This window comes from Mycolicibacterium elephantis DSM 44368 (assembly GCF_004014805.1).
GTDB classification, from domain to species: Bacteria; Actinomycetota; Actinomycetes; order Mycobacteriales; family Mycobacteriaceae; genus Mycobacterium; species Mycobacterium elephantis.
Genome location: NZ_ATDN01000067.1, coordinates 1 through 55,126 on the forward strand (window position 1 = coordinate 1; position 55,126 = coordinate 55,126).

Consider the following 55,126-nt stretch of genomic DNA (forward strand, 5'->3'; position numbering starts at 1 on the left):
GGCCCGGCACCCGCCCCGGCGCCGGCACCCGCCGACGCTCCCCCGCCCGCGGCCGCACCGGCGGCCGCGCCCACTCCGGCGTTCGGTCCGGATGCGCCGCCGACCCAGGACTTCCTGTATCCGTCGATCAGCAACGGCTGCCTGAAGGACGGCGGAAACGTGCTCGCCACCGCGATCTCAGTGGCCGGGCCCGCCGCGATCCCGACGCCCGGTCCGGGACCGGGTCAGACCGCCTACGTGTTCACCGCGGTCGGCACCCCGGGGCCCGCGGCCAAGCAGGAGTTGCCGCTCAACGTCACCTGGGTGAACCTGACCACGGGCAAGTCAGGAACCGCGACACTCACGCCGCGTCCGGACATCAACCCGGACGGCCCGACCACGCTCACCGCGATCGTCGACACCGGCTCGGGCAGCATCCTGTCGACGATCTTCGGGCAGGTCACCACGACCGAGAAGCAGTGTCAGTTCATGCCGACGATCGGCTCCACGGTCGTGCCGTGACTTCGCCGAAATAGCATTCCGGGTCGCTTTCAAGCCCCTTACGCAGCCCGGAATGCTATTTCGCGTACCAAGAGTGGGTCAGTAGGCCATGAAGAGGATGGCGTCCCGGTCGTACTCCAGGCCGGGATGCTTGTCCGCGAGATGCGCCTGCGCCTGCTCGACCAGATCGTCCTCGTCCTTGCCGGTGATCGCTTCGCCGCACGGGCAGTTCAGATGCGTCTTCATATGATCACTTTGGCATAGCCCGGCGAAGTCGACGTATAGATGTAGGCCATGGACCTCTATAACGTCATGCGTTCCACATTCGCCGTCCGGGAGTTCACCGGCGATCCGCTGCCCGACCACGTCCTCGTCCGCATCCTCGACAACGCCCGGTTCGCGCCGAGCGGCGGCAATCGGCAGGGCAACCGCGTCATCGCTGTCCGTGACCGCCAGACGCGCGAGTCGCTGATCGAATGCACGATTCCGGGGACCAAGCGCTACATCGCCCAGCTGCGAAGCGGGGAGAGCCCGTGGAACCCGTTGCATCCGAGCGGTGTTGACGAAAAGACCATCGCCGCCGTCGAGGTGCCCAAGGAGTCCCCGCTGCGCGGCGCCGACGTCGTGCTGGTGGTGTGCGTCGACCTCGGTGTGGTCGCGGCGTTCGACCAGCACCTGGACCGCGTCGGGCTGATCGCGGGCGCCTCGGTGTATCCGTTCGTCTGGAACATCCTGCTGGCCGCCCGCAACGAGGGCTACGGCGGCGTGCTCACCACCGCCGCGGTGGCCGAGGAGCCACGCGTGCGGGAGTTGCTCAACATCCCCGACAACTACGCCGTCGCCGCGCTGCTGCCCCTCGGCAGGCCGACGCGGCAGCTCACCAAGCTCAGCCGCAAGCCCGTCTCAGAGATCGCCACCACGGAGCGGTTCGACGGTGAGCCGCTGGGCACCTAGATCGCAATGCACAGGTCGAGGTTGGGTCACAGTTCGGCCGCCGACCCGACTCGAAGAGCCCCGTTCCTTTGCCAGGCGGCGGTGGGCATGAGACCTTAAGGTTCGTGACCTGCATGCTGGGCTACGCCACAGCAGGCGCCGTCGGGCAGAACCTCGAGGGCCAGCTCACGGCGCTGGCCGACGCGGGCGTCGACCCGCGGCGGGTGTTCACCGACACCCTGTCCGATTCGGCCGACCGGATCCGCGCGGGTCTACACGCGATGTTGAGCTACGCCCGCGCGGGTGACACGGTCATCGTCGTCGCACTGGACCGCCTCGGCCGCTCCACCGCCGAGGTGACCCGCACGATCGCGCACCTCACCGAACGCGGAATCAGGTTGCGGGCCCTCAAGGAGGGGTTGGACACCGGCACCACGACCGGGCGCGTGGTCGCCAGCATCATCTCGACGCTGGCCGCACTGGACTCCGAGACTGCGCACAGATCGTGAAATCGCGCCAGCCCGCGATCTCCCCGCAGTCTCGGCGCTTGGACCTACTTCGCGGCCTGCTTTTTCGCTGCGGCCTTGGCCTGCTTCTTGGCCGAGCGCACCTTCTCCAGCGAGCCCGCGTCGACCACGTCGGCGATCGACAGGTAAGAGCCGGCCTTGCCGTAGTCACCGGCGGCCTCGCGCCAGCCCTCGGGCGTCACCCCGTACTGCTTGCCCAGCAGCGCCAGAAAGATCTTCGCCTTCTGCTCGCCGAAACCGGGCAGGCTCTTGAGCAGGCTCAGCACCTCCGCGCCGTCGGGATCGCCTGCCGTCCACAGCGCGGCCGCGTCGCCGTCGTAGCGGTCGACGATGAGTTGCGCCAGGGCCTGGATCCGTTTGGCCATCGAACCCGGAAAGCGATGTATCGCAGGCGTTTTCGAACACAGGGCGGCGAACTTGTCAGGGTCGTACTCGGCGATCGCACGCGGATCGAGCTCGCCGCCCATCCGGTCGGAGATCTTCTTCGGGCCGGCGAACGCCGCCTCCATCGGGTACTGCTGATCGAGCAGCATGCCGACCAGCAGCGCAAACGGGTTGGACTCCAGCAGCGCGTCAGCCGCCGGATCTTGAACTAGCTGCAGTTTCGCCACGCCGCCAGTCTAGATGTGAAGTTTGAGCCGCAGGCCACGCGGGAACGCGGCGGATGTGACGCACGTCTCATAGGCTGACGCACGCCCTTTTTGCCCATCGAGGTCAGGAGCCGCCTTGTCCGAGGCCCACCATTCGTCCGGAGTGACCCAGATCAGCGGCCAGGATTACGTGGCCGTACAGGCCAACCCCGAGTTCGCCGACTTACGAAGTAGGCTGCGCCGCTTCGTGTTCCCGATGAGCGCGCTGTTCCTGGTCTGGTACGCGGCCTACGTGCTGCTGGGCGCGTTCGCCCATGACTTCATGGCGATCAAGGTGTGGGGGGACATCAACGTCGGCCTGTTGATCGGGCTGGGCCAGTTCGTGTCCACGTTCGTCATCACCTGGATCTACGTCCGCTTCGCCAACCGCGACCTCGACCCGCGCGCCGAGGCCATCGCCGCCAGGCTCGAAAGCGGCGCCGCATGAGCGCCGACGTCCTGGCTCAGGACACCACCGTCGGCAACCCGTTCACCAACATCGGCATCTTCGCGCTGTTCGTGGTCGTGACGCTCTACATCGTGATCGGCGCCGAGAAGGCGGTGACGCACTGACCGGCGCCGTCGACAAGGCCGGAATACCGCCTCGCCGCACCAGGTTGCACCACGGCGTGCCCAGAACCCGGTTCGCCTTTCCGCTGCTGGCCTACGCCTTCGCCGCGATCATGCTCGGCACCACGATGCCGACGCCCATCTATGCGTTGTATGCCGAGCAGATGGATTTCGGGGTGTTGGCCACCACCGTCATCTACGCGATGTACGCGGGCGGGGTGCTGTTCGCCCTGCTGGTGTTCGGCCGCTGGTCCGACGCCATCGGCCGACGACCCATCCTGCTCGCCGGTGTGGTGGCCGCGGTGCTGAGCGCCGCGGTGTTCCTGACCGCTGACTCGGTGGCCGTGCTCTCGATCGCCCGCGTGTTGTCGGGGCTGTCGGCGGGGCTGTTCACCGGAACCGCGACCGCTGCGGTGATCGAGGCGGCACCGCCGAACTGGCGGACCAGGGCCGCCCCCGTCGCGACCATCGCCAACATCGGCGGACTGGGCGCCGGGCCCGTCGTCGCCGGCCTGCTGGTGCAGTACGCGCCGGAACCACTGCGGCTGAGCTTCGCGCTGCACATCGTGCTCGTACTGCTGGCCGGCGCGGCCGTGCTGATCGCACCCGAAACGTCGGAACGCACCGGCCGCATCGGGATTCAGCGGTTGTCCGTGCCCGCCGAGGTGCGGACGGTGTTCGTCATCGCCGCGATCGCCGGCTTCGCGGGGTTCGCGGTGACCGGGCTGTTCATGGCGGTGGCGCCGTCCTTCGTCGCCGACGTCGCCGGGATCGACAACTCCGCCATCGCCGGCCTGGTCGCCAGCTCGATCTTCATCGCGTCGGCGGTGACCCAGGTCGCCGTCGGCGGCATGGAGCCCCAACGCGCTGTCGCGCTCGGCTGCGCGATCCTGATCGCAGGCATGGTCATTCTGGCTGTGGCGCTGGGGATGTCGTCGTTCCTCGGTCTGATCGGCGCCGGGCTGGTGTCCGGGGTGGGGCACGGCATCGCCTTCAGCCGCGGTCTCGCCGCGATCGCCGAGAACACGCCGGCAGATCGGCGCGCCGAGGTGAACTCGACGTACTTCGTCATCGGTTACGTGGCGATCTCGGTGCCCGTGGTCGGCGAGGGCCTGGCCGCCCAAACGTGGGGATTGCGCACCGCGGGTGTGACTTTCGCGGTGGTGGTCGCGGCGCTGTCGATCGTCTGCCTGGTCGCGATCCTGCTGCGAGAAGCCCGAGAGGTGCGGGAGGCTCGCACCGCCGCGATTTGAGGGCTTCTACTCATGCGCGACTCATGCGCGACGCCACCGGCGACGCCGACGATCTGTGGCATGGCGAGTTTTCCCAGCCCTGCCGAAGTCGAGGCAGCCACCCCGGCCACCCGTGACCGGGCCATCGACGTCATCCGGATCGTGTCGTTGCTCGGTGTGGTCGTCGGCCACACCGTGATGGCCACCAGCACGCTGCGCGGCGACGCTGGCCTCGGTCGGGTGGGGACTGAAGGATCAGGGCCTGATCTGCGTGGCCGTCATGCTCGCGGCGCTGATCGCCGCGCGCACACTCGCTAGCCGCTCTTGCGCCGGAACTCGCGGCGATGCTCAACCGGGCCGTGCGCCCGCGGCTGTTTAGCCCCGCCGTCTTTGTGAGCGCCGCCGCCGCCGGCATTGGCCTTCTTGCGCTCCAGCGCTTCCCGGAACCTGCGTTTGGTGTCGTCTTCGCGCGCCGAGTCAGCCATGCCTGGCAGCCTACGCGCCGACCCGACCGCCGTCGCCTGCTTTTATCGCATGCCGGGCGGCATGCCGTAGACGTGCGAGATGGGCAGCGTCATCATCACGCGCCGTTCGTCGACCATGGCGCGGCGATAGTCGTCCCAGTCCGGATGCTCACCGGCGATGTTGCGGTACAACGTGATCAACGCCTCGACGGTGTCGTCGTCGGGCGCCGCAGCCGGCGGGGTGAGCACCGCGTCGCCTTCGGCCACGGCATACGCCCAGCCGTCGTCGGAGCTGACGTGGATGGACGCCCGCGGGTCGCGACGCAGGTTGCGGGTCTTGGCCCGCGGTTCGGTGATCGACACCTGAATCGTGAGCGCCCGCGGGTCGAAGTAGTAGATCACGTTCGACAACTGCGGCCGTCCGTCGCGCTTGATCGTGGCCAGCACCCCCAGCGAGTTCCCGCCGATCAGCGCCAAGAGCTTGTCGTCGAACACATGACGTCCCATGGGTCGAGCCTACGGCCCTACGATCGAACCGATGACGCGGTTTTATGCAGTCGACGGCAACATTCTCGAGGGCGTCTCGGCCACCACGCTCTGGACGCTGCACAACCGCGCCAGCGAGGCCAAACGGTCCGACGGCGTCATCCGCGATCCGTGGGCGGTCAGGCTGTTCGATTCGATCGACTACGACTACCTCAAGTTCGGCAAACCCCACCAGGCGCACGCGCTGCGCGCCGTGGCCTTCGACGCCGCGGCCCGCGATTACCTCGTCGCACACCCGAAGGCCTCGGTGGTGGCGCTCGCCGAGGGGCTGCAGACCAGCTTCTGGCGGCTCGATCGAACCGGCGTCGCCGACGGGATAACCTGGTATTCCATCGATTTGCCACCCGTCATCGCGCTGCGGGACAGGCTGCTGCCACACGACGAGCGCATCGTGCCGTTGGCCCAGTCGGCCCTGGATCGCACCTGGATGAACCGCGTCGACGCCGCGCACGGCGTCTTCATCACGGCCGAGGGTCTGCTGATGTACCTGCAACCCGAGGAGGCGCTCGGCCTCATCGCCGACTGCGCGGCACGCTTCCCAGGAGTTCAGATGATGTTCGACTCGGTGCCCCCGTGGTTCAGCCGACGCACGCTCAACGGACTGAAGCTCTCCGACCGCTACCTGGCGCCGCCGATGCCGTTCGGGCAAAGCGCCGACGACGCCGTCGGCCTGGCCGGAAGGATTCCCGGCGTACGCGTCGCCCGTGACGTCCCCCTGCCGCCGGCGCGGGGTCTGTGGAGGCTGGCCGCCTCGCCGGCGGTTGACCGGCTGGGCCCCTTCCGGCGCCGACGACCCTCCTTCACGCTGCTGGAGTTCGGGCCGTGACCCGCTACGCCGCCTTCCTGCGCGGAGTGAACGTGGGTGGCGTCAACCTGAAGATGGCCGACGTCGCCAAGGCGCTCGAGGCGGCCGGATTCACCGATGTCCGAACGATTTTGGCCAGTGGCAACGTGCTGCTGGACAGCCCTGCCGGCGTGACCACGGTGCGCCGGCGCGCCGAGAAGGCGCTGCGCGACCGGTTCGGCTACGACGCCTGGGTGCTGGCCTACGACCTGGACACGGTGCGGGCGATCGCCGAGGCGTATCCGTTCCAGCGCGAGGTCGAAGGCCACCACTCCTACATCACGTTCGTCACCGACCCGCAGGTGCTCGACGAACTGGCCGCCTTGGCCGAGGACGCCAGAGACCACGAGAAGATCCAGCGCGGCGACGGCGTCATCTACTGGCAGGTGGCCAGGACCGCCACCCTGGGCTCGGCGATGGGCAAGACGATGAGCAAGAAGCGCTACAAGTCGTCGACGACCACCCGCAACCTGCGCACGGTCGAGAAAGTGCTGCGCTAGGTAGATTCGGACAGGTGAGCTCTACACCCTCCGCGGAACCCTCCGCCAAGGCCGACGGCACCGTGCTGACCGGCGTGTCCGAAACCGCGCTGATGACGCTTCAGGTCCGCGCCACCGAAGCGCGCCGACCCGATGCCATCCTCGACGACCCGATGGCCATCCGACTGGTCGACTCGATCGACTTCGACTTCGCCAAGTTCGGGATCCCCCGCCGTCAAGACATGGCGGTGCGGTCGTTGGCCTTCGACCGGCACACCCGCCGCTACCTGAGTGACCATCCGAAGGCGACGGTGGTGGCGCTGGCGGAGGGCTTGCAGACCAGCTTCTACCGCCTGGACGCCGCCGACGTCGGACATGAATTTCGTTGGCTCACCGTGGATCTGTTGCCGATGATCGAGCTGCGCCGCAAGCTGCTTCCCGCCTCCGAGCGGGTGCAGATGGCGGCTCAGTCGGCGTTGGACTACAGCTGGATGGACCGCGTCGACACCGAGCACGGGGTGTTCATCACCGCCGAGGGCCTGCTGATGTACCTGCAACCCGAGGAGGCGCTCGGGTTGATCGCCGAATGTGCCAAGCGGTTCCCCGGCGGCCAGATGATGTTCGACCTGCCGCCGGCCTGGTTCGCGGCCGCCGTCACGCGCGGCCTGCTGCGGCCGTCGCTGCGCTACCGGGTACCGCCCATGCCGTTCAGCCTCACGCCGTCACAGGCGGCGAACCTCGTGCACGACATCCCCGGCATCCGCGCCGTGCACGACGTGCCGATCCCGCCCGGCCGCGGCAAGGTGTTCAACGCGCTGGTGTGGGCGGCTCAGCGCATTCCCGTCTTCGACCCGGTCCGGCCGGTCTTCACGTTGCTGGAGTTCGGCTGACCGTTCAGCCGAATGCGGCTTCGACGTAGCGCAGGGCCTCGGCCTTGCTGACGCCCATGGCCTTTGCCGTCGAGACGAAACCGTGCGCCGCCGCGGCCATCGCCTCGTCGGAGGGGTCTACCCGGGCCACATACGTGCCGAACCGTCCGCGGGTTTCCAGGATGCCGCTGGCCTCCAGCTCGCGGTAGGCACGCGCCACGGTGTTGACCGCCAACCCGAGCTGACCGGCGAGCTCGCGCACCGTCGGCAGCCTGGTGCCCGGGGGCAGCCTGCCGTCCCGGATTCCGTCGATGATCTGGGTTCTCAGCTGGTCGAACAGGGCACCGGAGCCGCGTTGATCGATGCGCACCCACTCGGCCAACCCCGCCACGTGCTTCAGTATCGCGCAAAGCGGCTACTTTGGACATGTGCAGGTAACGGTCCTCAGCGGTGCGGGCATCTCGGCGGAGAGCGGGGTGCCCACGTTCCGGGATGCCGAGACCGGGCTGTGGGCCAAGGTCGACCCGTATGAGATCTCCAGCTCCGAGGGCTGGCGGGCGAACCCGGAGAAGGTGTGGGCGTGGTACCTGTGGCGCCATTACATGATGGGGTCGGTACGGCCGAACAGTGGCCATCTGGCCGTCGCCGCCTGGCAGGACTACGCCGACGTACGCGTCGTCACCCAGAACGTCGACAACCTGCACGAGCGCGCCGGCAGCACCAAGGTCTACCACCTGCACGGCAGCTTGTTCGAATTCCGTTGCGACGCCTGCCACTCGGCCTTCGAGGGTGATCTGCCCACGATGCCCGAACCGGTGGAGGCCGTCGACCCGCCGGTATGCCCGTGCGGCGGGCTGATCCGACCCAACGTGGTGTGGTTCGGTGAGGCGCTTCCCGATGAGGCTTGGCAACGCTCGATGGAGGCGGTCAGCACCGCCGACCTCGTGGTGGTCGTCGGGACGTCGTCGATCGTCTACCCCGCCGCGGGGCTGTCGGAGATGGCGCTGGCCCGAGGCACGGTGGTCATCGAGGTCAACCCGGAACGCACGCCGTTGTCGGACGCCGCGACGGTGTCGTTGCGCGAAACCGCCGTCGAGGCCCTGCCCGGCCTGCTGCAGCGGCTGCCCGCGCTCCTCGACTAGGGCGATTTGTGTGCGTTTTGTTGCGGTGAGCGCGCCTAAACGCACACAAATCGCGACGGGTGGAACCGAATAGGCGCGCAGGGCGTCCAAACACGATGTGGTCGACGACTACTTGCGCCGCCATGACGGGGTGATCACGCTGGCACAGGCGCAACAGGCCGGGCTCAGCAGATATGCCGTCGACCGCCGAGTCCGCGCCGGGCGCTGGCGACGGTGCTCCCCGGGCGTGTTCTTCGCCGAAGACCGGCCGTTCAGCGACGCAGCGCGGATCAGAGCCGCCGTCTGGGGTTACGGGCTCGCGGCGGTGGCCAGCGGCATTGCCGCGGCCTGGTGGCATGGCCTGACGCGATTTGCACCGCGTGTGGTCGAAGTGACGGTGCCGAAGGCCAGCCACCATCCACACCGTGACGGCATCCGGATGCGGCGACGCGACCTGCGTCCCGCGGATGTCGTCGAGCGCGGCGGCTTAAGGGTCACCGCGTTGGCGCTGACCGTCGTGGAGGCCGCCGTTCGGTTCCGCGGGGGCGCCGTGTTGATGGATTCCGCATTGCAACGTCACGTCGAACTGCACGACCTTTGGCGCACGCATCTGCAGAACAAGGGTCGGCACGGGTCGCCGGCAGCCAGGCGGCTGCTGCAGGCGGCAACCGACGGGGCCCGCTCAGAGGCCGAGCGCCTGCTCGTGAAACTCCTGTACGAAGCGGGTTTCACCGGATGGCGGACGAATTTCCCGGTCGCCGGCTACAAGGTCGACGTGGCGTTTCTCGTACAGAAGGTCGCCATCGAGGTCGACGGCTGGGCGTTTCACAGCGACGCAGACGTGTTCGTCAAGGATCGCGAACGACAGAATGCGATCTCGTTGCGCGGGTGGAAGGTGCTGCGGTTCACCTGGTTTGATCTCACCGTGAACCCGCAGCGGGTGATTGCCGAAATCCGACACGCCCTCAGTTCATGAGCGATTTGTGTGCCTTCTGTTGCGCTGAGCGCGCCTAAACGCACACAAATCGCTACTTGACCGCGCGGCCGAGCGCGAACTCCGCCACCGGAATCGGCGCCCAGGCCGGCAGCGTCCACTCGCGGCGCGCCCCTGCCGCCTGGAATCCCGCGCCGACGATCGACTGCTCGGTGTGCCGATGCGTGTGGCAGTTGCCGAACAGCCTCGGCCACAACGTGGCGTCGGCGATCCGCTGCATCCGGGCACGCACGCCGGTACCGGCGATGTGCTCCAGGTAGCGCAACTCGCCGCCGGGGCGCAGCAGCGAATACAGTTGGCGCAGCACCGTTTCGGGCTCGTCGACCGAGCACAGCACCAGGGAGCACACCACCGCGTCGAACGGCTCACCGGCGCCGCCCGCATAGTGCTCGACGGTGTCGGCGGTGACGGTCACCGGCACGGGTGCGACGGCGGCGGCGCGCTGGGCCTGCTCGGCGAGGCGCCGTTCGGGTTCGACGGCCACCACCTCGGTGACGGTGTCGGGATAGAACTCGAAGTTGGTGCCGGTGCCCGCGCCGACCTCGAGCACCCGTCCGCTCAATCCAGCGAGGTTCTCGCGGCGCAACCGCTGAATCGCCTCCGTCTCATGCCTGGACATGAACATCCACAGCCGCGCGAAGAATGGATTGTCAACGGTGTTGCTCATTCAGCAGTCCTTTCAACATGCTCACAGTTTCCTGCGGGGCGGTCTTGGGATCGACTGCGCCCGAGATGATCTCCCCTACCACCACCGCCCGCAGCACCCGGTCGGCGAACTCCTCGGCGTCCCCCCACGGCAGATACGGTCGCGAGATCAGCATCGCGGCCACCCCGTGGGCGACCGTCCACAGTTGCAGCGCCAACGCCACCGGATCCCCCGGCGGAAAGACTTCCTCGGCGATCAGCGTCTCCACCGAGGTACGCAGATGCAGAAACGCCGATGTGTTCAGCATCATGTCGACATCGCTGCCGGGGCGGCCCTCGCCCATCGTCGCGATCCGGTACAGCTCAGGGGTTTTCACGGCGAACCGAATATAGGCCAGCCCCTGGGCGCGCAACACCTCGATCGCCGACGGCGCATCGGCGGCGAGGCTTTGCATCTCCTCGTCGAGCTTCTCGAAGTAACGCACGCACACCGCATCCAGCAGCGCGTCCTTGTCGGCGAAGTGCAGATAGATCGACGGCGGTGTCACCCCCACCCGCTGGGCGACCGACCGGATCGACACCGCCTTGGCGTTTCCGGTCTCCAGCAGCAGATCCGTGGTGGCGTCGAGGATCTCGTCGCGCAACTGGTCGCCGGAGCCGCGCGGCGCGCGTCGCCGTTTCATCGCGATCCGACCACCTCAGAGGACGGGTCGGCGGCCGGCAGCCGGTCCTCGGCGGACTCGCTGATGCGGATGCGTGAGTGCAGCCGGGCCAGCGGCTTGGGTGCCCACCAGTTCCACCGGCCGAGCACGTGCATGAACGCGGGAACCAGCGCCATGCGGACCAGCGTCGCATCCGCCAAGATCGCCAGCGTCAGGCCGACGCCCATCATCCGCATGAACGACACCTCGGCGGCGATCAATGCGGCGAACGAGATCGACATGATCAGCGCCGCGGCGGTGACGACCCGGCCGGTGCGGGCCAGCCCCAGCGCGACGCTCTCGTCGTTATCCGCCCGGGTGCGGCCCGATTTGAGCCAGTACTCCCGGATCCGCGACACCAGGAACACCTCGTAATCCATCGACAGCCCGAACGCGATGCAGAACAACAGCACCGGCATGTTGGCCACCAACGTGCCCGTCGGCGTCGTGCCCAGCGCGCCCAGATGGCCGTCCTGGAAGATCCACACCAACGCGCCGAATGCCGCCGTCAGCGATAAGACGTTGAGTATCAACGCTTTCAGCGGCAGCACCACGCTTCCGGTCAGCAGGAACAGCAGGAGGAACGTGATGCCGGCGATCACCCCGAGCACCAAGGGCAGCCGCGACGTGATCGCCGAGGAGCTGTCGCGGTTGATCTGCGCGACGCCGGTCAACTGCACCTCGGCGCCGCCCGGTGTGCTGACCCGGCGCAGCGCGTCGAGCTGGGTTTCGGAGGCCTCGGTGAACAACGGCGCGGCGCTGGCGACCGTGAGAAACGCGCTGCCGTCCTTGACGCCGGTCGCCGCCGACGGCGGACCCACCAGCCTGCCGTCCACGAACGTGCCCCCGGGCGCCGACACGGACGACACGTCGGCCACCTCGGACAGGGCGCCGGCGTAGCGGTCGAGGGCGGGCGGCGTGACGGCGCGGGCGTCGGGTATGACGACGGTGACGTTGCGCGCGGAGTCGACGGCGAAGTCGGTGCGCAACTCGTCTCCGACCTGTCGCGCCGACGCCGACGACGGCAGCACCCGGTCGTCGAGAAAGCCCCAGTTGGCGCCGAGAAACGGCGCGCCGAGCACCAGCAGCAACGCCACGATCGCCGCTCCGATCAGCACCGCGCGGCGCATGACGAACTTCGTGCAGCGATACCAGAACGTCTGCTCGACCGGCTTGCGTACCGGCTCGGGACGGCCGAGCACCCGACGCAACAACCTGCGCACGTCGAACCTGTCCAGCCGGTCGCCGGCCAGCACGATGGCCGCGGGCGCGACGACGATGGCGGCCAGCGCCGCGAACGTCACCACCGCCACGCCGGCGTAGGCGAACGACTTGAGGAAGTACATCGGAAACAGCACCATCGCGACCATCGACAGCGCGACGGTGAGCGCCGAGAACAACACCGTCCGCCCCGCGGTGGCCATGGTGCGGACCAGGGCGCGGTCGGGGTCGGCGCCGTCGGCCAGCTCGTCGCGGTAGCGGCTGATGATGAGCAGGGTGTAGTCGATGGCCAACGCCATGCCCATGGCCACCGTCAGGTTCAGCGCGAAGATCGACACGTCGGTGACGAGGGTGACGGCCCTCAGCACCGCCATCGAGCCCAGGATCGCGAACCCACCGACGGCCAGGGGCAGCGCGGCCGCCACCAGACCGCCGAACACCCACACCAGCACCACGAAGCTCAGCGGGATGGCGATCGACTCCATCAGCAGCAGGTCGCGTTCGGTCTGCGCGTTGATCTGGACGTAGATCATCGCTTCGCCGCCGGCACGCACCCTGACCTCGCCGCGATCATGTGCCAGCCGATCGGTGAGTTCCTTGGCGTGCTTCTGCGCGCCGCTCTCGCCGCCGGTGATCCCGGCCGCTATCAACCCCGTCTTGCCGTCCGTGCTGATCAACGCCGGAGCCGCCGTCTGCGGCGCGGTCCACGCCGTGACGACCTGGACGACGTGCGGCGATGCCCGGAGCTGGGTGGCGATGTCGGTGCCGACCGAGCGCGCGGCCGGGCTCAGCGCGCCGTCGGCGTCGGTGACGCTGATCAGCAGCTCCATGTCGCCCTGGCCGAACGTGTCGACGAGCACCCGGTTGGCCTGGGCGGACTCCGAGGTCGGGTCTGCGAAGCCGCCCGCGGACAGGTGCTTGACGACGGGGATCCCGAAGACCGCGCAGGCCGCCATGACGAGCACCGCGATGGCGAGGATGCGCCGAGGCGCGGACAGCGCCAGCTGTGCGATTCGGTGCAGCACGTCGTGCCTTCCGTTTCTCGGATCGGCTAACACGGGTAACTTAACAACGGTAACCAAGCGGGTCAATGCGCCCGTAGGTGACACGGTGGGGCTACCCCGCATCGTTCACGGCGATGCCCCGCGATGAATCCGGCATGTTCTGGTAGTCGTATCGGACATGACAACTACGGGCGTGACCACCGATGTGACCGCACCAACCCGCACCACCGCCGGCGATGTCGGCCTGTTGACCCTGCGTGTGGGGGTCGGCGCGGCGATGATTCAGGCCGGCCTGATCAAGGCGTTCGATTTCAGTACGACGGTCGAGTTCATGAGCGCAGGCGGTTGGCGGATGCCCACGCTGGCCGCGATGATGGTCACCACCGCCGAGACGCTGGGCGGGATCGGGCTGCTGCTCGGCGTGCTGACGCCGCTGGCGGCGTTCGCGGTGATCGCGGCGATGGTCGACGCCTGGGCGGTCAACGTCTCGACCGCCGCGTTCTGGTCGCACCCGTTCAACGCGCCGTTCCTGATCTTCATCGGGGCGACGGCGCTGCTGTTCGCCGGTGCGGGCGCGTACTCGGTGGACGCCCGGGTCCTCGGCCGCACGACCTGGTCGCCGCGGCTCGCGGTGGGTCTGCTGGTCGCGGCGGTCGTCGCGGCCGTGCTGACGTGGATCGCGCTCAACGGCACCAACCCGATCCACTTCACCGCACCCGCCTAGGTTCGGCCGATTGCGCGGTTTTATCCGCGACACGCCGGGAAGCCCGTATGAGACTGCACAATCGCGGCGGTCGGGCCCTTGTCGACCCCGGAACCTACCCGGCGGTAAGAATTGCCACGATATTCCGAACCGTGACTCAATGATTCCTTAAAGGTGCTGGTTACTCTTCAGTACATGTGGATCGACGACACCAGTGCTGATGTCATCAAGGTTGATTTCGACGCGCTCTACCACGGCGATGTCCTGGTCGAGGGCGACACCTCGGAACAGCTCGACGACGAGCAGCCGCTGCGCAAGGCGGTCTGACCCGCCTGGTCCCGAGCGCGGGCGCGCTCGGGACCGACAGTTTGCCCACTGCGGGCGATTTTCGCTGATTCCTGCTAAGCCACGTTCTCTTCTTCGTCGGACTCGATCATGTCGGCCAGCCGGCCGGTGATGATCTCCTCGGCCTCGGCCACGATCCGTGACACCAGCTCCCCGCACGTCGGGATGTCGTTGATCAGGCCCATCGCGGTGCCGACACTCCAGATCCCCGCGTCGAGATCGCCGACCTCATAGACCTTGACGCCGCGGCTACCGGCGACCAGGTCCTTGACGTCCTCGAACTGCCCGCCGCGGTTGAGGATCTCCACCACCTCACGTGACACCTTGTTGCTCGCGACGCGGGCGGTGTTGCGCAGCGGCCGGAAGATCAGCTCGGTGTCGAGCTCGGTGCCCGCCACGATCGCTTCCTTGACGTTCTGGTGGATCGCCGACTCGACGGTGCACATGAACCGGCTACCCATGTTGATGCCGTCGGCGCCGAGCGCCAGCGCGGCCACCAAACCGCGCGCGTCGGCGAAGCCGCCGGAGGCGATCATCGGGATGTCGATCTTGGCCGCCGCCGCCGGAATCAGCACCAGCCCCGGGATGTCGTCCTCGCCCGGATGGCCCGCGCACTCGAAACCGTCGATGCTGATGCCGTCCACGCCCAGGCTCTGCGCCTTGACCGCGTGCCGCACCGACGTGCACTTGTGCAACACCTTGATGCCGTTGTCGTGAAACATCGGCAGGTGCGGCGCCGGGTTGGACCCGGCAGTTTCGACGATCTTGATGCCGGAGTCGACGATCACCTGGCGGTACTCGTCATAGGGCGGCGGGTTGATGGTCGGCAGGATCGTCAGGTTCACCCCGAACGGCTTGTCGGTGAGTTCGCGGCACCGCTCGATCTCCTTGGCCAGGTCCGCCGGCGTCGGCTGGGTCAGCGCGGTGATGAACCCCAACGCGCCCGCATTCGCCACCGCGGCAACGAGTTCCGCGCGGCCAACCCACTGCATCCCGCCCTGCACGACGGGGTGCTCGATACCGAACGTCTCGGTGAACTTCGTCCTGATACCCATCGCGGCCTACCTCGGGGCCATCCGGATCGCGCCGTCCAGGCGGATCACTTCACCGTTGAGCATCGGGTTCTCCACGATGTGCACGGCCAGCGCGCCGTACTCGTCGGGATCGCCGAGGCGCGCCGGATGCGGCACCTGCTTGCCCAGCGAGGCCTGCGCCTCCTCCGGCAGCGAACCCAACAGCGGGGTCTTGAACAACCCGGGCGCAATGGTGACGACGCGGATCAACTCACGGGAGAGGTCACGCGCGATCGGCAGCGTCATGCCGACCACACCGCCCTTGGACGCCGAGTAGGCGGCCTGCCCGATCTGGCCCTCGAACGCCGCGACCGACGCGGTGTTGATGATGACGCCACGCTCGCCGTTGATCGGTTCGGTCTTGGCGATCCGCTCGGCCGACAACCGCAGCACGTTGAACGTGCCGATCAGGTTGACCTCGATGACCTTCTTGAACGCGTCCAACGGGAACGGGCCGTCCTTGCTCAGCGTCTTGATCGCGTTGCCGATACCCGCGCAGTTGACGTTGATGCGCAGCGGACCCATCTTCTCGGCCTCATCCAGCGCGGCGCTCACCGCATCAGGGTCGGTCACGTTGGCCTCGACGAACTTGGCGCGCTCACCGAGTTCAGAAACCGCGTCGGCACCCTTGAGGTCGATGACGACGACGGACGCGCCGCGGTCGAGCAGGCGCTTGGTGGTCGCCAGGCCGAGCCCGGAGGCCCCGCCGGTGACGACGGCTACGGCGTCCTTGATCTCCACTGAATCAGTTCCTCTCTAGGTCCAGTCCCGCAGGACGGCTTCGGTGTCCGCGCCGGCCTCGCCGGGCGGGGTCGGGGTCGGCGGCACACTACGGGAGAACCGCGGAGCGGGCATGGGCTGCAGGTAGTCGCCGACCCGGTAGAACGTATTGCGTTCGGTGACATGGGGTTCGGATTCCACCTCGCCGAAGGAGAGCACCGGCGTCACGCAGGCGTCGCTGTCGGCGAAGACCTTGGCCCAGTGGTCGCGGTCCTTGGAGCCGATGACCTCGGTGAACCTCGCGCGCAGCTCGGGCCAGCGGCTCATGTCGTTCTGGTCGGGCAGATCCTCCCCGTCGAGGCCGAGGCCCTCGAGGAACTCGGCGTAGAACTGGGGCTCGATGCAGCCGACGGCGATGTAGCGGCCGTCGGCGCAGGTGTAGGTGTCGTAGTAGGGGGCGCCGCCGTCGAGCATGTTCACGCCGCGCTCGTCGGACCACAGGCCGTCCTGGCGGAAGCTCCAGATCATCTGGGCCAGCACGCTGGATCCGTCGATCATCGCGGCGTCGACCACCTGGCCCTTGCCGGAGGTCTGCCGTTCCCACAGCGCCGACAGGATCCCGACGAGCAGGAACATCGATCCGCCGCCGAAGTCGCCGGTCAGGTTCAGGGGCGGCACCGGCCGCTCCCCCTTGCGGCCGATGCTGTGCAGCACGCCGTTGAGCGAGATGTAGTTGATGTCGTGGCCGGCCTGCAGCCGGCGGGGCCCGGTCTGGCCCCAGCCGGTCATGCGGCCGTAGATGAGGCGCTCGTTGACCTTCGCGCAGTCCTCGGGGCCCAGGCCCAGCCGTTCGGTCACGCCGGGGCGCAGGCCCTCGATGAGCACGTCGGCCTTGGCGACCAGCCGCAGCACCAGGTCGCGGCCCTCCTCGGTCTTGAGGTCGGCGGTCACCGAGCGGCGGTTGCGCAGGGTGGCTTCGCGGTTCTTGGTGGGAATCCCGCCCACCTTGCCGGGCCGCTCGATGCGCACGACGTCGGCGCCGAGGTCACCGAGGATCATCGCGGCATGCGGGCCGGGGCCGATGCTCGCCAGTTCGATGACTCGCAGCCCGTGCAGTGGTCCAGTCATACTCCAACCGCCCTTCATCCCCGCGAACGCTGTCGACCGCCGACATAGCTTACTTGTTTAACCAAGTGGGCCGGATCTAGGGTGCAGCCATGACACCCGCAGACTCCAGCGTGCAGATCTACACCGGCATCGACGATCTTCTCGTCGAATTGTCCGACGGGGTGCTGTCGGTGACGATGAACCGGCCGGACAGCCTCAACTCGCTGACCGCCGCCATGCTCGTCACCATCGCCGAGACGTTTGAGCGGGCGGCTTCTGATCCCCGGGTGAAGGTGGTGCGGCTGGGCGGCGTGGGCCGCGGCTTCTGCTCGGGAGCGGGCGTCAGCGAGGAGGACCACGCCAACCCCGGCGCCAGCGGCACTCCGGCCGATGTGCTCGACGCCGCCAACCGCGCCGTGCGTTCGATCAAGGACCTGCCACAGCCGGTGGTGGCCGTGGTGCAGGGCCCGGCGGCCGGGGTCGGGGTGTCGTTGGCGCTGGCCTCCGACGTCGTATTGGCTTCGGAGAAGGCGTTTTTCATGCTGGCGTTCACCAAGATCGGGCTGATGCCCGACGGCGGGGCTACGGCGTTGATCGCCGCGGCGGTCGGCCGGATCCGCGCGTTCCGGATGGCCCTGCTGGCCGAGCGGATCTCCGCGGCCGACGCCTACGACTGGGGCCTGGTGACGGCGGTCTACCCGGTCGACGAGTTCGACGCCAAGGTCGACGAGGTGCTGGCCACGCTGCAGACCGGCCCCGCGGTGGCGCTGCGCAAGACCAAGCACGCCATCAACGCCGCCACGCTCACCGAGTTCGAGGCGGCGCTGGAGCTGGAGAAGCAGGGCCAGCTGCAGCTGCTCGAGGCGGACGACTTCCGCGAGGGCACGAAGGCTTTCCAGCAACGCCGAACGCCCAACTTCACCGACAGCTAGCTTCCTCTCGCCCAAAGGACAAGCGGGCGGGAAAGTGCGAGTAGTTTTCACCATTTCGCCGATCTCGGCGTAGAGCGGGGCGCGGCGGTGTGAGTGCGAAAAATTCGGTGGACGTCGCGATGACGCGTCGGCGACCATCGCATGGTGAGTACGCAACTCGACATCGAAACGCCGGTCCGCGACACCGGCGGCTGGCGCGTGCTCGCACCGTTTCGCATCCGCGAGTACCGGCTGCTGATCGCCGCGGTGTCGCTGTTCATCTTCGCCGAGGGCATGTGGGCGGTGGCGATGGCACTTCAGGTCATCGAGCTGTCCAACGATCCGGCATCGCTCTCGCTGGTAGCGACGTGTCTGGGCACCGGGCTTGTCGCGTTCGTCCTGGTCGGCGGGATCGCGGCCGACCGGTTCAACCAGCGCGCGATCATCATCGCCGTCGAGGCAGTCAACGCGGTCGCGGTGTCAGCGGTCGCCGCCCTGGGACTCGTTGGTGCACTGCGGATTTGGCATATGGCGGTGGCTGCGGCGCTTCTCGGGATCGCCGCCGCGTTCTTCTTTCCGGCCTACAGCGCGATCCTGCCGAGGATCCTGCCCGCCGAACAGCTGTTGGCGGCCAACGGCGTCGAGGGTGTCGTGCGCCCGGTCTTTCAACGCGCGGTCGGCCCCGCGGTCGCGGGGTTGGTGGTCGGGGCGACGTTTCCGGCGCTGGGCACCGTGTGTGTCGCCGCGCTGTTCGCCATCGGCCTGCTGCTCCTGCTGGCCACCCGGCCGACAATGAGAAGCCCTGAGCCCCAACTGGAACGCACCCATATGCAGCGTGACCTGCGCGAAGGCTTCGTGTTCGTGCTGGCCACACCGTGGCTGCTGTGGACGCTGTTGTTCGCCAGCGTCTTCGTGCTCGTGGTGATCGGACCGATCGAGGTGCTGTTGCCGTTCATCGCCAACAACAGCTTCGACGACGGCGCCCGCAAGTACGGTTTCATCCTGGCGTTCTTCGGTATCGGCAGCGCCCTTGGCGCGCTGGCGGTTTCGTCCGGTCGGTTGCCGCGCCGCTACCTCACGGTGATGATGGCGATGTGGGGTCTGGGCTCCATCCCGCTGGTGGTGTTCGGTTTCACCTCGTCGTTCGCCTTGATGGCGGTGGCGACGTTCGTCATCGGCGCCACCGACGGCGCCGGGATGGTCATCTGGGGCACGTTGCTGCAGCGACGAGTGCCGCGGGCGATGTTGGGCCGGGTGTCGAGCCTGGACTTCTTCGTCTCGCTGGCGTTCATGCCGGTGTCGTTCGCGATCGTCGGCCCACTGGCCAAACTCGTTCCCATGCAAGCGATTTTCCTGGTTGCCGGCATCGCGCCACCGCTTCTGGCGGCGGTCGCGCTGTGGGCGGCGCGGATGCGCCACGACGAGCGGACACATCCGCTGCGGTGAGCTAGACGCCGAAGATCGGCGGCAGTGCCAGCACCATGACCAGCCCCCAGAAAAAGTGGGTGAGCATCGGTGCGAGCACGCCGCCGGTCGCTCGGCGTTCCAGCGCGCAGACCGTACCGAGGATGATCGCGGCGAAGCCCAGCATGGGGTTGCCGGTGGTGGCCGAGGTCGCGATCACATAGAGGACGGTCGAGACCAGCACCGGGTGAAAACCTCCCAGCGCGGTGTACAGCGCGCCGCGGAAGTACATCTCCTCCGCGAGCCCGTTGATCACCGTGATGAAGACGACCAGCGCCAATGGCCCGTAGTCGGCGAATTCCAGTACCCGCGTGATGTATTCGCGCACTCCGGGAATCTCGCGGGCGATCAGCCCGCCGACGACGAACGCACCACCCAGGACCAGCCCGACGACCGTCCCCGTGATCACCGGTCGTTGGTTGCGCCCGCGGAATCGGACACAGCCCAGATGCAGCGGGCCCGACACCAGCGCGCCGAGCGCCCACACCGCGGCCAACGCCAACGTCAACCAGTAGAAGGACTGGTCGCCGGGCGGCCGCGTCAACGAGTAGCCGAGCAACGCAGCGCCGATCACCAACACCACGGCCACGACGACGCGCCGGCGCCGGATCACCCCCGGCGGTTCCTGATGCGGAACGGCGACGGTGGTGGCGATCTGGCGTACCTCGCTGAAAAACCCTGCGGATGAGGTCATGCCGTGTGCGCCTTCGGCACCAAGCCCAGCAGGGTGTCGAGTCCGGTGCGCACGGCGGCCGCCACGGGGCCGGGCACCGCGCCGATCAGGCCGAGAGCGGGCCGCGCGATCGACGGCGTCACGGCGCCGGCCAGTCGGCGGATACGCAGCGTGTCTCCGCCGGCCCACACCGGATCGGTGTCGGCCAGGTGGTGCGGATCGGCGAGCGCGTCGACCGGCAATGGTCTGCGACTCGACAGCGCGCGAGAGATCGCCTCGTCGATTCCCACCAGCCCGCCGGGCGGTTCACCGACGATGTCTCGCAGCCCCGAATCCGACGCCATCATCGGATGGTCAAGCGACTCAACGAGATCGGCGGCCAGCCCGCCAGGTACCGGCAGCACCGCCGCCGTCATCCAGGACACCACCCCGACATCCACACCGATGACCGGCAATTCGGCGCGCCACTTGCCCGCGATACGTGCATAGCTGCGCATCAGGTCACCGTAGGAGGTGGTCTCCGGGCCACAGATGTCGTAGGCGCCCGCAGGCACCCGGTCGGTGTCGGCGGCGGCGACCAAGTAGTACAGCACATCTCGAATGGAGATCGGATCGATCGGGTTCGCCGACCACGCCGGCAACGGGATCACGACGAACCGGTCGCCGACATAGCGCAGCATCTCGAACGACGTCGACCCCGCCCCGATGATCATCGCCGCGCCGATCCAGACCACATCCGCGCCGCCGTCGACGCGCAACGCCTCGGCGACCTCGGCGCGACTGGTCAGGTGTTCGGAAAGCTCGTGCTCGTCGGGAACGAAGCCGCCCAGATACACGATCCGTCGCACCCCGGCGTCCTTGGCGGCGTTGGCGACGTTGGCCGCGGCGCGGTTGTCGGCGTCGCGGAAATCGGGTTCGCCGATGCCGTGCACCAGGTAGTAGACGACGTCGATGGGTCCCGCGTCGGTGAAGGCCTGCCGCGCCGAGGTCGCGTCATGCGCGTCGAGCGATACCGCGCTGACGCGGTCATTCCAGCCGAAGTCGGCCAGGCGGGCGGGGTTTCGGCTGGCGGCGACGACGTCATGGCCTTCGTCGAGCAGCGTGGTGATCAAACGCGAACCGACATAGCCGGTGGCGCCGGTGACGAGGATCCGCACATTTTTCACCTTAGGGCTGTACCCAATCGCCCGTGCGGAAATCTATGTCGTCGCCTCCCGGTGCAAATCGATGAGCCGCTGATAGGCCTGTGCGTTGTGCCGGTTGCCGGCGACCTCGGCGCGCAACGTCGCGCCGTACCAGACGCTGGCCCGTGCGGCGAGCGTGACCTGGCCGATGACGGCCGCGTTCGGCGCCACCCAGGACTCGGCGTGCAGCTGGGGCGCTCGGCCACGAATGGGCATGATCAGCGGTTCAGGCATGCGCGTCATCGTAGGCATGAGCCACTGACCCGACGTGAGCACCGTGAACACCGCGATGGACGTGGTCGACGGGCGTCGACCTGACCGACACGCATCAGGTGTGACCAGGTTGTCACCGCGCCAAACCCGCAGGTCATGCGGTCCGCGGTCGGCGTATGGCGTGGTCATCGCTTTGGAGTTGGCGCGTCGGTGCCCTTAACATGCGTTGCGACGTGAACCGAACCGAGGAGCTGCAAGTGAAGACTCGCACCAGCAGGGCCATTGGTGCCGCCGCCGGGATTACGGCGATCGCCCTCTCCGTGCCGTTGGCGGTGACGGCGTATGCGGATCCGGAGGAAACAGCGCCGGTCGTCGAGATCCCCGATCCGGAGGGTCCGGACTGCGGCGCGTTCAAGGAGGCGGTGCCGAACTGGAAGTCGCTGGCCGATCTGCCCGTCGGGCAGGCGCTGGCCGCCATCCCCGAGGCCAGCACCTTTTACTCGGCGGTCTCGGGCGGGCTGAACCCCGCGGTCAACGTGGTGCCGGTGCTGGAGAACGGGCCGTACGTGGTGTTCGCGCCGACCAACGAGGCCTTCGCCGAACTGCCGGCCGCGCAGCTCGACGCGCTGAAGGCCGATCCGGCCGCGCTGACGGACCTGGACTACTACCACGTGTTCCTCGGCCTTCTCGGCCCGAAGGACGTGAAGGGTCAGCGGCCCACCCAGCAGGGCGCGGAGATCAAGGTGTCCGGTGAGGGCGGGGACATCACCGTCAACGAGTCCGCGGAGGTGGTCTGCGGCGGGATCCAGGCCGACAACGCCCGCATCTACCTGATCGACAAGGTGCTCGATCCGGCCGGCGCGCCGGATGCGCTCACCGCCACGACGACGTCGGCCACCGAGACGACGGCGGCGGAGACCCCCACGGCGGAGGCGGCGGAGGCCGAGACCCCTGCGGCGGAGCAGACGCCGATCCCGGCCGCGGACGCCCCGATCGGCTGACCCGCGCCTCCTGGGATCGCCCAAAGGGACAAACGGGCGGGAAAGTGCGGGTAAAACTCGCCAAAACGTCGATCTCGGCGGGAGCGGCGGCCACGCCGGCGCACGCCACGTAACCGGCGGCGACGCCGGCTACAGGCCGAGGTCGCGGCCGATGATCTCCTTCATGATCTCGGTCGTGCCGCCGAAGATCGTCTGGATGCGCGCGTCGACGTAGTCGCGGGCCACCTTGTACTCGTTCATGTAGCCGTAGCCGCCGTGCAGCTGCACGCAGTTGTCGACGACGCGCTTGGCGAGCTCGGTGCACCACCATTTGGCCTTGGATGCCTGCACGGCGGTCAGCTCACCGTCGACCACCGCGCGCAGGCACCGGTCGATGTACTGCTCGGCGATCTCGAGCTCGGTCGCCATCTCGGCCATCACGAACCGGTTGTGCTGGAAGCTGCCGATCGGCTGCCCGAAAGCCTTGCGGTCCTTGACGTATTGCAGCGTCTCGTCGAACGTGGAGCGCGCGCCTGCGACGGCGGCGACGGCGATCGACAGCCGCTCCGACGGCAGGTTGGCCATCAGATGGTAGAAACCCCGCCCCTCGGTGCCGAGCAGGTTCTTGCCGGGCACCCGCACGTTCTCGAAGTGCAGCTCGGCGGTGTCGGCGGCGTGCAGGCCCATCTTGTCGAGCTTGCGGCCGCGCTCAAAGCCCTCCATGCCGCGCTCGACGACCAGCAGCGAGAAGCCCTTGTGCCCCGCGTCGGGGTCGGTGCGGGCCACCACGATGACCAGGTCGCTGTTGATGCCCGCGGAGATGAATGTCTTGGAGCCGTTGAGGATCCAGTCGTCTCCATCGCGCACCGCCGTGGTCTTGATGCCCGCGAGGTCGCTGCCGGCGCCGGGCTCGGTCATCGCGATGGCGCCGATGAGCTCACCGGTGATGTAGCCGGGCAGCCAGCGCTGCTTCTGCTCCTCGTTGGCCAGCGACGCGAAATACGGCCCGACGATGTCGTTCTGCAGGCTCAGCCCGGGCGTGGCCGGACCGAACTTCGCGAACTCCTCCACGATGACGGCGTTGAACCGGAAGTCGTCGACGCCGCCACCGCCGTACTCCTCGGGCATGTTGAACCCGATGAGCCCGTATTTGCCTGCGGCAGCATAGGCTTCGCGCGCGACCAGCCGGTCCTTCTCCCACTGCTCCGTGTACGGCGCGCATTCCTTCTCCAGGAACTGGCGCGCCGTCTCGCGCAGCTGCTCGTGCTCGGGTTCGAAAACCAGTCTTTGCATGACTTTGCTTACTTTGCTTTCCATACGGGCTGGCGCTTCTCGGCGAAGGCCAGCGGTCCTTCTTTGGCGTCCTCGGAGCGGATCACGGTGGCGATCTCGCGCATGGTTCTGGTCCAACCCGGTTCGTCACCGACGATCACTCCGTCGTCGACGCCCATCGCCACGCGCTTACTCGCCCATACCGCGAGCGGTGCGTTGCACTTAATCCGTTCGGCCAGAGCCAATGCCGCGTCGACGGCCGTGCCGTCGGACACGACCTGGTTGATCAGCCCCCACTTCAGCGCGTCGGCCGACGTCATCGGTTCACCGGTGAACAGCAGCTCCATCGCGACCTTGCGGGGCAGATGCTCGACGATCCGGAAAACCCCGCCGGCCGCGGCTATCAGCCCGCGCTTCACCTCCGGCAGACCGAACTGCGCACGTTCCTCCGCCACCACCAGGTCGCTGGCCAGCGCGAGTTCGGTGCCACCGCCCAGCGCAGTGCCGTTGACCGCGGCGATCGTCGGCTTGTCGATGTAATGGCGGACGTAGCCGGCGAAACCCCATTCCGGGTGGTCGGGGTGAAAAAGGTTCTCCCGACGCGAGATCGCCTTGAGATCTGCCCCGGCACAGAACGATTCACCCGCACCGGTGATCACCACCGCACGCACCTCGGAATCGTCCTGCGCCTGCTGCAACGCGTCGCCGACGGCGGTGCTCACCGCGCTGTTGACGGCGTTGCGCGCCTCGGGGCGGTTGATCGTGATCAGCAGGACGTTGCCCCGTCGCACAGCCAGTGCGGCGGGGCCGGCCGCCTCCTGGGTCACAGCAACTCGAGAATGGTGGCGTTGGCCTGGCCGCCGCCCTCGCACATGGTCTGCAGGCCGTACTGGATGTTGTTGTCGCGCATGTGGTACAGCAGCGTGGTCAGGATGCGAGCGCCCGAGCCGCCGAGCGGGTGGCCAAGTGCGATGGCGCCGCCGTTGGGGTTGAGCTTGGCCTCGTCGGCGCCGATGTCCTTCAGCCACGCCAGCGGGACCGGGGCGAACGCCTCGTTGACCTCGAACACGCCGATGTCGTCGACGGACAGGCCCGACTTCTTCAGCGCCTTCTGCGTGGCCGGAATCGGCGCGGTCAGCATGATCACCGGGTCGGCACCGGCCAGCACCGCGGTGTGCACCTTGGCCAGTGGCTTGAGACCCAGTTCCTTGGCCTTCTCGGCCGACATGACCAGCAGCGCGGCCGAGCCGTCGGAGATCTGGCTGGAGTTACCGGCGTGGATCACACCGTCCTCCTTGAACGCCGGCTTGATCCCGGCCATGGACTCGACGGTGCCGCCGCGGCGGATGCCGCCGTCCTCGAGGACAACGTTGCCGTCTTGGTCCTTGATGCCCAAGATCTGGTCCTTGAAGGCACCGGAATCCTGTGCGGCGGCAGCCTTCTCATGTGACCGCAGCGAGAACTCGTCCAGCTGGGTACGGCTGAATCCCCACTGCTCGGCGATCATCTCCGCCCCGATGCCCTGGTTCGGGGTCTGGTTGTAGCGGTTACGGAACGCGTCCGGGTAGGGGTGTCCGCCGTTGGCCAGCGACGAGCCCATCGGGGTCCGCGACATCGACTCGACGCCACCGGCGACCACGACGTCGTAGTGGCCGGCCACCACACCGGCGACGGCGAAGTGCAGCGACTGCTGGCTGGAGCCGCACTGGCGGTCGACGGTGACACCGGGCACGGTCTCCGGCCAGCCGGCGGTCAGCAGCGCAGTGCGGGCGATGTCGAGGGCCTGCTCGCCGGCCTGCATGACGCAGCCCCAGATGACGTCGTCGACCAGGCCCGGGTCCACACCCGCGCGCTCCACTAGACCGTTGAGGACCTGCGCGGACAGCTCCGCCGGATGCACGCCGGACAGGCCGCCGTTGCGCTTGCCGACGGGCGACCGCACTGCCTCGACGATGACGGCTTCAGCCATGACACCACTCCTTTGAAGTCGGATGAATCACCCACAGACGGGGGTCCACCCCCGAACGTAATTGAACAAGGTTTACTAGGTCAACTCACTGGTTGGTCGATGGCAGTGATGCTGGTCAGGACCGGTCGGCGCTGTCCTTCTGCCGCGTCACCTGAACCGGCACCGTGTCATCCCACGGTTGGCGCGTCACCATGTCGGCGACCCGGATGTAGCCCCGCTCGAACTCGCCCGTCGCAGCGTCGACCAACCGGTACTGCTGGGTCTGGCGGTGAATCGGTTGTCCGTCGATCAGCACGACGATGACTTCACCCGGTTCGAAGTGGCAGCGCTTCTGCAGCGCCTCGATGAGTTGTTCGTTGTGCATGTGACCGTCGCCGAAGTTCCAGCCGACCGCGGTGGAGCAGATGCGCTCGCCGTCGGTCAACACGTAGTCGTCCTCGTTGTGTCCGGCCATCGCGCGGTGTGCGAGCGTGAACATCGCGCGGCCGTGGGTGTTGAAGGCGCGGAACGCATATCCCATGTACAGATACATCTGCGCGGTCTCGGGGCTGCCGTAGTAACGCTCCATCTGCGCCTGCGGCATGCTGGCGATCGAAACGATGCCGTTCTCCAGTTTCTCGCTGGCCGAGGGTTTCATGCACCACAGCCCGGTGTCCCAATTGCCGGCGTAGTAGCGCATGCCCGGAAGGAAGGAAACCTTGCGGGGGAACAGGTTTCCCAACACGACGGTGGTTGCGAGGACGGCGAACAACACGATCGGCCACGGGCTCTGCAGATCGCCCAGCCCGATCCCGGCGTGCCCGACGAACAGCGCCAGCACGGAGAACATCATGAAGACGTTCCACTCCAGCGGCACACCCATCGGGATCGCCGACAGGATGCCGAAGTGGAAGCACACCATGACGAATGCGGCGATCGCCGTCGGCCAGCCGCCGTGAGAGAAGAACAGGACGAGCGGAACCAGGCCCTCGATCGCGGTGCTCAGGTGCGCAAGCCAGCGCGAGAGCCGGCCCGGCCGCAGGTCGTCCGGAAAGCGTTCGAAGAACTTGCGTTTGATCCACCGGGGCCGGATCACCGGGTTGTTGCTCATCATCGTCGAGATGACGAACGGGAAGTGCTTGTTGAGCTTCGACGTCGCGGCGCCGAGCCAGATCACCAGCAGGACCAGTTTGGCGGCCAGGATGCTGTCGGCGCCCGCGAACAGGAAACACACCGCCAGCGAGGCATACACCTCACCGCGCGCGGCCAGGAAGATCACCTTGTCGCGCAGGCCCAGCACCGCGAGGATGCCGAGGATCGCCCAGATCTGCCACGTGGGCAGGACGCCCACCGTCGTACCCAGCTCGGGGATCGGACCGGTGCCGTCGGAGAACAGCGCCACGACAAGCATCACCAGCAGCGCGGCGTATAACAGCGCGTCGAACGGGGTGCGCCTGGTGCCTTTGGTCAGCGGGATTCTCTGCGGCCATGGTGGCAGCCGAATCGTGTTGGGCCGCAACCAGTACAGGATCGAGCCCATCGGCGGAAAGAACCGGTTGTTCAGCGGCCCGAACCCGCATCCGAGACCGACCACCTCGAACAGCATCGTGTAGAGCACGACCTTCTCGAAGACGATCGGCTCGGCGTACCAGGAGGTGACGTTGGTGAACCCGTCGATGCCTTTCGTCGTGAGCACGACGAGCCAGGCGCCGAGGATGTAGAGCGCGATCTTGACCACGTAGAACAGGTGCAGCACGACCGGCGTCCCGAAGCCCACCTCGGCCCAGTGCCGGGCCATCGGCACGATCTTCTCGGCGCGGGTGCCCTTGTTCCACTGCTCGTAATCGACGACCGGTGCGTCCTGCTTCAAGAACCCCATGGCTCAAAGACTAGAACGTGTTCTAGCTACGTGGTCCGGGTTCGAGACGACCTCGGTTCGCGACATCTGCGGGAGGTCGTGATTGCGCCGCCGCACAGCCCTGCGGCAGATTTCGCCGCAGGGCGCCCGCGCAGGGCCGCGGTGTCGGGCTACTGGGTCTTGGCCGGTGGACGGTAGAAGATCACCAGCTGGCCGATGCCGCCCGCCAGGCCCAGTCCCAGCGCGATCACCAGACCCCACCATCCGTGCAGCAGGTCAGCGACGCCGGTGTCGCGGAACAGCAGGTAGTCGAGGCTGTACTTGCCCGCCCCGATGGTCGCGACGGCGACCGCCGTGGTCGCCAGGATGAGGTTGTACTCCCAGCCTTCCTTGACGATGAAAAAGCCGTTGGCCCGGTGCACCGTCCAGGCCGCGACCAGCATGAGGGCGACGAAACCCGCGGCGGGAATCGGCGTCAGCAGCCCGACCGCCAGGCCGATTCCGGCCGCCATCTCGGTGGTGGCGGCGACGCGGGCGTGGAAGGTGCCCGGCTTCATGCCGATGCTCTCGAACCAGCCGGCGGTGCCGGGGATGCGCCCGCCGCCGAAGAACTTGTTGTAGCCGTGCGCGGCCATGGTCAAGCCCAGCACCACACGCAGGAACAGCAACCCGAAGTCCAGGGCCGAGTCGTAAGCAGTCATGTAACAGAATTTAGGCCATGTGTTAAGCAACCACCACGCCCCACCACCGTGCACGCTCGCTCGAAACCGACGCAACGGTCGATCGCACGCGGGAAAACCAGCCAAAACGTCGGTTTGGGCGCTGAAGATCCCTCTAAGACTTGTCAGCGCGCTGTCAGGGCCGCCGACAATCGGTCGACGTAGGCGTCGATATCGCCGATCGCCGACTCGGCGGCGTGCACGCTGATCGCGATGGTGTCGCCGATGCCGTGAACGCCGTGGGTGACACCCATCATCGGCGACAGGGCGGGATAACCGGCCGTCAGCATCACCGGCGCATCGCCGAAGCGCAGGTCGGCGGCGCCGCGGTTGACGCTGGACACCACGGTGTTGCCGGTGACCGTCGGCGAGCGCAGCGTCGGATCGAATTGCGCCACCCCCCAACGCAGCAGCGGGGCCGGCACCGCGGCCGACGCGCGGCTTGCCGCCAGCATCGCCGGATGCGCGGCGCGACGACGGCGGTGGTCCAGTTCCTCGGCGATCCGTGCCGCCCGCTCGGCGTAGCCCAGCTCCGGATGCAGGTCGACGCCGACGTTGCCGAAGTGGTTGTGCGCCGCCCGCATCCCCGCCTTGGCCATCGGCACTTCGGCGCCCAACCGGGACGGGTCGTCGCCGAGCTCGCGCAGATGCGCTGACAGCGCCGCCGACACGGCCGCCAGTACCGCGACCGTCACCGTCGGCCCCGGAAGCTGCGCACGGCGCCGGATCACCGTACGAACGCCCCGCACGCCGTCGGGTCGCGCATTGCTGCGCAGTGCCGGACGTGAATCCGCCTGTGGGGCAACCAGTCCGGCATCGGTGTCACGGACCAGCCGGCGATGTGCTCGCGCGGCGAGGTACGCACGCCACGGCAGCGTGACGCTCTGCCATGCCGGCCGAGACGGAACCGCGGACACCGTGCCGACCCGTCCGAACAGCAGCGCCGCCAAGGCCGATGACCGAACGCCGTCGCCCAGCACGTGCGCGGCCTGCAACACCGCCACCGTCGCCACGCCGCCGTCGACCGGGCCGGATACGCCGGGAAAGACGTGCAGCCGCCAGGCCATGGTCCGCGGGTCCAGCTGTTCGGCTGCGAGCCCGGCCACCGCGGCCAGGCAGTCGCGCCAGCCACCGGGAGGGTCGTGCACCACGAACTGCGCGGCGGCGACCTCGCCGCTGACCCATTCGGGATAGCCGAGGGCGCGGTCGCGCACCCGCAGTCGCAGTTCCGGGCAACCGTCGGCCCGCGCACGGATCTCGCCCACCGCGCGGGCCATATCCGAAGGCGCACCGGCGAACCCGTACAGCAGGAACTGATCGCTGGGGATCTTCGCCGACATCCAGTATGTCTGCGCGTCGACCGCGGCGAGGTTCCTGGCGGTCATCGGCTAGCCGGACGGGCGCCCTATGAAGTCGACGATATGGCGCGCCACCGCGTCGGGCTGTTCCAGCTGCAGGAAATGGCCCGCGCGTTCGACCAAACCCACCGCGCTGCCCTCGGGCAACACGCGTTCGACCCAGTGCGCGTAATCGGCTGAGGCGCAACCATCATCGAGTCCGTGCAGGTACAACGTCGGCAGCCGCGGCGCGGACAGCCAGTGCTGGTGCAACTCGGCGTACTGCGCGGGTGGCTTGGTGTTGCGCACCGCGGCGCGGTAGTACCCGAGCGCCGCGCGCCACCGGTCCGGGGCGCCGATGGCCTCCTCGACGTGGCGCACATCCTCGTCGGCCCGGTACCCGGGTGACCACTGCCGCCACAGCCTCGGCACCACCCACGAGGCGGAGCGCTCCGGGAGCCATGGTAATTGGAAGTACATGATGTACCAGCTTCGCAGCAGCTGGCGGGGTATCTGCGCGGCCAGACGGCCGGCGTCCGGCACCTTGCCCAGCGGCTGGAACGACGCCGGCATCGGTACCGACATGATCACGGCCTTGGTGAACGGGCTGTCAGGCATCGCCGCCAGCCCGGCGCCGGCGATCGCGCCCCAGTCGTGCCCGATGAACACGTCACGGCCGGTCGGCCCGGCGGCGTCGAGCACCCGAAGCGCGTCGTCCATCAGCGCGCCGATGTGGTAGCTGCCGTCCGAGGCCAACGAGGACGGCGCGTAGCCGCGCATGAACGGCGCCACCACCCGCCAGCCCGCATCCACCAGCAGCGGCGCGACGTTGCGCCACCCGTGGGCGGTGTCGGGAAAGCCGTGCAGGCACAGCGCGATCGGCGCGTCCGACGGCCCCCACGTCAGCGTGCGCAGCGTGACTCCGGGCGCCGCCACGTCGAAGAAGCCGGGCTCCTCCACTAGACGGGGTCGAACTGCGAGATCAGCCAGCGGTCGCCGACCTTGTCCAACCCGACGCGCACGCTCGACGCCGTGTCGGTGGGAGCGTCCTGGCCGACGACGACCGTCTGGTTGACGAACACCAGCACCTCGGCGTGGTTCGGGTCGGCCGACACCGAAGCGGCCGCGGGGACCGTGGCCACCGCGGAGATCTGCTTCTCCTTGGCGCCCGGGATCACCACGTCGTTGATCAGCGACGTGTAGGACTCACGGAACTCCCCGGTCAGCAGATCGCGCGCGTCGTTGAGCTGTTGGTCGACGGTGTCGGGCTTGTAGGACAGCATCGCGATGGTGCTGTCTTTGGCCGTCTGCACCGACTCGATGCGGGCGGTCTCGGCGGTGGCGATCGAATCGTGCTGCCACTTGAAGAAGCCCGCGGCCATGGCGAGCACCAAGGCGATCCCGGGGAGCACGCCGTAGGCCAGGACGCGTGACCAGTTGATCGGTCGCCTGTCCTTCGCGACGGCTTCCGTCTCGTCGGTCTCTTCGGACTGTTCGGTCTCTTCGGCGCCTTCGGGCTCCTCGGCCGCAACCGCCTCCTCGGCGGTTTCCGTCTCCTCCGCTGCCATCGTCTCCTCCGCGGCTTCGGTGCCGGCGGCGTCCTGGGTCTCGGTCGTGGCCTCCGGCTCGTCGACCTTCTCCTCGGCGGCCCCGGTGCTGTCGCTGCCCTTGGGCAGCCTGTGCCGGCTCACGGTACGAACTCCACGTTGGACACCTTTGCTTCGTCGTCGATCTTCTGCACCGTGATGCGCATCCGCCATGCCCGTGGCTGCTGCTCCGGTGCGCCCGCGTTGCTCGTGTTGACGGTCACCGCCACCAGCACCTGGCCCTCGTTCCCGGATTCTGACTCCAGGCCCGCCGCGGTGACTTCGCCCTCGGACTTCGACTGTGCCTGCTTGACGACCTCGATGAACGGCTGCGACCGCTGCTGGAAGTCGTCGTAGAACGTGCCGGTCGCCGAGTCAAGGATGCGCTGCACGTCGGCCTCGGCCTGCTCCCAGTTGATCGTCGTGAGGTTCAGCGCACCCTGCCGGCCCACCTGCACGAACAGATTGCGCAGATCCTCGGCCTGCTTCGCCTGATAGGCCTGGTAGCCCTGCCACCCGGCCAGTCCGCCCAGCCCCAGGACGAGAACGACACCGAGGATCGTCGCCAACCGCACGTGGGATATGCGCGGCTTGGTGTCGGTTTTCTCATCGGCTTCGTCGGGCTGCCCGGCGGCGTCATCCTCGCCGGCCGCGGCGTCGTAGTCCTCCCCCTCCTCGCCGACGTCGCTGTCGACCTTCACCGAGGTCTCTTCGCCTGGTTCATCCGGCGTCGAATCGTCCGGTTCCCCGGCAGTGGGGTTCGCGTCGTCTGGCATTGGTTCCTCTGCGGGCGTGGTCGGGGGTGGGCGGGTCGCGTCCAACTTACGTGCTCGGACACCATATCGTCGGAGCCAGGTGGTCCAGGGACATCACTACCAAATCGGGTTCCGGTTTCCACCCGTTTGCGGCAAACCGCGCTCCCCGAACCGACATGGTTTACTGAGTGTGATAACTGAGCACCGAGGAGGGACCACGGTGTCACGACGTGAACCGCTCGCGCCGATGATTTCGCCCGATGTGGCGCCGGGGGCCGTCCGGTCGCCCAAGACGGCCGAACTGGTGGCGCGGACACTTCGACGCATGGTCGTCGAGGGCCAGTTGAAAGACGGTGACTTCCTGCCGCACGAAGCCGAACTGATGGCCCATTTCCAGGTCAGCCGACCGACCTTGCGCGAAGCGGTCCGCGTGCTGGAATCCGAACGGCTCGTCGAGGTGCGTCGCGGCTCACGCACGGGCGCCCGGGTCCGGGTCCCGGGAGCGGAGATCGTCGCGCGCCCCGCCGCGTTGCTGCTCGCCTTGTCCGGCACCACGCTCGCCGACGTGTTGACGGCGCGCACGGCGATCGAGCCGCCGGCGGCCAAGCTGCTCGCCCAGGACGGCACCGCCGAGGCGCACCCTGAACTGCGGGAGCTGGTCGAGGACATACCGCGGGCGTGGAAAGCCGGCACGTTGGCGACGGCCACGGCACGCCTGCACCGTCGCATGGTCGAACTCTCGGGCAATGCGACGCTCGGCATGATCGCGGGCATGCTGCACGAGATCGATGAAAGACACACCGCGGCAGCACTTCTCGGAGCCGACAACAAGGCCGTGATCTCCGAGGCGGAGTTCTCGAAGATGCTCAAGTCCTACCGCAAGCTGGCCGATCTGGTGGAAGCCCGCAAGGGCGACGCGGCGGAGTCGCACTGGCGCAGGCATATGGAGGTGGCCGGTGCGGCGATGCTTCGGGGCCACGAGAAGACCCGCGTCCGCGACATCATGGACTGACCGACCGACCGCGAGTGTGCGCCCATGTCACGCTCTGGCGCCGATCACCGTGACGCAACCCCACACTCGGGCGCGATCGCGTCACTGCCCAGGCGGCACCAGCAGCGACTGCCACGTCTGCTCCGACCCGTCCCGCGCCAGGTTGGACTGCGTGTAGACGCGGCCATCCGGACCGACGTACTTCCCGGACGCCGGGTCGTATTCGGCGGCCGCGACCGGCAGCGGCGGCGTACCGGGCGGAGGGGGCGTGACGGCGACCGGAACATCCGGCGGCACATGCGGAATGGGCTGGCCGGACAGCGTCGCGTTGGGGTCGCCCTTCCAGTTGTAGCCGTCGTTGAGCGGCACGTACTGCTCATCGCTCTCGCACATCTGCCACGTCGGGGCGCGCTTGCCCGGGACGGTCACGCACGGCAGGTTGCGGGCGCCACGCACGTTGAACGGCGCATCCTGCGGTGTTCGGCAGTACAGGTCGCCCGTCGGTCGGTCCGGGTAGTCCTCGAAGACCGGCACCCGCTGCTGCTGGGCCGGCAGGAACCCCGTCATGCACGGCGGCGGCAGGTTCTGCGGCGGCAGCGGCAGCGGAGCCGGGAGGGCAGGCAGGATCGCGTTCAGGTTGAAGATCAACGCATCACCCATGTAGTCCTGCTTGGTGCCGCGCTTGTGCACACCCACGGCCTGCGTGACCGCGGTGCCCTGCGGCAACAACACCAGAAACTGCTCGAGGCTCGGCTGATACGCCAGCGCGACCTCGCCGAGGCTGACCAGGTTGGCCAGCACGATCGGCAGCGTCGGCTGCAGCCGGTCGAACAGGGCGCGCACCTCGTCGGCGGCCCCCGGCCCCTTGGCCAGAATTCCTCTCACAGCCGGATCCTGGTTCTGCAGTTGACCGCTGATGTCCGCCAGATTCGCCGCCCACGCCTGAATCGAGCCTGCGGTGTCGGTCTGGGTGTCGAGCACCGGCTTGGACTGATCGATGAGCGTGAGCAGTGGGTCGAGGTTCTCCCGGGCGTCGACGGCCAGTTCGGCGCTGCCGGTGACCAGGCGGCGCAACTCGGGCCCGAGCCCGCCCACCGCGATATACGCCTCGTCTACGACGGTCCTCAGGTTCTCCTGCGGAATCGCCTGTAGGCCGCGCGCCGTATCGTCGAGGACCGCATTGATATCCGTCGGAACCCTGGTGCGGCCCAACGGGATCACGTCGCCGTCCTTGAGCTCCGGACCTTCGCCGCTACGCGGGAGCAACTGGACGTACTGCTCGCCGACGGCGGACACGCTGTGCACCTCGGCTTCGAGGTCGGCGGGAATCCGGATGCCCGAGTCCAGCGAAAGCACTGCTGCGACACCGGTGTCGGACAACTCGACGCTTTTCACCTGACCGACCTGCACACCGCGGTAGGTGACGTTGCTCCTCGGATACAGCCCGCCCGTCTCCGGTAATTCGACGGTGACACGGTACTGACCGACGCCGAGGAGGGTGGGGAGCCGCATGTATCCGAAGACCATGATGCCCAACGCGAGGATCGCGATGGCCGAGAAAATCGCCATCTGGATGAGAATCCGCCGGGTCATTCGCATGCTACGGCCCCTGATCCCAGCGGTACGGAGCGACCAACGGGTTGCCGCCTGGTGGCGGCACGTTGTGGTTGCACGGGCTGGGGAACTGGCCGACGGTCCGTCCCCATTGCAGCTCCAACCAGGTCAGGTTGCACTCGAACCGCGTTCCGGTGAAGATCGCCGAATCGATTCTGCTCAACGTCAGGTCGACGACCAACGTCAGGTTCGCGTAGTCGCCGCGCATCCAATTGAGCAATGTCTCCTTGGGGAACGGGAAGGTTGGTAGGAAGCTCAGCGCACGGGTCAGCGCGGGACCGGCGTCGGCCAGTTCCTCCAGCACCACGCCGAGGTCCTTGAGCTCTTGCACCAGAGCCTCTTTGGTTTGGTTGACCGAGTCGGCGGCCAGCGCGCTGAACCGGCCGAGCTGGGTCAGCACCTCGGCCAGGTTCTGCCGCTGATCCCTGAGCACGGCCAGAGCATCGGGAACGGTCCGAAGGGCCTTGTCCACCACCGGCTTCTGCTCGGCGATCTGACCCATCAGATTGTTCAGGCTCTCGGTGGCGTCGATGATGTCCTGCTTCTGGTCATCGAGGTGGCCGATCGCGATGTCGAGCTGCTCGATGAGGCTGCGCAGGTCGTTCTCGCGGCCGGTGAACGCGACGCTCAGGGCCTCGGTGATGTCGTGGATGTTGCCGATCCCGCCCCCGTTGAGCAGCAGCGCGACGGCGGCCAGCGCCTGCTCGGTACTCGGGTACGCGCTCGAGGACTCCAAGGGGATCAGCGAGCCCTCTTTCAGCTTGCCGACCGGCGGAACGTCGGTCGGCGGCGCCAATTCGATGTGCAGAGAACCCAACAGGCTGGTCAACCCGAGGCTGGCCGTCGCATTCGCGGGCAGCTCGACGTCACCGTTGAGTTCCATCGTCACCAGCGCATGCCAGCCCTGGCGTTCGATCTTCCGCACGGTGCCGACGTTCACATCCCCGACGCGGACACGGGAGTTCGGCTCGATGTTGTCCACGTCGGGCATCTGAGCCTGGATCGTGAACGCACCCGGCCCGGTGCCCTTGACGCCCGGCAACGGAAGCGAATTCAAGCCCTGCCAGTCGGAGCAACCGGACAACAGCCCGGCCGCCACGAGCACGACCGCTGCCCTACGAAAGATCCTGCGCCGCATCATCGTCCGACTCCCTGAGGCACCATCAGCCCGTGCAGACCGTCGGCCGGATTCGGGGTGATCGGCGCCTCCGCCGGCAGCGGTGGGCCTGCGGCCGGCGGCGGTGCCGCTAAACCTGAGGCCTGCGGCGGTGCAGCGGCCGGAACAGGTTGCGGCGGAATGTAATCGGGCCGCAGCCAGTCCTCGCTGTAGGTCAGCTCGTTCGGTCGTGTCGTGGCACCGGAGAAGACGTTCTGCATGATGGGCAGGAAGTTGTACTGGCGGTTCTTCACGATCGGCGCCAGATACTGCACGCACAGCTTGGCCGACTGCTCGGCACCCAGCCGGGACGCCGCCTGAATTGCGCCGCACAGGAACGAGATCGGGTTGGCGAAGTTGTTGAGCATCGGCAGGCTGCTCACCGCGCCCTGGGCGGGTTGCCAGGTGTTGACGTAGTTCTGCAGCGTGTTGGGCGCCACGTGCAGGAACTGCTTGACGTCGGCGAGGCTGTCGGTCAGCGCCTGGGTCACCCCGGCCAACTTGTCCGACGTGGTGCCAAGCGCTTCGCGGTTGTCGGCGACGAATGTCTGGACTTCTCCGACCACGTTGTTGAGGTCGCGCAGCGCGTCGGCGACTTCGTTGGGATCGTTGGCGAGCAGTCCGGTCACGCTCGCGAGGTTCTGGTTGAGCTGGCGCATCACGTCGGTGCTGTCCTGCAGCGCCGAAACCAGGGTCGCGAGATTCTTGACCGTGGAGAAAATGTCGGTGCCGTGATCGCCCAGGGCTGTCACCGCTTGCGACAGCTTGATGACGGTATCCCTGATGTTGGCGCCTTCACCACGCAGGTTGTCGGCAGTGGTGTTGATGACCGACCCCAACGGGCTCACGTCTCCCGGCTCGGTGGGCTGCAGGGTCTCGGCGAGCCGCTCCAACTGCTGTCGGACCTCGTCCCACTCCACCGGAACGGCGGTGCGCTCCTGCGGGATGACCGTGTCGTCGTGCATCACCGGTCCTCCGGTGTAGGGCGGGGTCAGCTGAATGGCGCGCGCGGTCACCAGCGTCGGCGACAGGATCGCCGCCTTGGCGTCGGCCGGCACCTTGTACTTGCTGTCGTACCAGAACGAGATCCTGACCCGCTCGGGTTGCGGTTCGATCGATTCGATCCTGCCAACGGGCACGCCGACGATGGTGACGTCATCGCCGGGGTAGATGCCGTTGGCGTTGTCGAAGTAGGCGACGACGTGTGTGCGGTTGATCCGTTCGGTGTTGCGAAACACCACGATTGCACCGCCCGCCAGTATCACGACCAGCGCGACGGCCAACAGGTTTCGGGCGGAGCGCGTCATCGTCCGGCCTCCGCGGGTGCAAGGTGGGCGACCGCGCCGGGAGCGGGTACTGCAACCGGAGACGGCGTCGGGTCCGGTGTCGACTGCAGACCCGGCGGTGCGTCGGCGGGCGGTCCCGGCGGCGGCCCGCCGGGGGGCGGCGCCGGCGGCGGCTCGCGGTACGGATAGCAGCCGGGGCCGGGCAACGGCAGCCCTGGCAACCCACACGCCTGATCGCCCGGATTGCCGGTGATGGCGTCGGGGACCGTCAGCCGCGGTTCGCCGCCTTGACCTGTCCGCGGGAACGGCACCGGCAGTGCCGGTGTTCCCGGCTGACCGACCTGCGGATCGCTGAGTTCCGATGGCAGCTTCACGTTGGGATCCAGGCCGAGGTCGGAGAACGCGGCGTCGATGAACGGCTGCAGGAATTGGCCCGGCAGCAGGTTGGCGACGTAGTTCTTGAAAAACGGCCCGCTCGACACCGATTCGCCCAGTGACATCACGTAGTCGGTCAGCAACTCGAGCGACTTCTGCAGGCGTTCCTTGCGGTTGTCGATGATCGTCAGCACGCCGTTGAGCTTGTCCAGGGCGGGTCGCAGGGTTTCGCGGTTCTCGCCGATGAAACCCTGCAACTGCCCGCTGAGCGCCGAGATGTTGCCGGAGACCTCATCCAGTGCGGCGCTTTGGTTTTCCAGCTCGGCCAGCAGCGCGTTGGTATCGGCGACCAGACTCACGATCTGGTTGCTGCGTTCCGCCAGCACCGTGGTGGCCTTGCTGGCGTTGCCGAGCAGACCTCGCAGCTGCGCATCACGTTCGTTCAGCGTGTCGGAGAACCGCGCCACCCCCTCGATCGCGATCTTCAGTTCCGGCGGCGTGTCGGAGAATGTCGCCGACAGCACCCTCAGCGAATCCGACAACTGGTTGGTGTTCAGGCCGCTGATCGTCGCGGCCAATTCTCCCAGTGCATCAGGGAGTTCATAGGGCGACGTCGTGCGTTCGAGCGGGATCGTGCCCTCTTGCCGTCCGTCACCGCGGGAGGTGACCTCGAGGATCTTGGTGCCCAGCAGGCCCTCGGTCTTGATCGCCGCCTCGGTGCGATCGCCCAGCCGGATGTCGCTGTCGACGGTGAACGTCACCAGGGCGTGCGGCCCGTCCAATTCGACGGACTTCACCTGGCCGACCTCGAATCCCGAAACACGTACGGCCTTACCGGCTTGCAGCCCGCCCACCTCGGCGAAGTAGGCCGAGTACTCGGTGCCCTGCAGGAACGGCAGCCTTTCGTAGTTCAACGACCCGAGCACGATGCCGATCGTCAACGCCAGCCCGACGGCACCGATGACGGTCTGATTCCGTTCAGAGAAGGACTTCACCTCGGCGCACACCTCCCGGTGGACTGCCCGGCGACTTTCACATAGACCGGTTGGCCGCCCTTGCCGTTGAGCTTGAGCACGATGTCACAGAGATAGAAGTTGAAGAAGTCGCCGTAGAGCCCCTGTCGCGCGAGCGCTTGATGGGCCTCCGGCAGAGTGTTCAGCAGGTTGTCGAAGTACTCGTGGTCAGCCACCACGATTCCGGCCGCGCGGTCGGTCTCCTGGACCGTCTTGCTGAACGGTGGACGAGCCTGGTCCAAGAGATCCGCGACCGTTCCGGCCGCTTCGTTGGTGTACGCCAGCCCGTTGCTGATGTCCTCTCGGCGCTCCGCCAGCGTTCCCACCAGTTCGTTGAGCGCGTCGACCGCCTTCGCGAACTGCTCGTTCTGGTCGCCGAGGGATCCCAGCACCACGTTGAGGTTGACGATGACATCTCCGATCAGTCGGTCACGGTCGGCCAGAGTCGTTGTCAGCGCCGCGGTCTGGGCGAGGAACGAATTGATCGTCGCGCCCTGGCCCTGCAGGGCCTGGATCAGCTGACCCGACAGCGCGTTGACCTGATCGGGATCCAGCGCCCGGAACAGCGGCCGGAATCCGCCGATCAGCGCGTCGAGGTCGAGCGCAGGAGACGTGCGGGCGAAGGGAATCGTGCCGCCGGGCTCGAGTCTCTTGGTTGCGCCGGCGCCTTCCTCGAGTGCCAGGTAGCGGCCGCCGATGAGGTCGTCGTATCGGATGACGGCCCTGCTGCCCTCGGTCAGCACCACCGACTCGTCCGCGGTGAATTCAACCCGGGCGGTCGTATCGGGTTGGATGGCAACGCTTTCGACGCTGCCGACCTCGACGCCGGCGATGCGGACGAAGTCGCCGTTCTCCAAACCGGTGACGTTGGTGAACTCGGCGACATAACTGTTGGCGGCTTCCCCGAAACGCATCTCGCCGAAGACCGCGAACAATCCGAACACGCCGAGCAGGCACACAGCCAAGAACACGCCGAGACGCACCGCGTCTCGTCGAACCCTGGCGTTCATGCTGGACATGGCGTGTCACCTCTCATCGCGGCGTGGCTCATCCGAACGGCGGACCGGGTCGCGCCGGGGTCGGCAAGGGTGTCGGTCGTAGGGGCGTGGGCTGCATCTGCGCGGGCGAATGAACGATGAACGGTTCCGAACCCGGCGTCGGGCCCGGATCCCGCGGCGCCATCGGCGGCGGTGCGGCCGGCAGGCCCGGCCACAGCGGGGTGCCGTCGTCTGCGTACAGGTCCGCACCGTAAGCCGGAGCCCCCGGGTACGGGATCGGACCTATCGCGGGTCCGCCGAAGAGGTTGCGGACGCTCGGCGGTTCGGGCACAGCCCGGGTCGTCGGCAGGTAGTTGGCGTACCCGGGGAAGCCGATGCCGGGATTGGGCCGCCAGTCGAGTCCGGTACCGAACCCGGTGTTCGTGACGAGATTTCGCACCGGCCAGTTCTCCGCGACGACGGGTAGCGAACCGCAACTGGGTTTGCCGCCCGGTCCGCCCTTGGCGCCGATGATCGGCAGGTGATTGGGGTACCGGTACGAGTCGTCGCCGATGCCCAGTGCCACGTCCAACACCAGCGTCCGGCCGTTACCCCCCGGCCCGTCGTACCCACCGTGGTCCAGCAGGTGCTTGGCGCCGGTCAGCAGGCAGGTGTACTCCGGGCTGTACTTGTGCAGCAGGTTCGTCGTCGGTTCGAGCACGTTGATGGACTTGATCAGGTTCGCCTGGTTCGGCGCCAGCAGGTTGATCCCACTGTTGGAAAGTCCAATGGTGGCCAGCAGCAACGCATCCAATTGGCTGGCCTGGCCGGTGATCGTGGTACTTGTGGTGCTGAGCGCATCGAGGGTGGTCAGGATGTCTTGTGCGGCAGCGCTGTACGTGTCGTTGAAGTCCCGCAGCGCACGCAGGTCGGCGGTCACCGTTTCGTAGCGCGGATTGACCTCGAGCAGAACCTGATTCGCGGCGGTGGTGGCCTCACCGATCAGCTCGCCCTGCCCTCGGACGCCCTCGGCGAGCGCGGACAGGGTGCTGTTGAGCTTGGCCGGGTCGATCTGTTCGAGCACCCCGACGACGTTCTGGAACACCGTGTTGGCTTCGACGGTGACATTGCGCGACTGGATCACCTGACCGGCCGCCAGCCGCTGCGGGCTGGGATCGTCGGGATAGATCAGGTCGACGAACTTGGCGCCGAACACCGTCGTCGCCCTGATCTGCGCCTCGATGTTCGATGGGATGTACTTGATCTTGTTCTTGTCGATCTCCAGTTGCAGCGCGACGGGTTCGCTGCCGCCCTGAATCGCCGACACCCGCCCCACCTGGACTCCGCGCAGCTTGACCTTCGCGTTCGGGTCCATCACCAGGCCCGACCGGTCGGAGGTCAACGTGACGGTCTCGGTCGATTTGTAGGTGCCGAGGAATAGCACATACGTCGCCCAGAGGGCGACCGCGATGAGCACGACCAAGAACAACGTCCACCACGCTGGGTGCAGGCCTTCGTCTCTTTCCTCCATCGTCACCCGGCCAGGTTGAAGTTGCCGGATTGGCCATACACCGCAAGCGAGAGCATCACCAGAACGAATGCCGAGACGATCAGCGATGTGCGCACCGCGCGGCCGACGGCCTCCCCCACCCCCGCCGGGCCGCCTCGTGCGGTGAACCCGTAGTAGGTGTGCACGAGCATGATCACCACTGACAACGCGATGCATTGGCCGAACGACCACATCAAGTCGGTCGGGTTGAGGAACGTTCGGAAGTAGTGGTCGTAGACACCCGTCGACTGACCGTAGAGAACGGTGGTTCCGAAGCGTGCCGCCCAGAACGCCATCAGCACACCCACGCAGTACAGCGGGATCACCACGAGGAAGCCGGCAATGACCCGGGTGGACGCGAGGAACGCGATGCTGCGTATGCCCATCACCTCGAGCGCGTCGATCTCCTCGTTGATGCGCATGGCGCCGAGTTGGGCGGTGGCTCCCGCGCCGATGGTGGCCGACAGCGCGATCGCCGTCGTGGCCGGTGCGATCAGGCGCACATTGAAGTAGGCCGACACGAATCCCGTCAACGCCTCCACGCCGATTTCGGAGAAGTCGCTGTAGCCCTGCACCGCCACCAGCGCACCGGTCGTCACGGTCAAGAAGCCGACGATCGCGACGGTGCCTCCGATGATGATGAGCGCTCCCGCACCGAGACCCATCTGAGCGATGATCCGAATCAGCTCGACCTGATAATGGATCAAGACGTAATGCATGCTGCGCAGCGTGCGCCCGTAGAACTTGGTTTGCATGCCGATGCGGTTCCAGGGGTCGGCCACACTCCGGAACCGGGCCTTCAGCCACGGGAACTGGGAATGCGGCCGCGACACCGTCATAGCGTGATCTTGATCGCTACGGCCGTTGCGACGATGTTGATCGCGAACAGCGCCATGAAGGTGAACACCACGGTTTCGTTCACTGCGTTACCGACACCTGCCGGCCCCCCGCGCACGGAGATTCCCTTGTAGCAGGCGATCAGACCGGCGGAAAGCCCGAACAACGCGGCCTTCACCAACGCGATCGTCACGTCGGCGGCCCCGATGATCAGCGTCAGGCCGGCGGCGAAGGCACCCGGCGAGACGTTCTGAATGTAGACGACAAAGAAGTACGCGCCGGACAGGCCGACGAGAATCACGGTGGCGGACAGCGCCAGCGACACTATGGTGGCCGCCAGCACCCGCGGAACCACAAGGGCCTGAATGGGATTGACCCCCATCACCCGTAGCGCGTCGAGCTCCTCACGAATTGTCCGAGCACCCAGATCCGCGCACATCGCGGTGGCGCCGGCGCCGGCGACCACCAAGACCGTCACGATGGGGCCGATCTGCCGGACGGTGCCGAGGGCCGCGCCGGTACCGGAGAAATCGGCGGCACCGATCTCGCTGAGCAGGATGGTTTCGATGAAGGTCAGCAGAACCGTATACGGGATGGTCAATAACAGCGTTGGCACGATGGACACGCGGGCGACGAACCACGCCTGGGAGATGAGCTCGCGCCACGCGAAGGGCGGCTTGAACATCAAGACGAAGGTGTCGAGCGCCATCGAATAGAAGCCGCCGAACGCGGCAACGGGTTTGGCAATTGCGGTGGAGGCGACCATCAATCAGATCTCGTCCCGATGCACTGACCTGCCATAGGTCGCCAACCTTCCTCGACACCAACAAACCCGCGCCTGTGACTGGCTGTGGCGCAAGGGTACACAGGGTAGGACGCGGGGAACCGGATATCGCGAATATGCGATTGGGCCAACGTGCCACCACGACGCGGGCGAGTATTGCCAATAACGGAGCGTCAGGCTATCCGTCGCGCACAGCGGCTTCCAAATCGGCGATGACGATCTTGCGCATGCCGAGCATGGCGGCGGTCGCCGCGGCCGCGCGGGCTGGATCGGGGTCGTCGAGCAGCTCGTGAAGTCGCTCCGGGAGGATTTGCCAGCTGAGGCCGTAACGGTCCTTGAGCCAGCCGCATTGCGACTCCTCGCCGCCCTCGGTCAACCGGTTCCAGTAGTGGTCGACCTCTTGCTGGTCTCGGCACATGACGACGAAGGACACCGCCTCGGTGAAGCGGAACTGCGGCCCACCGTTGATGCCGATGAACCGGTTGCCGTCGAGCACGAAGATGGCCGAAACCACCTCGCCAGGCGTGCCGGGCCCGGCGTCGGTGTATCGGTTGACCTTCTCGATCGATGAGTTGGGGAAGACCGAGACGTAGAACTGCGCGGCCTCTTCGAGGTTGTTGTCGAACCAGAGGGACGGTGTGATCGTCGGCATGCCGGTACAGACCGCTGATGCGCGCAGGACTCATCGGGCTAACGCGCGGCGCCCAGCGCACGCAGCGCGAAGTCGAGTACGCGGGCCTTCGACCGGTTGACCTGTTCGGGGTCCCGAAAGGACTGGTTCGCCATCACCCTGCTCACGATCGCGTTGATCGAGACCGCGTCGTCTTCGGGAACCGCCAGCGGAAACGTGCCGTCGTCGCGCCCCCGACGCAGGATCGCCACCAGTGAGCGCTCCCGGTCGGCGTGCGCCTTCTCGCGGATCTCGCGGTACCCGCGCGTGGCGCGGACTTCGTGGCAGTCGATGACCGCGAAGTGCGTGCGCAGTTGTTCGTCGGTGATCAACGCGAACATCCCGTCGATCCACGCCGCGAGCTGCGCCACCGGCCCGCCATCCGTTTCCGCCGAAATGCGGTCGAGCCGCTCGGCCAGCACATCGGTTTCCCGGCGCAGCATCGCCAGGAACAGTTCGTCTTTGGACTGAAAGTGGCGGTAGAACGCCCGCGTCGACATTCCGGCGCGGGCCAGGATCGCGGCCACCGGGACCGCGCCGCTGTGCGGCTCGGACAGGCAACGGTAGGCCGCCTCGATGATGCAGCCGCGCTTGTCGTCACCGGTCTCGGGCTGCACACGGCGGATTCTAGGGAGCCGCCCGCTTCACAGGCCGCAGATCGGTGCAAATCCGCCCTGGGTAACGTGATCGCTCGGAGCCGGCCGAGAGGATGTCCGTGAGCACTACCCGCAGTGAGCCACGCACTGTGCAGTTTCGTGGCAGCGATGGCATCACTTTGGTCGCCGACGAATGGAACCACGGGGCCTCCCCGGCCGACCGGCCCACGGTGCTGCTGCTGCACGGCGGTGGCCAGAACCGCTTCTCGTGGAAGAACACCGGCCAGATTCTGGCCGATCACGGTCTGCATGTGGTGGCGCTGGACAGCCGCGGGCACGGCGACAGCGACCGGGCGCCTGACGCCAACTACACGGTGGACGCGCTGTGCGCCGACACACTGAACGTGCTGGACCAGATCGGCCGGCCGGTGGCGCTGATCGGGGCGAGCATGGGCGGGATGACCGGAATGCTGGTCGCCGACGCCGCCGGCCCGCAGAAGGTGACCAAACTTGTGCTGGTCGACGTCGTCCCCCACTACGAGAAGGACGGCAGCGCCCGCATTCGCGACTTCATGGCCAGCGGCATGGACGGCTTCGCCACGCTGGACGAAGCAGCCGACGCCGTCGCGGCGTATCTGCCCTACCGGACCAGGCCGCGCAACCCGGAGGGGTTGAAGAAGAATCTGCGGTTCCGCGACGGGCGTTGGTACTGGCACTGGGATCCGGCCTTCTTGACGGCGCCGATGGATGACCCGTTCGTGCGGGTGGAGAAGCTCGACCGGGCCGTGATGAACCTGACCATCCCGATCCTGCTCATCCGCGGCAAGCTGTCCGACGTGGTCAGCCCCGAGGGCGTCACCGACTTTCTGGCCAAGGTCCCGCGCGCGGAGTTCGTGGAACTCTCCGATGCCGGCCACACCGCGGCGGGCGACGACAACGACGCGTTCTCCGATGTCGTCGTGCAGTTCGTCTGCCGGTGACCGCAAACCGCCGTCCAGACCGCCGACCGTTACTTTTTCCCGTTTGCTGCTGCTCGCGGCGTCGCCGTTGAGCGTTGTTCGGCACCGCTGGCACGGAGGCGCTCGGCATCAGCGCCGCACGCGCAGCTTCGCAAAGTGGATAGCGTGTCGGCCAGCCGGTGAATACCACGACTTACAGTGCGAATATTATGTCAGGCTCCAAGCAAGCTACTTGCGACAACGCAACTGCCGCCTGTCGAGAAGCTTAGATCGTGCGAAAAACACCCCCGGTTCTTCAGCCGTTATCGACGAGAGTGTAAGTTGCTAGGCAAGCAGCCGTGGGGAGGATCTGAGATGAAGAGCAGCGCCAAGTCGTACCTGACGACGGGCGTCGCAATTGTCGGGGCCGGTGTCATCACCGCGGGCTCGATTGCACCGCCCCCGGAGCCCGTCTCCGACGCCAGCCACACCCACGAGGTGAGCCTGATGGCTCACGTCGAAGCCGCACAGGCCCGCCAGGCGCTCGCGGCAGACCTGGCTCTGCTGGACGGATTCGACCCGGCCGCCGCACTGCGGGCGTTCATCGAGGGCACGATCGAGGCGTTCGAACGCCCGGGACCCGTGCCGTACACGCCGACGACCGGGCCGATCGACGGGCTGTCGAGAATCGGCCAGGGCTTCGCGGCATCCGGGCTGCGGCTCGGTGCCACCGTTCTCACCCCGCTGCGCTTCCTGGAGCTTCTGCCCGCCTTCATCGAAGGCAACGGCCTCGAGGCTCTGGCTGCTCTGGTGGAGAACATCGTCGACGGTCCCCTGTGGGTGGTCGACCCCGCCCTCTACGGGCTACGGGACGCCCTGCCCTTCCCGCTCGGCGGCACCGGCGGGGTGATCGAGACCCTCCGCAACGAGCTCCTGTGGGCGATCACCCAAGAGATCAGCGCCGGGCTGACGGAGCCCATCGACATGTTCCAAGACTTCATCGAGGCGACGATCCTGGCCTACCAGCAGCCGGGGCCGGTGCCCTTCACGCCGGTGACCGGGCCGATCGGCCCGTCGACGCGAGTCCTCGCGGGCGCGATCGCCAGCGGACTGCGGCTCATCGAAGCCGCCGTCCGCACGCCGTTGGGCGTGGTCGCGCTGCTGCCCGCGATCGCTGAAGGCGCTGGCCGCGAAGCGGTGGCTGACCTCATCGAGAACATCGTCGACGGCCCGCTGTGGGTGGCCGATCCCCTGGTGTACGCGCTGCGCGATGCGCTTCCCGCCCCTTACGGCGGTGACGGCGCGTTGGTCGAATCCATCCGCAACGGGGTGTGGGCGGCCACCGAGCAAATCAATGCGGCGATTCGTTCCGCTCTCGGAGTATCTGAGGCGCCGGCATCTCAGTCCGCCGACGACACCGCTGTTGCCGCGGCCGGTACGTTCTCCGGGCCTGCGGCCAACTCGACGCTGAATTCGCGTGCGCGCGTGGTGAATCTGCCGTCGGACAGCGAGCCGCGCGTGTCATCGGCGCTTGACGAGGATGACTCGTCTCCGAAGCAGGGACCGGCGGAGGACGACGCGCAGGACGCCGATGAGGAGAAGCCGGCAAGAAATCTGGTGAGGAATTCGCCGAACTTCTCCACGTCCGTCGAACAGAACGACGACGCGGAGGCCGGGGGCGACACCGCGACCGTGGAGGAGGCCACGGCGCCGTCTGACGATGCGGATTCCGACGCCGATGCCGACCCGGATGCCGGCGACGCCACCGCCGACACCACCGCAGGCGGTGCCGGGCAGGACGGATCCGACTCAACGGGCGGCGACAAGGCCAGCGCGCGAAACTAGGCCAGCAACGGAACGCCTTCGTGCGGGGCGTCGGTGAGGATCTCGAACATCGCGCGACGCCGGGCGACCAACTCCGCACGCTCAAAGGCCTTGCCCGCCACCTGCATTCGGCATGTCGCCAGGGCGGAGTTGTAGCAGTACTTCGACCGGCCGTCGGTGTCGGTGTAGGTCAGCCCGATGACGTCGGACGGCTCGGCGACGAGTTCGCCCTCGATCATCCGCTCGCCGACCCTGCCGCCGAACGTCCACGTGAACGGCCGATACCGCCCGTGGGTGGACAGGCTGCCCAGGACCGAACGCACCGCGAACTCCTCTCCGGCATGGCGGAACACGAACAGTGTCGCGGCGGGCGTCAGCAGCGGACCGAGGGCCGCGCGTGCCGTGACCATCTCCAGCGTCGAGTCGGGCGCGTTGTCGAACCCGCAGACCTGCCCGTAGGCGTATGCCGGGGTGTGCCTGGTGCCCCAGTTGTGGTTGACGCTACCGGTCCAGCCGTCCAACACGATGCGGATGTCGTCGAGTTCGAGTTGGCCGTCGAACTGCGCCAGTGGATCTCGCACCGTCGTCTTGGCCGTCGGGAACCGCGCCTCATAGGCCCGCTCGGTGAGCAGCCTGACCGGGTCCGCGGAGCTGGGCGTGATCCGCAGATCCCAACGCGCCGAACGGCCTCCGCCGGTGACCACGCCGTGCGCCGACCGGTCGTCGAGGGCGGTCGAAGCGATGCGCGCCGACCACGGTTCGTCGGCGTAGGCGGTCATCTCGACCGGGTAGGGCTCTTTGAGGGCATGGTTGCCGGCGCCGTCGGGGTCGAACACCATCACCCACACATCGGCGACCGGCTCGGCCGCGGTGGGAAACAGCAGCGTTTCGCGCAGCCACACGGCCTGCGCCAGGTCAGGGTGGTTGGCGCGGATGTAGCGACTCTCGTAATACGGGGCCTTCGCTGACGTCACGGGTCCAGCATCCAATACTTAGTCGGTGATGACAGCCCAGATCGTCGCCTACGTGCTCGCCGTGGTCGCCGCGGCGGAGGCTGTCGCCCTCGTCGTGCTGTGGCGCCGAACCCAGCGCCAGCAGCGCGAACTGGACGACGCGCGCCGTCGCGTCGACACCAAGAACATGCTGCTGACGGGCGGGCGCGAGGCGGTCAAGCAAGTGTGGCAGACCGCCAACATCCTGCGCAAAGACGGCTTGGGCGCCGCGGTGCGGTCGTCCATCGAGGATCTCGCCGACTGGGCCGAGGTCGAGCGCCCGGACCTGGCCCGGCTCGCCGCCAGCGGCGTGGTCGTCATCCTGTTCACCGACATCGAGGAGTCCACCGCGCTCAACGAGCGCATCGGCGACCGGGCGTGGGTCCGGCTCCTCGGGCGCCACGACAAGATGGTGCGCCGACACGTACACAGACACTCGGGGCACGTCGTCAAGAGCCAGGGCGACGGCTTCATGGTGGCCTTCGCATACCCCGAGCAGGCAGTGCGATGCGGCATCGACATACAACGTTCACTTCGCCGTCAGCCCAACAGAATTCGCGTTCGCATCGGCATCCACATGGGCAAGTCGGTGCGCCGCGGCGACGACCTGTTCGGACGCAACGTCGCCATGGCGGCTCGGGTGGCCGGCGAGGCGGGCGGCGGTCAGATCCTGGTGAGCAAGGCGGTGCGCGACGCCCTCGCCGACACCACCGATATCGACTTCGACGACGGCAGCGACGCCGAGCTCAAGGGATTCAGCGGCGCGCACCGGTTGTACGCCGTCGGGTCCTAGTCGTCTTGCGGTTCGCCGCTTTCCGCCACCCGTTGGTGCAACCGGGCGCGGATGTCCTCGGGCGTATAGGACTCCCGCCGGCGCTGATCACGGGCGACCAGTATGCCACCGGCCACCACACCGGCGACACTGGCCAAGCCGACCCACTTCCATATGCGGCGCATGGCATGAGTCTGCCTAAGCTGCCAGGATGAGGCCAACCGAGGTGTCGCTGCAGCAGGCGCTCGACGAGACCCGAACCGGGGATCTGTGGCTGTTTCGCGGGCGTTCGGGACCTGACCGTGCGATCCAGTCGTTGACCAACAGCCCGGTCAACCACGTGGGCATGACGATCGCGATCGAGGACCTGCCGCCGTTGATCTGGCATGCCGAACTCGGCGACAAGCTGACCGACATGTGGACCGGTGACAAGCACCGTGGCGTGCAACTCAACGATGCGCGTGAGGTGGTCGAGCGCTGGGTGCACCACTATCACCAGCGCTGCTGGTTGCGCCAGCTGATACCGCATGCCACCCGCGAGCAGGAGGACCGCGCGTTGAAGGTGGTGGCGCGAATGGACGGCACCCCGTTTCCCAGCACCATGCGATTGACCGGCCGGTGGTTTCGCGGCCGGTTGGCGGTGTCGGACCTGGCGCGTCCCATCCCGTTCCTGCACAAGCGGGTCAGCGAGGCCAGTCGACGCAGGAAGGCCGAAAAGCTCAAGGTCGGGCTGGAAACCGCGTACTGCGCTGAGACGGTCGCCATCACCTACGAGGAGATGGGGCTGCTGTCGACCGAGAAGCACTACAACTGGTTCGACCCGGGGTCGTTTTGGAGTGGCGACTCGCTGCCGTTGGCGCCGGGCTACCGGCTCAGCGACGAAATCGCCGTGGTGCCATAGGCTCTCAGGTACAGCAGTTCGGGTCCAGCACCACGCACAACGCCGCCAGCGCGTCACGGTGGGCCCGGTGATAGACGTTCATGCCGCGCCGCTCGGACACCACCAGGCCGGCCTTGCGGAGCTGAGCGACGTGGTGGCTGACGGTGGACTCGGTGAGGCCCAGAGCGGTGGCGAGGTCGCCGCTGTTCTGTTCGCTGTCGGCGGCCCCGAACAGCAGGGAGATGATCTTGACCCGCGCGGGGTCCGCCAACGCCTTCAACCGCAGTGCCACCTCGAGCGCGGCGTCATCCGTCATCGGGCCGGCCCCGATGGGGGCGCAGCATACGGGCGTGGACATGTCGACGGTGGGCAGTGCTTTCGGCATGCCCCCATCGTAGCGAAAGGTTCTTGACATATATCGAAATAGAGGCGCAAGCTGTCTCCGCCAACTATTTCGATATATGTCACACACCCTGGAAACTCACCGTGTCCCGCATCCAACTGGCCCTCAACGTCGACGACCTCGACCAGGCGATCGCCTTCTACTCGAAGCTGTTCAACACCGGGCCGAACAAGGTCAAGGACGGCTACGCGAACTTCGCCGTCGCCGATCCGCCGCTCAAACTGGTCCTGCTGCAGAATCCCGGCCAGGGCGGCACGCTCAACCACCTCGGGGTGGAGGTGCCGACCAGCGAGCAGGTCCACGCGGAGATCGCGCGCCTGTCCAGCGCAGGGTTGGCCACCTCGGAGGAACTCAACACGACGTGCTGTTTCGCCACCCAGGACAAGGCCTGGGTGACCGGCCCGGGCGGGGAGAAATGGGAGGTCTACACGGTGCTCGCTGATTCCGACACGTTCAGTGGGAGCTCGTCGCAGCCCTGCTGCGGCGCCGAGCAGCCGGCGCAAGCATAGGGAAACACCCGATTCCTCTGCCGCCACAAGGCCCTACCTTTGTGCAGGGGTGGTTTCACACCACGACGACCACCCTCGGCCGCCACCGCTTGACCTCCGGTGGCGGCCATTTTGCATGCGATGGCGCCGTGGCCGAAATTCGCGATGTTTCAACCATGATCATTGCGGGGTACACCGCCGTCATCAGGTTCAGACTCGAGCCGCCGAATTCTTTTGATGGATGGGGATTGCCGCGATGGCTGCGTTGTCTGGCGACTACAAAGATGTGACCGAAATGTTCCGGCGGCTCAAGACGCTCCCCGAGGGGTCTTCCCAGCACCGGCGTCAGCGCGAGGCGATCATCGAGCGGTGTTTGCCGTTGGCCGATCACATCGCCTTCCGCTACCGCGACCGCGGCGAGCCGCTCGACGATCTCATACAGGTGGCGCGCGTGGGTCTGCTGAACGCGGTGAACCGCTACGACGTCGACACCGGCGCGGAGTTCCTGTCGTTCGCCGTGCCGACGCTGATGGGCGAGGTGCGCCGCCACTTCCGGGACCACGGCTGGGCGGTCAAGGTGCCGCGCCGGTGCAAAGACATCCAGGCGCAGCTGGTGCGGGCCCGCTCGGAGTTGTCGCAGCTCTTGGGTCGCGCGCCGAACGCCTCGGAGATCGCCGAGCATCTGGACGTGCCGCGCGAGCTGGTGGTCGATGCGACGATCGCGAGCAGCAACTACTCCACGCTGTCCACCGACGTGCAGGCCGGCCCCAACGACGACTCGCGGGCGGTGATGGACACCCTCGGCGATGACGACCCGGGGATGGACAAGGTGCTGGACCTCGAAACGGTGCGGCCGTTGATCGCCGCGCTTCCGGAACGCCAGCGCACGCTGCTCACGCTGCGTTTCTTCGAGGACATGACGCAGACCCAGATCGCGGAACGCATGGGCATCTCGCAGATGCACGTCTCGCGGCTGCTCTCCAAGTCGCTCGACACGCTGCGGCGTCAGGTCCGCGAGCCCGCGCTGGCCGCGGCCGGCTAGCCCGTCTGTTTTCGCGAAACGTCCGGGAGGGTCGTGGCAGGCGCGCGATCCACAGCCCTCCCCCACGTCTCGCGAAAGCCAACTGCGCTACACGTTGAAGCGGAACTCGACGACGTCACCGTCTTGCATGACGTAGTCCTTGCCCTCCATCCGCACCTTGCCCGCGGCCTTGGCGGCGGCCATCGAACCGGCTTCGACGAGGTCGTCGAACGACACGACCTCGGCCTTGATGAAGCCCTTCTCGAAGTCGCTGTGGATCACACCCGCCGCCTTCGGCGCGGTGTCGCCTTGGCGGATCGTCCACGCCCGCGCCTCCTTCGGCCCGGCGGTCAGGAAGGTCTGCAGCTTCAACGTGTGAAACCCCGCACGCGCCAACGCATCCAGCCCGCGTTCGGTCTGGCCGATCGACTCGAGCAGTTCGGCGGCCGACTCGTCGTCGAGCTCCTGCAGCTCGGCCTCGATCTTGGCGTCGAGGAACACCGCGTCGGCGGGGGCGACGAGCTCGCGCAGCTCGGCCTTGCGCGCCTCGTCGGTGAGCACCGTCTCGTCGGCGTTGAACACATACAGGAACGGTTTCGTGGTCAGCAGGTTCAGCTCACGCAGCACCGTCGCGTCGAAGCCCGCCCCGAACAGCGTCTTGCCACTGTTGAGAATCTCCTGGGCGGCCACCGCGGCCTCGTAGATCGGCCGGCGGTCCTTGTGGGTTCTCGCCTCTTTCTCCAGCCGCGGCAGCGCCTTCTCCAGCGTCTGCAGGTCGGCCAGGATCAGCTCGGTCTCGATCACCTCGATGTCGGACTTCGGGTCGATGCGGCCGTCGACATGGGCCACGTCCTCGTCGGCGAAAACCCGCACCACCTGACAGATCGCGTCGCATTCGCGGATGTTGGCCAGGAACTTGTTGCCGAGCCCCGCGCCCTCAGACGCGCCCTTGACGATCCCGGCGATGTCGACGAACGTCACCGTCGCCGGGACGATCTTCTCCGAGCCGAAGATCCTCGCCAGTTCGTCCAGCCGCGGGTCGGGCAGCGGAACGACACCCTCGTTCGGTTCGATCGTGGCGAACGGATAGTTGGCTGCCAGCACGTTGTTGCGCGTCAGCGCGTTGAACAGCGTCGATTTACCGACGTTCGGCAGTCCGACGATTCCAAGATTCAAGCCCACAGGGTCCAGAGTCTAGAGAGTGTGACGGGCACGCCAGCACCGCGCTGACCGCCTCCCTCAGCATGAGCCGGTACGGTCTACCTGTGTCAGCACAGCGCGCACGGTCGGCAGTGACCGCCGACCATCGTTCCGTGCATCCCAACATTCCGGGTGTTCCGTGGTGGGGTGCCACGCTGATCGCGATCACGGCGACCACGCTCGGCTTCGCGTTCGACGCGGGTTCGGGCAGCAAAGAACTGAGCTCGGTGTTCGCGGGCGCGTACGTCCTCGGATGCCTGGCAGCGGTACTCGCGGTGCGTCAGGCCGGCCTGTTCACCGCCGTCATCCAGCCACCGCTGATCCTGTTCGGCGCCGTGCCCACGGCGTACTTCCTCTTTCACAACGCCCAGATCAGCGGCCTCAAAGACATCCTGATCAACTGCGGCTATCCGCTCATCGAACGCTTCCCGCTGATGTTCTTCACGTCAGCGGCGGTGCTGCTCATCGGCGCAGGTCGCTGGTACTACGGCATGGTGACGCGCACGTCGGCGCCGCGGAACGACACCAACGAGACCGCAGGCCCCAGCCTGGTGTCGACGCTGACCGCGAAGCTGTCCGCGCTACTTGCCCGCCCGCACACCGACGACGAAGCCGTCGGCGAGGCCCCCGCCCCGCCACGCAAGCGCAGCCCCGCCCAGCGGCCGGCACGCCAACAGCGCGCCGCAGACCGGCCCCGCCGACCCGCCGCCAGGACACCGGCGGGCACCTCCCGAGGCGGGAAACCGACGAGAAGTGCGACGCCGTCGCGGTCGCGCCATGTCCGGCCGCCGGAGGCCGAATCCTTCGATCCGCTCGACGAGCGTCCGCGTCGTAGCAGGGCCCGGCAGGAGCCGCCGGCCGAACCCCGGCGCCGCCCCCGCAAGGCGGCCAATCCGCGCCAGCCCGGTCCCCCAGCCGTCGAGCGGCGCTCGGCCCACGAGCGCCCCGAACGTCGCCGCCGCTACGGGGACGTCCAAGATTTCCCGGACTTCCCGCCGCGTGAACCACACGGCCGGAACGGAAGCGGCACGCATCACCCGATTTCGCGCGTGCGCTACCGCGGGGCCGAGGACTACGACGACCGCGCCAGCTACCGCACCCGGCGCCCGGCCCATGGCCGAGAGCCCGAAAGCTGGGAGTACGACATCTAAGGCAGCGCGCGCAGGAAGCGGCCCGCGGCCTCCACGGCCGGGCCGGAGCTGCCGGCGTCGCTGACTAACACCGCGAACGCCACATCGCCGCTGATCCCGACGAACCAGCCGTGCGCATGCGTGTCGTCGATGTACTCGGCGGTCCCGGTCTTGCCCAACAGACCCGGAATGTCCTGCAGCGCAGTCGCAGTCCCGTCGGTGACGGTCTCGCGCATCATCGCTTTGACCTGTTCGGCGACCGTTGACGCCAACGGCTCGGGGGTTCGGTCAGGCGTTCCGGGCTGGCCGGCGACGATCGTCGGCGCCGGCACCGAGCCCCGCGCCAGCGAGGCGGCCAGCAGCGCCATCCCGAACGGTGACGCGGTGACCTGCCCCTGGCCGATGCCCTCCTCGACCCGCAGCGCCGCCGTGTCGGCGACGGGCACCGTGCCGGTGACGGTCGTCATGCCCGGCGCGGTGTAGTCGATGCCCAGGCCGAGCTGCTCTGCGGCCTTGGTCAACGCGTCCGGCGGCAGGTTCACCGCCAGCCGCCCCATGGTGGTGTTGCAGGACCGCGCGAACGCGGTGTGCAGGGGAACCTGCCCGAGGTCGAAGTTGTCGTCGTTGGGGATCTGGCGGCCCTCGATGTTCTCGGTGCCCGGACAGGCGACGACGGTGTCGGGTGTCACCTGGCCGGCCTGCAGCGCGGCCGAGACGGTGACCGTCTTGAAGGTCGAGCCTGGCGGGTAGAGCCCGGTCAGGGCGATGGGTCCCTGCGCGTCGGCGGCGGCGTTCTGTGCGACGGCCAGCAGATCGCCGGTCGACGGCTGGATGGCCACGATCGCCGCCGGGGTCCGCAGCGGCGCCAGCGTCTGCTCCCCCGCGCGCAGCATGCCGATGTCCAGGGTGCTGCCGATGTCGGCAACGGGTGCGGCGTCCTGCCCGCCGACCCGCCGCAGCCCGGCGCTGGTCCGGGCGTTCACCGCCCATCCGGATGCGGCGTCGGTGCGCTGCTGCCACAGCTCCGCGAGCCCGGTCAGCGCCGGTGAGGTCAGCGTCTTGTCGGTCGCCAACAGCCGGGTCTGCGGAGCCAACGTGACGTTCGGCAGGGCTGACAGTTGCGCCTCGATTGGCGCGAAGTCCTCCTGGCGCAACGTGATTGCGGTGATCGGAGCACCGTTGGCCTCGTCGAGATCCTGCTGCAGCGACTCGGCGGTGATGCCTGGCGCCAGCGGGTTGAGCAGTGCGGCCAGCGCGTTGAGATCGGCGCCCGGCGCCACATTCACCAGCGTGACAACGTGCTGGGTCAACAAGTCCGCGCCGGTGCGGTCGAGCACCCGCGCGGCGGGGTCGGGGGTCAGCGTGCTGTAGGAGAGCGGGCCGGCGTCGAGGCCGGGCGCGACGGTGGCAGGCGTCCAGTCGATCGTCCACTGGTCGCCGGAGGCGACCGCGGTGCCGTTGGTGGTGTAGGTCCACTGGGTCGCGCCGTCGCGGAACTTCCAGGTGGTGTCGAGGGTGAAGGT

Annotated in this window: 61 protein-coding genes and 2 pseudogenes (1 of these 63 cut by a window edge); 25 read left to right on the forward strand and 38 right to left on the reverse strand. The window is 67.5% G+C overall.

What is annotated here, in order from left to right; translation table 11 throughout:
- On the forward strand, positions 1 to 501 hold a 501-nt coding region (locus MELE44368_RS23845), incomplete at its 5' end, for an Rv1157c family protein (RefSeq protein ID WP_457920269.1).
- A 78-nt stretch (positions 502 to 579) separates the two neighbouring features.
- Here the strand turns inward: MELE44368_RS23845 and MELE44368_RS23850 are convergent.
- Positions 580 to 726, reverse strand: coding sequence for a DUF1059 domain-containing protein (locus MELE44368_RS23850; RefSeq protein ID WP_064891404.1), 147 nt, complete (start codon positions 724 to 726; stop codon positions 580 to 582).
- A 48-nt stretch (positions 727 to 774) separates the two neighbouring features.
- On the opposite strand from MELE44368_RS23850, the gene MELE44368_RS23855 reads away from it, so the two are divergent.
- Together MELE44368_RS23855 and MELE44368_RS23860 are read left to right on the forward strand one after the other, a co-directional pair.
- Positions 775 to 1,434: a nitroreductase family protein gene (locus MELE44368_RS23855; RefSeq protein ID WP_128110753.1), complete on the forward strand. Its 660-nt coding sequence runs from the start codon at positions 775 to 777 to the stop codon at positions 1,432 to 1,434.
- Between the two features lie 104 nt (positions 1,435 to 1,538).
- Entirely contained in the window at positions 1,539 to 1,922 is a 384-nt protein-coding gene (locus tag MELE44368_RS23860; protein ID WP_128110754.1) for a recombinase family protein, read from the forward strand.
- Between the two features lie 44 nt (positions 1,923 to 1,966).
- Here the strand turns inward: MELE44368_RS23860 and MELE44368_RS23865 are convergent, their stop codons facing one another.
- A complete protein-coding gene (locus tag MELE44368_RS23865) occupies positions 1,967 to 2,551 on the reverse strand; it encodes an HhH-GPD-type base excision DNA repair protein (RefSeq protein ID WP_128110755.1) in 585 nt (194 codons plus the stop codon).
- A 115-nt stretch (positions 2,552 to 2,666) separates the two neighbouring features.
- Here MELE44368_RS23865 and MELE44368_RS23870 point away from each other — a divergent pair, with 115 nt between their 5' ends.
- The 4 genes and pseudogenes from MELE44368_RS23870 to MELE44368_RS23880 form a co-directional block, all read left to right on the forward strand.
- A complete protein-coding gene (locus MELE44368_RS23870; protein ID WP_128110756.1) occupies positions 2,667 to 3,017 on the forward strand; it encodes a DUF485 domain-containing protein in 351 nt (116 codons plus the stop codon).
- Entirely contained in the window at positions 3,014 to 3,142 is a 129-nt protein-coding gene (locus MELE44368_RS27370; protein WP_264031297.1) for a hypothetical protein, read from the forward strand. The genes MELE44368_RS23870 and MELE44368_RS27370 overlap by 4 nt, the downstream gene beginning before the upstream one ends.
- A 56-nt stretch (positions 3,143 to 3,198) precedes the next feature.
- On the forward strand, positions 3,199 to 4,392 hold the full coding sequence (locus MELE44368_RS23875; protein ID WP_264031282.1) for an MFS transporter: 1,194 nt from the start codon (positions 3,199 to 3,201) through the stop codon (positions 4,390 to 4,392).
- A gap of 60 nt (positions 4,393 to 4,452) precedes the next feature.
- Positions 4,453 to 4,596 (forward strand): annotated as a pseudogene (locus MELE44368_RS23880) (acyltransferase family protein); the annotation flags it as partial.
- A gap of 89 nt (positions 4,597 to 4,685) precedes the next feature.
- Here the strand turns inward: MELE44368_RS23880 and MELE44368_RS23885 are convergent.
- Together MELE44368_RS23885 and MELE44368_RS23890 are read right to left on the reverse strand one after the other, a co-directional pair.
- The gene (locus MELE44368_RS23885; RefSeq protein WP_128110757.1) at positions 4,686 to 4,856 is read right to left on the reverse strand and encodes a DUF5302 domain-containing protein; all 171 of its coding nucleotides are present in this window, start codon (positions 4,854 to 4,856) and stop codon (positions 4,686 to 4,688) included.
- Between the two features lie 42 nt (positions 4,857 to 4,898).
- A complete protein-coding gene (locus MELE44368_RS23890) occupies positions 4,899 to 5,342 on the reverse strand; it encodes a PPOX class F420-dependent oxidoreductase (RefSeq protein WP_128110758.1) in 444 nt (147 codons plus the stop codon).
- 31 nt (positions 5,343 to 5,373) lie between these two features.
- On the opposite strand from MELE44368_RS23890, the gene MELE44368_RS23895 reads away from it, so the two are divergent.
- The 3 genes from MELE44368_RS23895 (at position 5,374) to MELE44368_RS23905 (ending at position 7,594) form a co-directional block, all read left to right on the forward strand.
- Complete coding sequence (locus tag MELE44368_RS23895) at positions 5,374 to 6,207, forward strand: class I SAM-dependent methyltransferase (protein ID WP_128110759.1); 834 nt, start codon at positions 5,374 to 5,376, stop codon at positions 6,205 to 6,207.
- Complete coding sequence (locus tag MELE44368_RS23900) at positions 6,204 to 6,725, forward strand: DUF1697 domain-containing protein (RefSeq protein WP_128110760.1); 522 nt, start codon at positions 6,204 to 6,206, stop codon at positions 6,723 to 6,725. The genes MELE44368_RS23895 and MELE44368_RS23900 overlap by 4 nt, the downstream gene beginning before the upstream one ends.
- A gap of 92 nt (positions 6,726 to 6,817) precedes the next feature.
- Positions 6,818 to 7,594 carry a class I SAM-dependent methyltransferase gene (locus MELE44368_RS23905; RefSeq protein ID WP_128110897.1) on the forward strand — a complete coding sequence of 259 codons (777 nt, stop codon included), beginning with the start codon at positions 6,818 to 6,820 and terminating at the stop codon, positions 7,592 to 7,594.
- Positions 7,595 to 7,598: 4 nt separating this feature from the next.
- Here the strand turns inward: MELE44368_RS23905 and MELE44368_RS23910 are convergent, their stop codons facing one another.
- Entirely contained in the window at positions 7,599 to 7,964 is a 366-nt protein-coding gene (locus tag MELE44368_RS23910; RefSeq protein ID WP_128110761.1) for an Rv1152 family transcriptional regulator, read from the reverse strand.
- A gap of 37 nt (positions 7,965 to 8,001) precedes the next feature.
- Between MELE44368_RS23910 and MELE44368_RS23915 the strand changes: the two genes are divergently transcribed.
- The gene (locus MELE44368_RS23915) at positions 8,002 to 8,715 is read left to right on the forward strand and encodes an NAD-dependent deacylase (protein WP_128110762.1); all 714 of its coding nucleotides are present in this window, start codon (positions 8,002 to 8,004) and stop codon (positions 8,713 to 8,715) included.
- Positions 8,716 to 8,812: 97 nt separating this feature from the next.
- Positions 8,813 to 9,670, forward strand: a complete 858-nt coding sequence (locus MELE44368_RS23920) for a PDDEXK-like endonuclease domain-containing protein (RefSeq protein ID WP_064930460.1) — start codon at positions 8,813 to 8,815, stop codon at positions 9,668 to 9,670.
- Positions 9,671 to 9,722: 52 nt separating this feature from the next.
- Here MELE44368_RS23920 and MELE44368_RS23925 read toward each other — a convergent pair whose 3' ends face one another.
- From MELE44368_RS23925 to MELE44368_RS23935, 3 genes are read right to left on the reverse strand one after another with little or no spacing between them, the layout of a single operon-like run.
- Positions 9,723 to 10,355: a class I SAM-dependent methyltransferase gene (locus MELE44368_RS23925; protein ID WP_128110763.1), complete on the reverse strand. Its 633-nt coding sequence runs from the start codon at positions 10,353 to 10,355 to the stop codon at positions 9,723 to 9,725.
- On the reverse strand, positions 10,339 to 11,016 hold the full coding sequence (locus tag MELE44368_RS23930) for a TetR/AcrR family transcriptional regulator (RefSeq protein ID WP_128110764.1): 678 nt from the start codon (positions 11,014 to 11,016) through the stop codon (positions 10,339 to 10,341). The genes MELE44368_RS23925 and MELE44368_RS23930 overlap by 17 nt, the downstream gene beginning before the upstream one ends.
- The gene (locus tag MELE44368_RS23935; RefSeq protein ID WP_128110765.1) at positions 11,013 to 13,280 is read right to left on the reverse strand and encodes an MMPL family transporter; all 2,268 of its coding nucleotides are present in this window, start codon (positions 13,278 to 13,280) and stop codon (positions 11,013 to 11,015) included. The genes MELE44368_RS23930 and MELE44368_RS23935 overlap by 4 nt, the downstream gene beginning before the upstream one ends.
- Positions 13,281 to 13,437: 157 nt before the next feature.
- Between MELE44368_RS23935 and MELE44368_RS23940 the strand changes: the two genes are divergently transcribed.
- Positions 13,438 to 13,983 (forward strand): DoxX family protein, encoded by a 546-nt coding sequence (locus MELE44368_RS23940; protein ID WP_128110766.1) that lies wholly within the window; start codon positions 13,438 to 13,440, stop codon positions 13,981 to 13,983.
- A 174-nt stretch (positions 13,984 to 14,157) separates the two neighbouring features.
- Positions 14,158 to 14,289, forward strand: a complete 132-nt coding sequence (locus MELE44368_RS27375; RefSeq protein ID WP_128110767.1) for a hypothetical protein — start codon at positions 14,158 to 14,160, stop codon at positions 14,287 to 14,289.
- A 74-nt stretch (positions 14,290 to 14,363) separates the two neighbouring features.
- Here MELE44368_RS27375 and MELE44368_RS23950 read toward each other — a convergent pair whose 3' ends face one another.
- Genes MELE44368_RS23950 through MELE44368_RS23960 form a run of 3 tightly spaced genes read right to left on the reverse strand, consistent with a single transcriptional unit; the run spans position 14,364 to position 17,228 of the window.
- Positions 14,364 to 15,362: an NAD(P)H-dependent flavin oxidoreductase gene (locus tag MELE44368_RS23950; RefSeq protein ID WP_128110768.1), complete on the reverse strand. Its 999-nt coding sequence runs from the start codon at positions 15,360 to 15,362 to the stop codon at positions 14,364 to 14,366.
- Between the two features lie 6 nt (positions 15,363 to 15,368).
- A complete protein-coding gene (locus MELE44368_RS23955; RefSeq protein WP_128110769.1) occupies positions 15,369 to 16,121 on the reverse strand; it encodes a 3-hydroxyacyl-CoA dehydrogenase in 753 nt (250 codons plus the stop codon).
- 15 nt (positions 16,122 to 16,136) lie between these two features.
- Entirely contained in the window at positions 16,137 to 17,228 is a 1,092-nt protein-coding gene (locus MELE44368_RS23960; RefSeq protein WP_128110770.1) for a CaiB/BaiF CoA transferase family protein, read from the reverse strand.
- An 89-nt stretch (positions 17,229 to 17,317) separates the two neighbouring features.
- On the opposite strand from MELE44368_RS23960, the gene MELE44368_RS23965 reads away from it, so the two are divergent.
- Positions 17,318 to 18,139: an enoyl-CoA hydratase gene (locus MELE44368_RS23965; protein WP_128110771.1), complete on the forward strand. Its 822-nt coding sequence runs from the start codon at positions 17,318 to 17,320 to the stop codon at positions 18,137 to 18,139.
- Between the two features lie 141 nt (positions 18,140 to 18,280).
- Entirely contained in the window at positions 18,281 to 19,564 is a 1,284-nt protein-coding gene (tet(V), locus tag MELE44368_RS23970; RefSeq protein WP_128110772.1) for a tetracycline efflux MFS transporter Tet(V), read from the forward strand.
- Between the two features lies 1 nt (position 19,565).
- Here the strand turns inward: tet(V) and MELE44368_RS23975 are convergent, their stop codons facing one another.
- The 3 genes and pseudogenes from MELE44368_RS23975 to MELE44368_RS23985 all read right to left on the reverse strand — a co-directional run.
- Positions 19,566 to 20,276, reverse strand: coding sequence for a CPBP family intramembrane glutamic endopeptidase (locus MELE44368_RS23975; RefSeq protein WP_128110773.1), 711 nt, complete (start codon positions 20,274 to 20,276; stop codon positions 19,566 to 19,568).
- A complete protein-coding gene (locus tag MELE44368_RS23980) occupies positions 20,273 to 21,421 on the reverse strand; it encodes an NAD(P)H-binding protein (RefSeq protein WP_128110774.1) in 1,149 nt (382 codons plus the stop codon). Before MELE44368_RS23980 ends, MELE44368_RS23975 begins: the two co-directional genes overlap by 4 nt.
- Before the next feature lie 105 nt (positions 21,422 to 21,526).
- Positions 21,527 to 21,673: pseudogene (locus MELE44368_RS23985) on the reverse strand (gamma carbonic anhydrase family protein); the annotation flags it as partial.
- 236 nt (positions 21,674 to 21,909) lie between these two features.
- Here MELE44368_RS23985 and MELE44368_RS23990 point away from each other — a divergent pair.
- The gene (locus tag MELE44368_RS23990; protein ID WP_128110775.1) at positions 21,910 to 22,653 is read left to right on the forward strand and encodes a fasciclin domain-containing protein; all 744 of its coding nucleotides are present in this window, start codon (positions 21,910 to 21,912) and stop codon (positions 22,651 to 22,653) included.
- Positions 22,654 to 22,782: 129 nt separating this feature from the next.
- On the opposite strand, the gene MELE44368_RS23995 is transcribed toward MELE44368_RS23990, so the two are convergent.
- The 9 genes from MELE44368_RS23995 to MELE44368_RS24035 all read right to left on the reverse strand — a co-directional run bounded on the left by MELE44368_RS23995 (position 22,783) and on the right by MELE44368_RS24035 (position 32,128).
- Positions 22,783 to 23,925, reverse strand: a complete 1,143-nt coding sequence (locus MELE44368_RS23995; RefSeq protein WP_128110776.1) for an acyl-CoA dehydrogenase family protein — start codon at positions 23,923 to 23,925, stop codon at positions 22,783 to 22,785.
- A gap of 8 nt (positions 23,926 to 23,933) precedes the next feature.
- Entirely contained in the window at positions 23,934 to 24,731 is a 798-nt protein-coding gene (locus MELE44368_RS24000; protein ID WP_128110777.1) for a crotonase/enoyl-CoA hydratase family protein, read from the reverse strand.
- On the reverse strand, positions 24,728 to 25,873 hold the full coding sequence (locus tag MELE44368_RS24005; protein WP_128110778.1) for a thiolase family protein: 1,146 nt from the start codon (positions 25,871 to 25,873) through the stop codon (positions 24,728 to 24,730). The genes MELE44368_RS24000 and MELE44368_RS24005 overlap by 4 nt, the downstream gene beginning before the upstream one ends.
- Positions 25,874 to 25,988: 115 nt before the next feature.
- Entirely contained in the window at positions 25,989 to 27,731 is a 1,743-nt protein-coding gene (locus MELE44368_RS24010; RefSeq protein WP_128110779.1) for a DUF3556 domain-containing protein, read from the reverse strand.
- A gap of 149 nt (positions 27,732 to 27,880) precedes the next feature.
- Positions 27,881 to 28,411 (reverse strand): DoxX family protein, encoded by a 531-nt coding sequence (locus MELE44368_RS24015; RefSeq protein WP_128110780.1) that lies wholly within the window; start codon positions 28,409 to 28,411, stop codon positions 27,881 to 27,883.
- Between the two features lie 143 nt (positions 28,412 to 28,554).
- A complete protein-coding gene (locus MELE44368_RS24020; protein ID WP_128110781.1) occupies positions 28,555 to 29,814 on the reverse strand; it encodes a WS/DGAT domain-containing protein in 1,260 nt (419 codons plus the stop codon).
- A gap of 3 nt (positions 29,815 to 29,817) precedes the next feature.
- On the reverse strand, positions 29,818 to 30,726 hold the full coding sequence (locus MELE44368_RS24025; RefSeq protein ID WP_128110782.1) for an alpha/beta fold hydrolase: 909 nt from the start codon (positions 30,724 to 30,726) through the stop codon (positions 29,818 to 29,820).
- Positions 30,726 to 31,457, reverse strand: coding sequence for an Rv1363c family protein (locus MELE44368_RS24030; RefSeq protein WP_409366154.1), 732 nt, complete (start codon positions 31,455 to 31,457; stop codon positions 30,726 to 30,728). Before MELE44368_RS24030 ends, MELE44368_RS24025 begins: the two co-directional genes overlap by 1 nt.
- The gene (locus tag MELE44368_RS24035; RefSeq protein ID WP_128110783.1) at positions 31,454 to 32,128 is read right to left on the reverse strand and encodes an Rv1363c family protein; all 675 of its coding nucleotides are present in this window, start codon (positions 32,126 to 32,128) and stop codon (positions 31,454 to 31,456) included. The genes MELE44368_RS24030 and MELE44368_RS24035 overlap by 4 nt, the downstream gene beginning before the upstream one ends.
- A gap of 199 nt (positions 32,129 to 32,327) precedes the next feature.
- Between MELE44368_RS24035 and MELE44368_RS24040 the strand changes: the two genes are divergently transcribed.
- On the forward strand, positions 32,328 to 33,119 hold the full coding sequence (locus tag MELE44368_RS24040; protein WP_128110784.1) for a FadR/GntR family transcriptional regulator: 792 nt from the start codon (positions 32,328 to 32,330) through the stop codon (positions 33,117 to 33,119).
- Positions 33,120 to 33,200: 81 nt separating this feature from the next.
- On the opposite strand, the gene MELE44368_RS24045 is transcribed toward MELE44368_RS24040, so the two are convergent.
- The 10 genes from MELE44368_RS24045 to MELE44368_RS24090 form a co-directional block, all read right to left on the reverse strand.
- The gene (locus MELE44368_RS24045; RefSeq protein WP_128110785.1) at positions 33,201 to 34,697 is read right to left on the reverse strand and encodes an MCE family protein; all 1,497 of its coding nucleotides are present in this window, start codon (positions 34,695 to 34,697) and stop codon (positions 33,201 to 33,203) included.
- Between the two features lies 1 nt (position 34,698).
- Positions 34,699 to 35,850 (reverse strand): MCE family protein, encoded by a 1,152-nt coding sequence (locus MELE44368_RS24050; protein WP_128110899.1) that lies wholly within the window; start codon positions 35,848 to 35,850, stop codon positions 34,699 to 34,701.
- Positions 35,850 to 37,175, reverse strand: coding sequence for a virulence factor Mce family protein (locus tag MELE44368_RS24055; protein WP_128110786.1), 1,326 nt, complete (start codon positions 37,173 to 37,175; stop codon positions 35,850 to 35,852). The genes MELE44368_RS24050 and MELE44368_RS24055 overlap by 1 nt, the downstream gene beginning before the upstream one ends.
- A complete protein-coding gene (locus MELE44368_RS24060; RefSeq protein ID WP_128110787.1) occupies positions 37,172 to 38,524 on the reverse strand; it encodes an MCE family protein in 1,353 nt (450 codons plus the stop codon). Before MELE44368_RS24060 ends, MELE44368_RS24055 begins: the two co-directional genes overlap by 4 nt.
- A complete protein-coding gene (locus MELE44368_RS24065) occupies positions 38,521 to 39,552 on the reverse strand; it encodes a virulence factor Mce family protein (RefSeq protein WP_128110900.1) in 1,032 nt (343 codons plus the stop codon). The genes MELE44368_RS24060 and MELE44368_RS24065 overlap by 4 nt, the downstream gene beginning before the upstream one ends.
- Positions 39,553 to 39,589: 37 nt before the next feature.
- Positions 39,590 to 41,050, reverse strand: coding sequence for an MCE family protein (locus tag MELE44368_RS24070; RefSeq protein ID WP_128110901.1), 1,461 nt, complete (start codon positions 41,048 to 41,050; stop codon positions 39,590 to 39,592).
- A 2-nt stretch (positions 41,051 to 41,052) separates the two neighbouring features.
- Positions 41,053 to 41,907, reverse strand: coding sequence for an ABC transporter permease (locus tag MELE44368_RS24075; protein WP_128110788.1), 855 nt, complete (start codon positions 41,905 to 41,907; stop codon positions 41,053 to 41,055).
- Positions 41,904 to 42,671 (reverse strand): MlaE family ABC transporter permease, encoded by a 768-nt coding sequence (locus MELE44368_RS24080; protein ID WP_128110789.1) that lies wholly within the window; start codon positions 42,669 to 42,671, stop codon positions 41,904 to 41,906. The genes MELE44368_RS24075 and MELE44368_RS24080 overlap by 4 nt, the downstream gene beginning before the upstream one ends.
- A 196-nt stretch (positions 42,672 to 42,867) precedes the next feature.
- Positions 42,868 to 43,341, reverse strand: coding sequence for a VOC family protein (locus MELE44368_RS24085; protein WP_128110790.1), 474 nt, complete (start codon positions 43,339 to 43,341; stop codon positions 42,868 to 42,870).
- Between the two features lie 38 nt (positions 43,342 to 43,379).
- Positions 43,380 to 43,976 carry a TetR/AcrR family transcriptional regulator gene (locus tag MELE44368_RS24090; protein ID WP_206613848.1) on the reverse strand — a complete coding sequence of 199 codons (597 nt, stop codon included), beginning with the start codon at positions 43,974 to 43,976 and terminating at the stop codon, positions 43,380 to 43,382.
- A 98-nt stretch (positions 43,977 to 44,074) separates the two neighbouring features.
- Here MELE44368_RS24090 and MELE44368_RS24095 point away from each other — a divergent pair, with 98 nt between their 5' ends.
- Entirely contained in the window at positions 44,075 to 44,935 is an 861-nt protein-coding gene (locus tag MELE44368_RS24095) for an alpha/beta fold hydrolase (protein ID WP_128110791.1), read from the forward strand.
- Between the two features lie 333 nt (positions 44,936 to 45,268).
- Complete coding sequence (locus tag MELE44368_RS24100) at positions 45,269 to 46,738, forward strand: hypothetical protein (protein ID WP_128110792.1); 1,470 nt, start codon at positions 45,269 to 45,271, stop codon at positions 46,736 to 46,738.
- Here the strand turns inward: MELE44368_RS24100 and MELE44368_RS24105 are convergent.
- A complete protein-coding gene (locus MELE44368_RS24105; protein WP_206613849.1) occupies positions 46,735 to 47,691 on the reverse strand; it encodes a hypothetical protein in 957 nt (318 codons plus the stop codon). The genes MELE44368_RS24100 and MELE44368_RS24105 overlap by 4 nt on opposite strands.
- Positions 47,692 to 47,719: 28 nt before the next feature.
- Between MELE44368_RS24105 and MELE44368_RS24110 the strand changes: the two genes are divergently transcribed.
- On the forward strand, positions 47,720 to 48,502 hold the full coding sequence (locus MELE44368_RS24110; protein WP_128110794.1) for an adenylate/guanylate cyclase domain-containing protein: 783 nt from the start codon (positions 47,720 to 47,722) through the stop codon (positions 48,500 to 48,502).
- On the opposite strand, the gene MELE44368_RS24115 is transcribed toward MELE44368_RS24110, so the two are convergent.
- Positions 48,499 to 48,666, reverse strand: a complete 168-nt coding sequence (locus MELE44368_RS24115) for a hypothetical protein (RefSeq protein ID WP_128110795.1) — start codon at positions 48,664 to 48,666, stop codon at positions 48,499 to 48,501. The genes MELE44368_RS24110 and MELE44368_RS24115 overlap by 4 nt on opposite strands.
- 26 nt (positions 48,667 to 48,692) lie before the next feature.
- Here MELE44368_RS24115 and MELE44368_RS24120 point away from each other — a divergent pair, with 26 nt between their 5' ends.
- Positions 48,693 to 49,382: a guanylate cyclase gene (locus MELE44368_RS24120; protein WP_128110796.1), complete on the forward strand. Its 690-nt coding sequence runs from the start codon at positions 48,693 to 48,695 to the stop codon at positions 49,380 to 49,382.
- Positions 49,383 to 49,386: 4 nt separating this feature from the next.
- Here the strand turns inward: MELE44368_RS24120 and MELE44368_RS24125 are convergent, their stop codons facing one another.
- Complete coding sequence (locus MELE44368_RS24125) at positions 49,387 to 49,746, reverse strand: Rv2640c family ArsR-like transcriptional regulator (RefSeq protein ID WP_128110797.1); 360 nt, start codon at positions 49,744 to 49,746, stop codon at positions 49,387 to 49,389.
- Positions 49,747 to 49,847: 101 nt separating this feature from the next.
- Here MELE44368_RS24125 and MELE44368_RS24130 point away from each other — a divergent pair, with 101 nt between their 5' ends.
- Positions 49,848 to 50,273, forward strand: coding sequence for an ArsI/CadI family heavy metal resistance metalloenzyme (locus MELE44368_RS24130; protein ID WP_128110798.1), 426 nt, complete (start codon positions 49,848 to 49,850; stop codon positions 50,271 to 50,273).
- Between the two features lie 235 nt (positions 50,274 to 50,508).
- On the forward strand, positions 50,509 to 51,294 hold the full coding sequence (locus MELE44368_RS24135; protein WP_128110799.1) for a SigB/SigF/SigG family RNA polymerase sigma factor: 786 nt from the start codon (positions 50,509 to 50,511) through the stop codon (positions 51,292 to 51,294).
- A gap of 87 nt (positions 51,295 to 51,381) precedes the next feature.
- Here MELE44368_RS24135 and ychF read toward each other — a convergent pair whose 3' ends face one another.
- On the reverse strand, positions 51,382 to 52,455 hold the full coding sequence (gene ychF / locus MELE44368_RS24140; RefSeq protein WP_128110800.1) for a redox-regulated ATPase YchF: 1,074 nt from the start codon (positions 52,453 to 52,455) through the stop codon (positions 51,382 to 51,384).
- Between the two features lie 131 nt (positions 52,456 to 52,586).
- On the opposite strand from ychF, the gene MELE44368_RS24145 reads away from it, so the two are divergent.
- Complete coding sequence (locus MELE44368_RS24145) at positions 52,587 to 53,624, forward strand: DUF6542 domain-containing protein (protein WP_306439170.1); 1,038 nt, start codon at positions 52,587 to 52,589, stop codon at positions 53,622 to 53,624.
- On the opposite strand, the gene MELE44368_RS24150 is transcribed toward MELE44368_RS24145, so the two are convergent.
- On the reverse strand, positions 53,621 to 55,126 hold the 3' portion of the coding sequence (locus MELE44368_RS24150) for a penicillin-binding transpeptidase domain-containing protein (protein ID WP_409366155.1). 285 nt of this gene lie beyond the right edge of the window; 1,506 of the gene's 1,791 nt are visible here — the last part of the coding sequence; its start codon lies off the right edge, out of view — the gene reads right to left on this strand; the stop codon is at positions 53,621 to 53,623. The two genes, MELE44368_RS24145 and MELE44368_RS24150, sit on opposite strands and share 4 nt — an antisense overlap.

Bases quoted from the DNA above. Each gene is read 5' to 3' on its own strand.
- MELE44368_RS24070 (WP_128110901.1), bottom strand. From the start codon at position 41,050: ATGGAGGAAAGAGACGAAGGCCTGCACCCAGCGTGGTGGACGTTGTTC.
- MELE44368_RS24100 (WP_128110792.1), top strand. From the start codon at position 45,269: ATGAAGAGCAGCGCCAAGTCGTACCTGACGACGGGCGTCGCAATTGTC.
- MELE44368_RS23905 (WP_128110897.1), top strand. From the start codon at position 6,818: ATGACGCTTCAGGTCCGCGCCACCGAAGCGCGCCGACCCGATGCCATC.
- MELE44368_RS24035 (WP_128110783.1), bottom strand. From the start codon at position 32,128: ATGCCAGACGACGCGAACCCCACTGCCGGGGAACCGGACGATTCGACG.
- MELE44368_RS23895 (WP_128110759.1), top strand. From the start codon at position 5,374: ATGACGCGGTTTTATGCAGTCGACGGCAACATTCTCGAGGGCGTCTCG.
- MELE44368_RS24045 (WP_128110785.1), bottom strand. From the start codon at position 34,697: ATGCGAATGACCCGGCGGATTCTCATCCAGATGGCGATTTTCTCGGCC.
- MELE44368_RS23940 (WP_128110766.1), top strand. From the start codon at position 13,438: ATGACAACTACGGGCGTGACCACCGATGTGACCGCACCAACCCGCACC.
- MELE44368_RS24080 (WP_128110789.1), bottom strand. From the start codon at position 42,671: ATGGTCGCCTCCACCGCAATTGCCAAACCCGTTGCCGCGTTCGGCGGC.
- MELE44368_RS24055 (WP_128110786.1), bottom strand. From the start codon at position 37,175: ATGACGCGCTCCGCCCGAAACCTGTTGGCCGTCGCGCTGGTCGTGATA.
- MELE44368_RS24135 (WP_128110799.1), top strand. From the start codon at position 50,509: ATGGCTGCGTTGTCTGGCGACTACAAAGATGTGACCGAAATGTTCCGG.
- MELE44368_RS24050 (WP_128110899.1), bottom strand. From the start codon at position 35,850: ATGCGGCGCAGGATCTTTCGTAGGGCAGCGGTCGTGCTCGTGGCGGCC.
- MELE44368_RS24015 (WP_128110780.1), bottom strand. From the start codon at position 28,411: ATGACTGCTTACGACTCGGCCCTGGACTTCGGGTTGCTGTTCCTGCGT.
- MELE44368_RS23960 (WP_128110770.1), bottom strand. From the start codon at position 17,228: ATGACTGGACCACTGCACGGGCTGCGAGTCATCGAACTGGCGAGCATC.
- MELE44368_RS24065 (WP_128110900.1), bottom strand. From the start codon at position 39,552: ATGAACGCCAGGGTTCGACGAGACGCGGTGCGTCTCGGCGTGTTCTTG.
- MELE44368_RS24115 (WP_128110795.1), bottom strand. From the start codon at position 48,666: ATGCGCCGCATATGGAAGTGGGTCGGCTTGGCCAGTGTCGCCGGTGTG.
- MELE44368_RS23855 (WP_128110753.1), top strand. From the start codon at position 775: ATGGACCTCTATAACGTCATGCGTTCCACATTCGCCGTCCGGGAGTTC.
- MELE44368_RS24085 (WP_128110790.1), bottom strand. From the start codon at position 43,341: ATGCCGACGATCACACCGTCCCTCTGGTTCGACAACAACCTCGAAGAG.
- MELE44368_RS24110 (WP_128110794.1), top strand. From the start codon at position 47,720: ATGACAGCCCAGATCGTCGCCTACGTGCTCGCCGTGGTCGCCGCGGCG.
- MELE44368_RS24120 (WP_128110796.1), top strand. From the start codon at position 48,693: ATGAGGCCAACCGAGGTGTCGCTGCAGCAGGCGCTCGACGAGACCCGA.
- MELE44368_RS27370 (WP_264031297.1), top strand. From the start codon at position 3,014: ATGAGCGCCGACGTCCTGGCTCAGGACACCACCGTCGGCAACCCGTTC.
- MELE44368_RS23930 (WP_128110764.1), bottom strand. From the start codon at position 11,016: ATGAAACGGCGACGCGCGCCGCGCGGCTCCGGCGACCAGTTGCGCGAC.
- MELE44368_RS23975 (WP_128110773.1), bottom strand. From the start codon at position 20,276: ATGACCTCATCCGCAGGGTTTTTCAGCGAGGTACGCCAGATCGCCACC.
- MELE44368_RS23850 (WP_064891404.1), bottom strand. From the start codon at position 726: ATGAAGACGCATCTGAACTGCCCGTGCGGCGAAGCGATCACCGGCAAG.
- MELE44368_RS24010 (WP_128110779.1), bottom strand. From the start codon at position 27,731: ATGGGGTTCTTGAAGCAGGACGCACCGGTCGTCGATTACGAGCAGTGG.
- MELE44368_RS23950 (WP_128110768.1), bottom strand. From the start codon at position 15,362: ATGGGTATCAGGACGAAGTTCACCGAGACGTTCGGTATCGAGCACCCC.
- MELE44368_RS23885 (WP_128110757.1), bottom strand. From the start codon at position 4,856: ATGGCTGACTCGGCGCGCGAAGACGACACCAAACGCAGGTTCCGGGAA.
- MELE44368_RS23965 (WP_128110771.1), top strand. From the start codon at position 17,318: ATGACACCCGCAGACTCCAGCGTGCAGATCTACACCGGCATCGACGAT.
- MELE44368_RS27375 (WP_128110767.1), top strand. From the start codon at position 14,158: ATGTGGATCGACGACACCAGTGCTGATGTCATCAAGGTTGATTTCGAC.
- MELE44368_RS23995 (WP_128110776.1), bottom strand. From the start codon at position 23,925: ATGCAAAGACTGGTTTTCGAACCCGAGCACGAGCAGCTGCGCGAGACG.
- MELE44368_RS24125 (WP_128110797.1), bottom strand. From the start codon at position 49,746: ATGCCGAAAGCACTGCCCACCGTCGACATGTCCACGCCCGTATGCTGC.
- MELE44368_RS24005 (WP_128110778.1), bottom strand. From the start codon at position 25,873: ATGGCTGAAGCCGTCATCGTCGAGGCAGTGCGGTCGCCCGTCGGCAAG.
- MELE44368_RS23890 (WP_128110758.1), bottom strand. From the start codon at position 5,342: ATGGGACGTCATGTGTTCGACGACAAGCTCTTGGCGCTGATCGGCGGG.
- MELE44368_RS24075 (WP_128110788.1), bottom strand. From the start codon at position 41,907: ATGACGGTGTCGCGGCCGCATTCCCAGTTCCCGTGGCTGAAGGCCCGG.
- MELE44368_RS23925 (WP_128110763.1), bottom strand. From the start codon at position 10,355: ATGAGCAACACCGTTGACAATCCATTCTTCGCGCGGCTGTGGATGTTC.
- MELE44368_RS24020 (WP_128110781.1), bottom strand. From the start codon at position 29,814: ATGACCGCCAGGAACCTCGCCGCGGTCGACGCGCAGACATACTGGATG.